At 66.2% G+C, this 54,073-nt stretch carries 37 protein-coding genes, 1 tRNA gene and 1 pseudogene (1 of these 39 only partly in view); 13 read left to right on the forward strand and 26 right to left on the reverse strand.

Going from position 1 to position 54,073, the window contains the following annotated elements:
* From MEU52_RS05655 to MEU52_RS05670, 4 genes are all read left to right on the forward strand, one after another.
* Positions 1-1,444 carry the 3' portion of a peptide chain release factor 3 gene (locus MEU52_RS05655; protein WP_238119212.1) on the forward strand. The gene continues 182 nt to the left of window position 1, outside the view, so the window shows 1,444 of its 1,626 coding nt (coding positions 183-1,626); its start codon lies beyond the left edge, outside the window; it ends in the stop codon at positions 1,442-1,444.
* A 92-nt stretch (positions 1,445-1,536) separates the two neighbouring features.
* A complete protein-coding gene (dapD, locus tag MEU52_RS05660; protein ID WP_238119210.1) occupies positions 1,537-2,385 on the forward strand; it encodes a 2,3,4,5-tetrahydropyridine-2,6-dicarboxylate N-succinyltransferase in 849 nt (282 codons plus the stop codon).
* Between the two features lie 397 nt (positions 2,386-2,782).
* Positions 2,783-2,872 (forward strand) — tRNA-Ser (locus MEU52_RS05665).
* Between the two features lie 147 nt (positions 2,873-3,019).
* Positions 3,020-3,157, forward strand: a complete 138-nt coding sequence (locus MEU52_RS05670; protein WP_238119209.1) for an Arm DNA-binding domain-containing protein — start codon at positions 3,020-3,022, stop codon at positions 3,155-3,157.
* Positions 3,158-3,385: 228 nt separating this feature from the next.
* Here the strand turns inward: MEU52_RS05670 and MEU52_RS05675 are convergent, their stop codons facing one another.
* The 3 genes from MEU52_RS05675 to MEU52_RS05685 are packed head-to-tail and all read right to left on the reverse strand — an operon-like array spanning position 3,386 to position 9,468.
* Entirely contained in the window at positions 3,386-6,805 is a 3,420-nt protein-coding gene (locus MEU52_RS05675; protein ID WP_238119207.1) for a DEAD/DEAH box helicase family protein, read from the reverse strand.
* Between the two features lie 9 nt (positions 6,806-6,814).
* Positions 6,815-7,921 carry a restriction endonuclease subunit S gene (locus MEU52_RS05680; protein WP_238119205.1) on the reverse strand — a complete coding sequence of 369 codons (1,107 nt, stop codon included), beginning with the start codon at positions 7,919-7,921 and terminating at the stop codon, positions 6,815-6,817.
* Positions 7,918-9,468, reverse strand: a complete 1,551-nt coding sequence (locus tag MEU52_RS05685) for a type I restriction-modification system subunit M (protein ID WP_238119203.1) — start codon at positions 9,466-9,468, stop codon at positions 7,918-7,920. The genes MEU52_RS05680 and MEU52_RS05685 overlap by 4 nt, the downstream gene beginning before the upstream one ends.
* Before the next feature lie 398 nt (positions 9,469-9,866).
* On the opposite strand from MEU52_RS05685, the gene MEU52_RS05690 reads away from it, so the two are divergent.
* The 3 genes from MEU52_RS05690 to MEU52_RS05700 all read left to right on the forward strand — a co-directional run bounded on the left by MEU52_RS05690 (position 9,867) and on the right by MEU52_RS05700 (position 19,303).
* Positions 9,867-10,973 carry a sensor histidine kinase gene (locus MEU52_RS05690; RefSeq protein ID WP_238119201.1) on the forward strand — a complete coding sequence of 369 codons (1,107 nt, stop codon included), beginning with the start codon at positions 9,867-9,869 and terminating at the stop codon, positions 10,971-10,973.
* Positions 10,961-11,668, forward strand: a complete 708-nt coding sequence (locus MEU52_RS05695; protein WP_238119200.1) for a LytR/AlgR family response regulator transcription factor — start codon at positions 10,961-10,963, stop codon at positions 11,666-11,668. The genes MEU52_RS05690 and MEU52_RS05695 overlap by 13 nt, the downstream gene beginning before the upstream one ends.
* Before the next feature lie 375 nt (positions 11,669-12,043).
* Complete coding sequence (locus tag MEU52_RS05700; RefSeq protein WP_238119198.1) at positions 12,044-19,303, forward strand: autotransporter outer membrane beta-barrel domain-containing protein; 7,260 nt, start codon at positions 12,044-12,046, stop codon at positions 19,301-19,303.
* Between the two features lie 25 nt (positions 19,304-19,328).
* Here the strand turns inward: MEU52_RS05700 and MEU52_RS05705 are convergent, their stop codons facing one another.
* The gene (locus tag MEU52_RS05705) at positions 19,329-20,450 is read right to left on the reverse strand and encodes a helix-turn-helix transcriptional regulator (RefSeq protein WP_238119196.1); all 1,122 of its coding nucleotides are present in this window, start codon (positions 20,448-20,450) and stop codon (positions 19,329-19,331) included.
* Between the two features lie 127 nt (positions 20,451-20,577).
* Positions 20,578-21,714 carry a helix-turn-helix transcriptional regulator gene (locus MEU52_RS05710; protein ID WP_238119194.1) on the reverse strand — a complete coding sequence of 379 codons (1,137 nt, stop codon included), beginning with the start codon at positions 21,712-21,714 and terminating at the stop codon, positions 20,578-20,580.
* 1,213 nt (positions 21,715-22,927) lie between these two features.
* Between MEU52_RS05710 and MEU52_RS05715 the strand changes: the two genes are divergently transcribed.
* A complete protein-coding gene (locus tag MEU52_RS05715) occupies positions 22,928-25,642 on the forward strand; it encodes a hypothetical protein (RefSeq protein ID WP_238119192.1) in 2,715 nt (904 codons plus the stop codon).
* 103 nt (positions 25,643-25,745) lie between these two features.
* Positions 25,746-27,248, forward strand: a complete 1,503-nt coding sequence (locus MEU52_RS05720) for a hypothetical protein (RefSeq protein WP_238119183.1) — start codon at positions 25,746-25,748, stop codon at positions 27,246-27,248.
* A 48-nt stretch (positions 27,249-27,296) separates the two neighbouring features.
* Here the strand turns inward: MEU52_RS05720 and MEU52_RS05725 are convergent, their stop codons facing one another.
* The gene (locus MEU52_RS05725; protein WP_238119181.1) at positions 27,297-28,430 is read right to left on the reverse strand and encodes a cupin domain-containing protein; all 1,134 of its coding nucleotides are present in this window, start codon (positions 28,428-28,430) and stop codon (positions 27,297-27,299) included.
* Positions 28,431-28,541: 111 nt separating this feature from the next.
* The gene (locus MEU52_RS05730; protein WP_238119179.1) at positions 28,542-29,282 is read right to left on the reverse strand and encodes a YoaK family protein; all 741 of its coding nucleotides are present in this window, start codon (positions 29,280-29,282) and stop codon (positions 28,542-28,544) included.
* 593 nt (positions 29,283-29,875) lie between these two features.
* Here MEU52_RS05730 and MEU52_RS05735 point away from each other — a divergent pair.
* Complete coding sequence (locus MEU52_RS05735) at positions 29,876-30,796, forward strand: helix-turn-helix transcriptional regulator (RefSeq protein ID WP_238119177.1); 921 nt, start codon at positions 29,876-29,878, stop codon at positions 30,794-30,796.
* A gap of 15 nt (positions 30,797-30,811) precedes the next feature.
* On the opposite strand, the gene clcA is transcribed toward MEU52_RS05735, so the two are convergent.
* Positions 30,812-32,161 (reverse strand): H(+)/Cl(-) exchange transporter ClcA, encoded by a 1,350-nt coding sequence (gene clcA / locus MEU52_RS05740; RefSeq protein ID WP_238119175.1) that lies wholly within the window; start codon positions 32,159-32,161, stop codon positions 30,812-30,814.
* Between the two features lie 390 nt (positions 32,162-32,551).
* On the opposite strand from clcA, the gene MEU52_RS05745 reads away from it, so the two are divergent.
* Positions 32,552-33,787: a YbfB/YjiJ family MFS transporter gene (locus MEU52_RS05745; protein ID WP_238119173.1), complete on the forward strand. Its 1,236-nt coding sequence runs from the start codon at positions 32,552-32,554 to the stop codon at positions 33,785-33,787.
* A gap of 9 nt (positions 33,788-33,796) precedes the next feature.
* Here the strand turns inward: MEU52_RS05745 and MEU52_RS05750 are convergent, their stop codons facing one another.
* From MEU52_RS05750 to MEU52_RS05780, 7 genes are all read right to left on the reverse strand, one after another.
* A complete protein-coding gene (locus tag MEU52_RS05750; protein ID WP_238119172.1) occupies positions 33,797-35,464 on the reverse strand; it encodes a Na/Pi cotransporter family protein in 1,668 nt (555 codons plus the stop codon).
* Positions 35,465-35,503: 39 nt separating this feature from the next.
* On the reverse strand, positions 35,504-36,322 hold the full coding sequence (gene hisN, locus MEU52_RS05755) for a histidinol-phosphatase (protein WP_238119170.1): 819 nt from the start codon (positions 36,320-36,322) through the stop codon (positions 35,504-35,506).
* Entirely contained in the window at positions 36,312-37,118 is an 807-nt protein-coding gene (locus tag MEU52_RS05760) for a DeoR/GlpR family DNA-binding transcription regulator (protein ID WP_238119168.1), read from the reverse strand. Before MEU52_RS05760 ends, hisN begins: the two co-directional genes overlap by 11 nt.
* A 14-nt stretch (positions 37,119-37,132) precedes the next feature.
* A complete protein-coding gene (locus tag MEU52_RS05765) occupies positions 37,133-38,209 on the reverse strand; it encodes an ABC transporter ATP-binding protein (protein ID WP_238119166.1) in 1,077 nt (358 codons plus the stop codon).
* Between the two features lie 11 nt (positions 38,210-38,220).
* A complete protein-coding gene (locus tag MEU52_RS05770; protein WP_238119164.1) occupies positions 38,221-39,108 on the reverse strand; it encodes a carbohydrate ABC transporter permease in 888 nt (295 codons plus the stop codon).
* Between the two features lie 11 nt (positions 39,109-39,119).
* Positions 39,120-40,022 carry a carbohydrate ABC transporter permease gene (locus MEU52_RS05775; RefSeq protein ID WP_238119162.1) on the reverse strand — a complete coding sequence of 301 codons (903 nt, stop codon included), beginning with the start codon at positions 40,020-40,022 and terminating at the stop codon, positions 39,120-39,122.
* A gap of 79 nt (positions 40,023-40,101) precedes the next feature.
* Positions 40,102-41,406: an ABC transporter substrate-binding protein gene (locus MEU52_RS05780; RefSeq protein WP_238119160.1), complete on the reverse strand. Its 1,305-nt coding sequence runs from the start codon at positions 41,404-41,406 to the stop codon at positions 40,102-40,104.
* A gap of 369 nt (positions 41,407-41,775) precedes the next feature.
* Between MEU52_RS05780 and MEU52_RS05785 the strand changes: the two genes are divergently transcribed.
* Positions 41,776-42,528: a phosphodiesterase gene (locus MEU52_RS05785; RefSeq protein ID WP_238119158.1), complete on the forward strand. Its 753-nt coding sequence runs from the start codon at positions 41,776-41,778 to the stop codon at positions 42,526-42,528.
* 2 nt (positions 42,529-42,530) lie between these two features.
* On the opposite strand, the gene MEU52_RS05790 is transcribed toward MEU52_RS05785, so the two are convergent.
* Entirely contained in the window at positions 42,531-43,178 is a 648-nt protein-coding gene (locus MEU52_RS05790) for a pyridoxamine 5'-phosphate oxidase family protein (RefSeq protein WP_238119155.1), read from the reverse strand.
* Positions 43,179-43,302: 124 nt separating this feature from the next.
* On the opposite strand from MEU52_RS05790, the gene pdxR reads away from it, so the two are divergent.
* A complete protein-coding gene (pdxR, locus tag MEU52_RS05795) occupies positions 43,303-44,751 on the forward strand; it encodes a MocR-like pyridoxine biosynthesis transcription factor PdxR (RefSeq protein WP_238119154.1) in 1,449 nt (482 codons plus the stop codon).
* Between the two features lie 332 nt (positions 44,752-45,083).
* On the opposite strand, the gene MEU52_RS05800 is transcribed toward pdxR, so the two are convergent.
* From MEU52_RS05800 to nifH, 10 genes and pseudogenes are all read right to left on the reverse strand, one after another.
* Positions 45,084-45,734 carry a nitrogen fixation protein NifQ gene (locus MEU52_RS05800; RefSeq protein ID WP_238119152.1) on the reverse strand — a complete coding sequence of 217 codons (651 nt, stop codon included), beginning with the start codon at positions 45,732-45,734 and terminating at the stop codon, positions 45,084-45,086.
* A gap of 16 nt (positions 45,735-45,750) precedes the next feature.
* Entirely contained in the window at positions 45,751-46,044 is a 294-nt protein-coding gene (gene fdxB / locus MEU52_RS05805; protein WP_238119150.1) for a ferredoxin III, nif-specific, read from the reverse strand.
* 83 nt (positions 46,045-46,127) lie between these two features.
* Positions 46,128-46,328 carry a CCE_0567 family metalloprotein gene (locus MEU52_RS05810; RefSeq protein WP_238119141.1) on the reverse strand — a complete coding sequence of 67 codons (201 nt, stop codon included), beginning with the start codon at positions 46,326-46,328 and terminating at the stop codon, positions 46,128-46,130.
* An 8-nt stretch (positions 46,329-46,336) separates the two neighbouring features.
* Positions 46,337-46,810 carry a NifX-associated nitrogen fixation protein gene (locus tag MEU52_RS05815; protein ID WP_238119139.1) on the reverse strand — a complete coding sequence of 158 codons (474 nt, stop codon included), beginning with the start codon at positions 46,808-46,810 and terminating at the stop codon, positions 46,337-46,339.
* 9 nt (positions 46,811-46,819) lie between these two features.
* On the reverse strand, positions 46,820-47,215 hold the full coding sequence (nifX, locus tag MEU52_RS05820; protein WP_238119136.1) for a nitrogen fixation protein NifX: 396 nt from the start codon (positions 47,213-47,215) through the stop codon (positions 46,820-46,822).
* Positions 47,216-47,239: 24 nt separating this feature from the next.
* Positions 47,240-48,643: a nitrogenase iron-molybdenum cofactor biosynthesis protein NifN gene (gene nifN / locus MEU52_RS05825; RefSeq protein ID WP_238119134.1), complete on the reverse strand. Its 1,404-nt coding sequence runs from the start codon at positions 48,641-48,643 to the stop codon at positions 47,240-47,242.
* Positions 48,644-48,653: 10 nt separating this feature from the next.
* On the reverse strand, positions 48,654-50,555 hold the full coding sequence (gene nifE, locus MEU52_RS05830; RefSeq protein ID WP_238119133.1) for a nitrogenase iron-molybdenum cofactor biosynthesis protein NifE: 1,902 nt from the start codon (positions 50,553-50,555) through the stop codon (positions 48,654-48,656).
* Positions 50,556-50,699: 144 nt separating this feature from the next.
* Positions 50,700-52,259, reverse strand: coding sequence for a nitrogenase molybdenum-iron protein subunit beta (gene nifK, locus MEU52_RS05835; RefSeq protein WP_238119131.1), 1,560 nt, complete (start codon positions 52,257-52,259; stop codon positions 50,700-50,702).
* Positions 52,260-52,369: 110 nt separating this feature from the next.
* A complete protein-coding gene (gene nifD / locus MEU52_RS05840; RefSeq protein WP_238119128.1) occupies positions 52,370-53,875 on the reverse strand; it encodes a nitrogenase molybdenum-iron protein alpha chain in 1,506 nt (501 codons plus the stop codon).
* 86 nt (positions 53,876-53,961) lie between these two features.
* A pseudogene (nifH, locus tag MEU52_RS05845) lies at positions 53,962-54,073 on the reverse strand (nitrogenase reductase); the annotation flags it as partial.

Genomic DNA, 54,073 nt, shown 5'->3' on the forward strand with positions numbered 1-54,073 from the left:
CGGCGAGCGCCGCCGCACCCGTTCCGACTGGATGGAGATCGAGCAGCAGCGCGGCATCTCCGTCACCTCCTCGGTGATGACGTTCGAAAAGGACGGCATCGTCTTCAACCTGCTCGACACCCCCGGCCACTCGGACTTCTCCGAGGACACCTACCGCACCCTTTCGGCGGTGGACGCGGCGGTGATGGTGATCGACGTGGCCAAGGGCATCGAGAGCCAGACCCGCAAATTGTTCGAGGTCTGCCGCCTGCGCGACATTCCCATCTTCACCTTCGTCAACAAGGTGGACCGCGAGGGCCTCGACCCCATCGCCTTGATGGATGAGGTCTCCTCCACCCTGGCGTTGGATCTCACACCGCTCACCTGGCCCATCGGCCTCGGCGTCGATTTCCGCGGCCTCATCGACATCACCGCCAAGGTGGCGCGCCTTGCCACCGAGCGCGGCGGGCCGCTGGTGCGCGAGGTGCCGTTCAATACACCCGAGGACCTGATCGGCCTCGACGGGGTGGAAGAGCGCATTCTCACCGAATCCCTTGAGAGCCTCACCCTGGCGCTCGGGGTGCTGCCGCCGTTCGATCTGGAAGCGTTCCGCGAGGGTCACCTCTCCCCGGTCTTCTTCGGCAGCGCGCTGAAGGAAGCCGGCGTCGGCGAGCTGCTCGAGGGGCTCGGCGCCGTGGGCCCCAGCCCCCAGCCCCGCGGCGCCGCCGGCGAGCGCACCGTGGAGCCGGGCGAGGACCTGGTCTCCGGCTTCGTCTTCAAGGTCCAGGCCAATATGGACCCCAACCACCGCGACCGGGTGGCGTTCGTGCGCCTCTGCTCGGGCCGCTTCAAGCGCGGCATGAAGCTGTTCAATGCCCGCGAAAAGCGGCAGATGGCCATTGCCAACCCCATCTTCTTCTTCGCCCAGGAGCGCGAGACGGTGGATGAGGCGGTGGCCGGCGACATCATCGGCATTCCCAACCACGGCATGCTGCGGGTGGGCGATACCCTGTCCGAGGGCGAGACCATCCGCTTCGAGGGCCTGCCCGACTTCGCCCCTGAAATCCTGCGCCGGGTGCTGCTGGCCGACCCCATGAAGGCCAAACAGCTCTTGAAGGCGCTGCAGGACATGGCCGAGGAAGGGGTGGTGCAGGTCATCAAGCCGGTGTCCGATCCCGCCCCCATCGTCGGCGTGGTGGGCCCGCTGCAGCTCGACGTGCTGGCGGCGCGGCTGGAGAAGGAATACGGCGTGCCGATCCGCTACGAGACCACCTCCTTCGTCACCGCCCGCTGGATCACCGGCGAGCGCACCGAGGTGGAGCGTTTCATGGAGGCGAACCGCTCCTCCACCGCCCGCGACCGCGATGACGCGCCGGTCTATCTCGCCCGCAGCCAGTGGGTGCTGGACCGCGCCATCGAGGAATGGCCCAAGCTCAAATTCGTGGCGGTGAAGGAACGGGGCTGAGCGCCTCCTTCCCCTCTTCCGCCTCTTCGATCCATCCGGCCGGCCGCAGCCCGGCCGTCGCTCGCCGCCAATCCGTCCCTTGGAGGAAACCCGTGTCTGACTTCGCCCAGCTTGAAACCATCATCGACGCGGCGTTCGAGAAGCGCGCCGAAATCGGCTTCACCACCATGGGCGAGGTGCGCCAGGCCGTGGACACCGCCCTCAGCCTTCTGGATAGCGGCAAGGCCCGCGTCGCCGAGCGCCAGGCCGATGGCAGCTGGACGGTGAATCAGTGGCTGAAGAAGGCGGTGCTGCTGTCGTTCCGCCTCAACGACATGGTGGCCATCGGCAACGGCCCCGGCGGCGCCCACTGGTGGGACAAGGTGCCCTCCAAGTTCCTCTCCTGGGGCGAGGCGGAATTCCGCGCCGCCGGCTTCCGCGCGGTGCCCGGCGCCATCGTCCGCGCTTCCGCTTACATCGCCCCCAATGTGGTGCTCATGCCCTCCTTCGTGAACCTCGGCGCCCATGTGGGCGAGGGCACCATGGTGGACACCTGGGCCACCGTGGGCTCCTGCGCCCAGATCGGCAAGAACGTGCACCTCTCGGGCGGCGTCGGCATCGGCGGCGTGCTGGAGCCGCTGCAGGCCGGCCCGGTGATCATCGAGGACGACTGCTTCATCGGTGCCCGTTCCGAGGTGGTGGAAGGCGTGGTGGTGCGCCAGGGCTCGGTGCTCTCCATGGGCGTGTTCATCGGCGCTTCCACCAAGATCATTGATCGCGAGACCGGCGAGGTCTTCATCGGCGAGGTTCCGGCCTATTCGGTGGTGGTGCCCGGCTCCCTGCCCGGCAAGCCGCTGCCCAACGGGCAGCCCGGCCCCTCGCTCTATTGCGCCGTGATCGTGAAGCGCGTGGACGCACAGACCCGCTCCAAGACCTCCATCAACGACCTCCTGCGCGACTGACAAACCGGCGGCGGCCCCCTTCGCCGGGGTGCCGCCGCGCCCGCGCCGTGCCACGTCCGCAAGACGGAGTGGGGCAGCGGGCGGCGCACGGACGAACGGGCGCGAGGCTCCGCACGCCAGTGCCGGATGCCGGCCGCGACGATGAACCGACGCAGCTGTGCATGGCGTGGCGGAGGGCGCGCGAATCCCGCTTGCGCGACGGCCCTGAGCCTGTATATTCCGCGGCCTCGCCAGGACGCAGCGCATCAACCGGCGCTGCTGCTCACCCAAGATCTGATTGGAAGCGCCTGGCGACGTCATGTCGGTGAAACACTGCCATGACGTGATGATCACCGGGCGACGGCATCGTCGAACGATGGGTCATTCACACATTTTGCGCCGGCCTGCCGGTGCGGCTGGAGAGGTGGCCGAGTGGTTGAAGGCGCACGCCTGGAACGCGTGTATACGGGCAACCGTATCGAGGGTTCGAATCCCTCTCTCTCCGCCATCCCTCAATCTCGCCCCATCTTAGATCCCATCAGAAGCCGTGCCAGCGCTTGATTTGCGCGACATATCGACGGCCGGGCACCTCACGATATCGCGCTAAAGCGCAGTCGATCCCGGGTAAAAACCGGGTAAAGGGGGAGGCCGCCGAATGCCGCTCACAGACATGCGGATCCGCAAAGCCAAGGCGGCCGAAAAGCCCTACAAGCTGACCGACGGCGGAGGTCTCCACCTTAACCCGTGCTCCACCAAACTGGCAGCAGCTCAGGCGAATTTCAAAGAGCCATGATCCGCCACCCACGGGAAGTCCAAGCTCATTGGCAATCGAGCGCTCGAAGACGTGACCATTACAAAATCAGGCAAGCCCTCTATCAATGACGCTATTCCGGCTGTCGTTTTGAACGTTGGGAGGTGGGCTTAGCCATTTTGCGGCTGGCATAACTCGCAGCGGAATACGGTGTGAGGGTAGCCAAACAGGCTCGGCCTGCATTGCCCGCAGTATGCGATCGTCGAAAATTCAACCGACGGCGCTCGCGTTGAGATCATTGATGATCGTCACCAGCTTCTGCGCGCGCTGAAGGGTGAAGACCTGCTCCGGCCCACTCGGCGCGATGTCCGTGAACGGGCTTTCATACAAAAGGCCCGGATCCATCGAACCGTTCGCAGTCAGGTGCTCGATGACCATGTCGAGAAACTCGATCTGCTGCGCGGTGGCCGCCGCATCGGCCAGGAACTCGCTGAACCGTTCGGCGACCGCATGGCGGTCGAGCCCCACCAGCGTGCGCAGAAAGAGACCAAAGCCGTGCGCCAAAGCGCTGGCCGCTTCGATATGCTGGCTTTCGCCCACGCCGGCGTCGAGCAGCATCCGCCGCAATTGCGCGATGTCGGTCTCGGTCAGCGGTTTGCCATGTCGCAGTTTGGCGATGGCGATGTGATCTTCATGGCCGCGCAAGAAGTGGCGGGCCTTGCGCTTGAACCGCGCGAAGTCGACTTCCCCGACCTGCGGCAGATCCAGCTCCGTCGCCTCTCCCAGCCGATCTTCGAAATTGGTGTAGACGATCGCCTTTCGGCGCCGCTCGATATGATGCACGAGACCCCGCAGGCGAAGGCGCACCACTTCGAGCAGCGGCACCGTGATGCCCTGCCACCAGATATCGGACAGGATATCGAGGATGAGCGCGTGCTGAGCGGCGATGGCGGGGATCGCTGTCTGCTCGTCGAGGGCCGAGGCGATCTCGACAAGCTGCGCCTTGAGCTGATCGAAGCGCCGCGCCCCCGTCAGTTGCGTAATCTCCAGATTGAACATCAGAAGATCGAAACGCTTGGCCTCTTCAGGCTCGCTCTTCAGGCCGTTGGGCAGGGGCGCGACGCGCGCAATCAGTTCCTCGCGCATGGCATCGGTGAGCGTCTCCCAGGCCTCCGGCGCCTGATACTTCTCCACCAGCTTGCGCTCGGCTCGCACGACGAAATTGTCGAGCGTCATGCTCGCCACATAGGCCTTCAGGAAATCCAGCGCTGCAGCGCGGATCTCCCGTTCGTCCGGGGCAGCTTCAGGGCCGGCGTCATAGGGGGCGCCCTCCTCGGCAACGCCCGACGACGCGGAGAGCTTCGCCTTCTCATCCAGTGCCCGGATGAGGTCGAACCGCGCGGCGAACAGCCGTTCGCTGAGGGAACGTGCGTTCGTGCCATCGTCGGGCTTGGGGTTCTGGCGGAAGAATTCGAGATTCTGGCAATAGTCGAAGACGCGGAAGAACTCCTTGTCCTCGCCAGGACCGAACAGGTCCGGGCAGAGCCGCGTGCCACGCCCGATGATCTGCCAGAATTTGGTCTTGGAGCGGATCAGCTTGAACAGGACGAGATTGACCACCTCGGGCACGTCGATGCCGGTGTCCAGCATGTCCACCGAGATGGCGATGTGCGGCGCGCTGTCCTTCTTCGAGAAATCATCGATCAGCGATTGCGCATATTCGGTCTTGAAGGTGATGACGCGGGCAAAGTGCCCGGCGAGGTGGGGATAGGCCCGGTTGAAGCGCTGTTCGATGAACTCCGCATGGGCCTGGTTCTTCGCGAAGATGATGGTCTTGCCGATGCGGTCGCCGCCCGCGACCTTCAGCCCATGGGTCATCACATGGGCCAGCACCTTGTCCACGGTGTCGGCGTTGAACAGCCATTTGTTGACCGCCTCCGCCTCCACGCTGTCGGGCGGGTCGCCATCCTCCTCGTCCCACTCCAGCATGTCCCACTGGTCCTTCTCCGCCTCCGACAGTTCGTCGTAGTGGATGCCCGCGCGCAGGAAGTGGAGGGGCACGGAGACGGCGACGGGCGGCACCAGCCATTCGTCGCCGATCGCCTGATCGAGGGAATAGGCGTCGGTCGGCACGCCCTCCTCGAGGTCGAACAGGCCATAGGTGTTGCGATCGATCTCGTCCCGCGGCGTGGCGGTGAGCCCCACCAGCAGGCTGTCGAAATAGTCGAAGATGGCGCCATAGCGCTGGTAGATGGAGCGGTGCGCCTCGTCGATCACCACGAGGTCGAAATGGCCGGGGCCGAAGCGGGCGGCCTCCCCTTTGCGCTCGTCGATGAGGTTCATCATCGTCGGGTAGGTGGAGAGGAAGACCCGCCCCGCGGCGTTCTTCTCGGTCACCAGATTGACCGGAGAGGAATCCGGCAGATGCGCCTTGAAGGCGCGCGCGGCCTGGTTCACCAGCGCCACGCGATCGGCCAGGAAGAGCACCCGCTTCACCCAACCCGCGCGCATCAGGACGTCGATGAGGGCGATGACCGTGCGCGTCTTGCCTGAGCCGGTGGCCATGACGAGGAGCGCCTTGCGCTGCCGGGCGGTATCGAACGCCGCCTTCACCCGCGCGATGGCGCGCTCCTGATAATAGCGCTCGACGATCTTGCGGTTGACCGGCACGCCGGCAAGGGGCAGCCGCGCCGTGCGCCGCTGGATCAAAAGCTCAAGCTCGTCCTTCTTGTAGAAGCCGGAGACCTTGCGCGGCGGATAGCTGGCATCGTCCCACATCCAGTGATCGTAGCCGTTGGTGGTGAAGATCACCGGGCGCTGGCCGAACTGCGCTTCCAGGCCGTCCGCATAGAGCTTGGCCTGCTGGCGGCCCTCATGCTCGCTGCGGCGGGTGCGCTTGGCCTCCACCAGACCCAAAGGCTTGCCGTCGTCACCCCACAGCACGTAGTCGACGAAGCCTTTGCCGTCCCCATTGGGCATGCCGGTGACGGGAAATTCCCGGTCGCGCGCCTGGTCGAGGGGCCAGCCGGCTTCCTTCAGCAAGAGGTCGATGAAGCGGTCGCGGGTTTCCGCCTCGGAATAATCGTGGGTGTCGGGCCGCTGCGCATTGGCCTTGCGGATGGCGTCGCGCGCGGCGCGGGCGGCTTTCAGCTCGGCGTCAAGATCGCCCTTGTCGCGCAGCAGCGCGGCGAAGGCGTGGTCCTTGGCCTCCATCTCGGCCTTGAGCCGGGTCAGCTCCTTGAACGCCTTGCGGACCAGATCGTCCCGCTGCGTGAGCTGGGCCGGGTCGAAGGCGAGGGTGTCCGGCGGCGGGGCCTTGGCATAGGTGCGCGCCAGCCAGAAGCACAGATGGAACAGCTCACGCACCGCCCCCTCGGCGTCCTTGGCCGGGGTGTCGCGGGCCTCATGGACGGCGCGGTTGCCAATGGAGACGATGAGCTTCGCCTTGGTGAACACCGCCTGCCCGGCGCGGGCCTTGAAGCTCGGCTCGTGGATGAGCGCCGAGATGCGATCGTCATAGGGAAAGGTGAGGGCGCCATCGTTGCGATAAACCCATTGCACGGCCAGCTCCACCGTGCGCCGCGCATAGAAGGCCGCCGAGCGCGGATCGCTGATGACATAGCCTTCCGCCTTCTTCGCGCTGTCGAAGATCTCCGGGAACTCGCTGGCGAGGAAGGCGAAGTTGGACATGGGCGCGTCTCAGAGCTGGCCGGTGAAGGCGCGATGCTGGAGGGAGGCGAAGAGGGAATCATCCATCAGAACGGCATTAGCGAGAATCCGCTCCTGAACGCGCAATCCACTCCTTTTCTTCGCATATAAAGATTGTAGATCAAAGTCCGGAACCGGGAATCGCAGTTTCTTCACTTCCCTCATGTGACGAGAATAACCGAGGTCAGGAATCGGAAGCCTTGATAGCAGTGCAGCAAAAAATATCGGCTCGTAACATTCTGAAGCCTTTAGGGCCTTAGCGCCATCGGCTCCGATTGCAAAATCAAAGTCTATGAATTTAACAGCCCGGGTATGGTCGCCGAACAGGGTGATCGGGCCACGACTGACGCATACGTTTTCCTGATTGGTATAGCCAGCGATCAGCTTCTGTCCCTGATCTACAACTGGGATATCTCCCTCTTCCGCATAGTTCCCTCGGAGGACCTTAGGTGATTTTGAGGTCTCATCCCGACATGCTTCTGCAAAGCTGACCGTTGGCCATCTGTTGGGTTCAGTTTTCGGGTCCCCGAACATCTCCAGAAAGATCGACTGGGTGAGGCTGTCGAGGAGGGCGAGGGCCTGCCGGCGCTTGCGCCGCAGCGCATCGGCCTTGTCCAGGATCGCCGCAATCCGCTTCTGCTCGTCGAGGGGCGGGAGGGGGATCCGAAGTTTTCGAATTTTTTCTTGGCTAATGTTCGGCTGAGCCCCTCCGCTGGCTTGCCCAATCAATTCGGGCACTTTCGCTTCAAGCGCTCTGTAGACATACCGCGTATCAGCCACAGTCACGTCGGGTCGAATGTTGCAAACCGCTTGGTTGGTGGCCGCCTCAACACCAAGTATTGCTAACCGTCCAATCGTGGCACCATACATGGCCAATAGTATAGCGCCTTCAGGTACAATCTTGGCTGAGCTTTTATTAATAGCCTCTTCGGTAATTTTTTCTTCTGTATCGAGAATTATAGTTTCACGCAATTCTCCTGACTTCACCCAAGGGATGGAGCCTCCATAAAAATCGGAGTTCGAACGGCTGGGTGTGCCTCCACTGCCAGTAATACAGAATTCCTCAACGGATACAGAATCGTTAGGCGAATGTTTCACAGCATCGCCTCCAGCTCTTTCAGCCCGGCGGCAATCTCGTCCTCCAGCGCCAGCAATTCCGCGATAATCTCCTTTGGCGGGCGGTGTTCGGCGGCTTCGTGCACCACCTCCTTGTAGCGGTTGAGGGACAAATCGTAGTCCGCCGCGGCGATCTCCTGCGCGCTCACGCAAAAGCTCTGCGCCGTGCGCGGGTTCTGCCGCTCCGCGCCGGCGCGCTCCCTCCAGCGGGCCACCACATCGGGCAGGTTGTTCTTGGCGTGCTCCTCGGCGCTCAAGGCCGCCTGCGGCACCGGGCCGAACTTGTCCTCGTCCACCAGCATCTGGCGCTTGTCGTCGAGGCTCATGCCGTCCGCCGCGACGTCATAGAACCACACCTGGTCGGTGCCGCCGGAATCGGTCTTGGTGAACAGCACGATGGCCGTGGACACCCCGGCATAGGGCCGGAACACGCCCGAGGGCAGCTTCACGATGGCATCCAGCTTATGGTCCTTCACCAGCATGCGGCGGATCGCCTTGTGCGCGGTGGAGGAGCCGAACAGCACCCCATCCGGCACGATCACTGCCGCCCGCCCGCCGGGCTTCAGGAGCTTCAGGAACAGCGCCATGAACAGAAGCTCGGTCTTCTTGGTCTTGACGATGGCGAGAAGGTCCGCGCTCGTCGTCTCATAATCCAGCGAGCCGGCGAAGGGCGGATTGGCGAGGATGAGCGAATATTTATCCTTGTCGTCCCCATGGCCGGAGGCGAGCGAATCCCGATAGCGGATGTCGGCTCCGTCCACCCCATGCAGCTGCATGTTCATGGAGCCGATGCGCAGCATGGTCTGGTCGAAATCATAGCCGTGGAATAGGCCGGTGTGGAAATGCCGGTTGAGCGCGGCATCGCGGAACAGACCCTTATGGTGCTCGCGCAGATATTCCCCCGCCGCCACCAGAAAGCCGCAGGTGCCGCTCGCCGGATCGCAGATCACGTCCTTCGGGGTGGGCGCGGTCAGTTCCACCATCAGCTGGATGATGTGGCGCGGCGTGCGGAACTGGCCATTCTGGCCGGCGGTGGCGATCTTCGCCAGCATGTATTCGTAAAGGTCGCCCTTGGTGTCGCGGTCCTCCAGCGGGATCTCCGCCAGCATGTCCACCACCTTGGTGAGCAGGCCGGGGGTGGGGATGGTGAAGCGCGCGCCCTTCATGTGCTCGGCATGGGCGGTGCCCTCCTCCGCCATCTCGCGCAGGAAGGGGAAGACGAAATCCGCCATCAGCGTGAACATGCGGGCCGGCTCGGCATTCTTCAGCCGCGACCAGCGCAATTCGTCATAGGTGACGTCGGCGCCGTCACGGTCCTTGCGATAGACCCCCGCCGGGAAGATGACGCGCCCCATGGGCTTGCGCGTCATGGCGGCCTTGTTCTCCTCGCGGGTCTGGAGCTCGTCCAGGCCGCGGATGAAGAGCAGGTAGGTGATCTGTTCGATCACCTCGATCGGGTTGGCGATGCCGCCCGCCCAGAACGCGTTCCAGATGGCGTCGATCCTGGTTCTCAATTCGCCTGTCAGCACGCGACACGTCCCTGCAGATTCACCGTTTCAGCCGGTGACATTAGCGAGCGGAACCGCAACGGCAAAGCCGACCGGGCAACGCTGCACATCTTGTCGCGTCGCCATGCCGCCGCCTCACATGGCCCTGTGAGGCGGTATCGGGTGACTTGATGAAACACGCTTGGGTGGTGCGCGCCGAGCGCGCCCCCGAGGGCTCTCCCGTCCGCCCGCGCATCGCCGCTCGTGGTGCCCATGGACGCGCCGCTTGCTGAGGCTTGCCACGTCCAGCCCGCGGGCGATGTCTTGCCCCGGGGCCATGCCGCTTGGCTACGTGACCCGGCGGTCTTTTGCTGACATCCTGCGGCCCGAGGCGCGCGCTCGGGACGATGTGAGCGAAACGGCGCGGGACCATAGAAGCGATGACGGCCACCGACGACCACGCCTTCGAGGCCCCCCGCGCCGCCCCGCTCCGGCGGCCGCTGCTGGCGCGCATCTCCGGCTTCTGGCAGGCCAATCTGGCGGCCTGGCTGCTGATCTCCATGCTGGGCATCGCCACGCGGGCGGTGTTCTTCGGCAATCTGCTCGATGCAGTCATTCTCACCCTGGTTCTGGACAGCATCGGCTTCGGCCTCACGGGCATCGCCCATGCGCTTCTGCGGCGCCAGCCACGGCCGCAGTTTCCCGGCCTGAAGCTCATTCCGCTGGTGGTGCTGGCCGCCCTGGCTGGCGGCGCCATCGAGATGGCCGCCGCCGAGGGCCTGCGCGCGCTCGCCTTCTCCACCGGGGAATTCCAGAGGGCGTTCGGCGGGCGCATCGTGCCCATGCTCTACTACACCGCCATCTTCCTCGGCTGGGCGCTGGGCTATTTCTGGCTGACGGCGGACCTCGCCGCGCGCAATGAGCAGTTGCGCCGCTCCGAGGCGCAATCGGCAGCGGCGCGGGCGGAGCTGCAGCAATTGCGGGTGCAGCTTGATCCGCATTTCCTCTTCAATGCGCTCAACACGGTCACGGCGGAGATCCCCGAGCGGCCGGACATCGCCCTGGAGATGGTGCGCCGGATCTCCAGCTACATGCGGTATTGCCTGGATCATCAGGATCGCTCGGCCTGCCGCCTCGCCGACGAGATCGAGGCAGCGCGGTCTTACCTGCGGATCCAGGAGCTGCGGTTCGACAGCAGCCTTACCTGCACGGTGGCGCTGGCGGCCGAGGCTGCGGACTTTCGCGTGCCCCACCTCATCCTCCAGGGGCTGCTGGAGAACGCCACCAAGCACGGCCTGCGTCCCAGCACCGGCGCACCGCTGCGGATCAAGGTGGAGGCGCGGGTCGACGGCGATGTGCTGTCCATCACCGTCGCCAACCCCGGCACCTATGCGCCCGGGGCGCGGTCCCCCGCCGGGCTCGGGCTGGCGAACATCCGGCGCAGGCTGGAGCTGCATTATCCCGGACGACATCATTTCGCCGTCGCACAGGAGGGGCCGCAGGTGGTGGCCCGCATCAGCCTCGAGGGGTCCCTATGCTACGGGTGATGGTGGTGGACGACGAGCCGCCGGCCCGCCGCAGCCTGAAGCGCCTCCTGGCGGCCCATGCGGATGTGATCGTGGCCGGCGAGGCGGCAAGCCTCGCCGAGGCGCGCGCCGCCCTTGCCGCGATCCGGCCCGACGTGGTCTTTCTCGATGTGGAGCTGGGCGACGGCAAGGGCTTTGAAGCCCTTCGCGCCCTCGCCCCCGCGCCCGAGGTGGTGTTCGTCACCGCCTACAGCCGTTATGCGGTGGAAGCGTTCGACGTGGCGGCCACGGATTTCCTGATGAAGCCGGTGGAGCCGGAACGGCTGGCGCTGGCATTGCAGCGCCTGCGCCTGCGCCGTAGCCCGACCGCCGATCGCGAGGACAAGCTGCGGCTCACGCTGCCCGGCCGGCAGGTGCTGGTGCCCCATGCCCGGATCCTGGCGCTGGCCGCGGAAGGCGACTTCACCCGCATCCATGTCAGCGAGGACAAGGATCTCCTGGTCTGCCGTCTCCTCGGCCAGTTCGAGAGCGAGCTGCCCGACCCGCCGTTTCGCCGCCTCAGCCGTTCCGTCATCGTCAATCTCGCGCAAGTGCGTCGGGTGGAAAACGCGGACGGCGGGCGGGTTCAGGTCATTCTGGGGGCCGAGACGCGCCCCCTCGCCCTCGGTCGCGCGGCCGCGCGGCGGCTCCGTGAGGCGACCAGCAGGCCCGCCTGAGCCTTTAGCGCCCCATGCGCCGTTTCATCGAGGATTCCGGCAGGCTCATCGAATGACGCTTGTCGGTGCGCGCATGCGCGGAACAATGGCCGGCAGACGGCGGCCACCCACGACATGCGTCATGTCATTGCAGCCGGATCAACCGTCACGCAGAGGTTTGGAGACGGAGCATGGATGACCGATGCGCATGTTGAGCCGCCATCCACCGTTCACCTGAAGATCAATGCCCGAATGGAGCTGAGATCTTCATCCACACTCCATTCATCCCTCACTTGAAGCCACGCCGGGCGGGGCGTCGCGAAGAACGGGACTTCCTGCGGAAGCATGCCCGCGCCCCACACCTGCGCCCGCTGCTGTTTTCCCTGGAGATCTCCCGTGCTGAATCCTGATGCCGGCCGGCCCCCTTTCGCACGGGCATCGCGCGCCCCCGTGCGGCGTTCCATCACTTGGGATCTGCCCCTCGGCGCGCTCTCCCTCGCGCCCCTGTTCATGGCCATTTCCAGCGGGGCGGTCCTGGCACAGACGGCCGTGCCCAACTGCAACCAGGCCTCCGGCGGCGTCGCCTGCACCATTTCGGCGGGGAGCTACACCGCACCGGTGTCCACCAGCGCGGGCGCGCTTTCGGTGGATGATTACGGCACCTTCAACATCGCCGTCGGGGGCGACACGGCCGCCGGCGTCTCCGCCAGCGCGCTGGGGGTGGCGGGCACGGACTCCAGCTCCAGCCGCGCGCAGGACGGCGGCGCGGCGGGCTATCTCAATCTGATTGCCCATGAGTCCGGCGCCATCACCATCACCGGGGACGCCTCGTCATACACTCCGGTCTCTTCCCTGCTGGGCCAGGCCGTGGGCGGCAATGGCGGCAAGTATTCCGGCGACGACAATGCCTATGCCGGCGGCAATGGCGGCAGCGCGCTGGGCGGTGTCTATGTCAGCAACTCCCAGACCATCACCGCCCTAGGGGAGTTCCCTGGGGGCCTTGCCCTGGTGCTCGCGACCGCCACAGGCGGGGATGGCGGCGAGGGCGCAAGCGGCGGCTCGGGCGGCTTTGGCGGCACCGTGCAGCTGGAGAATTATGCGGCGGTCAATATTGGCAGCGCCACCTCGTTCGTCGTGGGGTCCACGGGCGGCAGTGTGGGTGGCGCTATCAGCGCCTTGCAGGCGTCCTCGTTCGGCGGATCTGCAGGCGAAAGCACGGCGAGCGACGCGCGTTTTGGTGGCTCCGGCGGTTTCGCGAGCGTTTATAGCACCGCGCCGGTGAGCGTCTATTGGACCTGGCAGGGCGCCGGACCGGGCGTTGGCGAATCCCAGCTCTATGGCGTGGTCGCCGGGTCCGAAGGCGGGGAGAGCCCAAACAAGGCGCAGGAGGGCTTTAATGGCGGTGCGGGTGGCAGCGCCTATGGCGCGGTTGTGACCCTCACCGCCGATGCCGACGTGACCGTGGTGGCGCAGAACACCGCAGGGGCCATCGCCTATGACGACACGGGCAAGCTGGCCAGCACCGCGCTGAGCGGCGCGGCGGTAGCCGCCCTCTCCCAGGGCCGGGACGGCGGCCTGACCTATGGCAATGATGCGACCGCCGGCACTGGCGGCGACGCGGGCATCGGCGACACCCTCACCAGCGTGAGCATCACCGGCGCACAGGTGTCCGTTTCGGGCAATGCCATGGCCGGCGTGGAGGCGCGCAATGCGGGCGGCGCCGGCGGCACCGGCAATTCGAAGGACAATGATGGCGAGCCCTACGGCGGCAGTAAGACGGATGGCGGCGCGGGTGGCTCGGCGGGGGCCCTGTCGGTCAGCCTCTCCAATGGGACGAGGATCACCGCCTCCGGCACCCTGGCGCCGGGCGTGGTGGCGGCGGCCATCGGCGGGGTGGCGGGCGACGGCGCGAGCTATTACGGCTGGAACTCCGACGCCGGCAATGGCTCGGCGGGCGGCAGCGCCGGCGCGGTGACCGTGAACCTGAGCAATACGTCCGTGGCCACCAATGGTGATTATTCGGCGGGCCTCGTCGCCCTCTCCACCGGCGGCAATGGCGGCAATGGCGGCGACCGCAAGTCGGGCAATTCCGGCGATGCCGGCGGCGGCGGCAATGCGGGATCGGGCGGTTCCGTCACGGTGGAGCTCGGGGCGGGTTCCAACGTCACCACCAATGGCTATTCGTCCGCCGGCGTGATCGCCTATTCCGCGGGCGGGGCCGGTGGCAATGGCGGCATTGGCGAGGTCAACATGACCGGCAGCCCGCGCAATGGTGGCAATGGCGGCAATAGCGGCTTCGTCAGCGCCACGGTGGATGCCGGCGCCGCCATCACCACCAAGGGCGATGCCTCCGGGGGCCTCGTGGCCATCAGCATCAGCGGCTTTGGCGGCAACGGCAACACCGTCTCGAACGTCGGATCGAGTCATGGCGGCGATGGCGGCACGGGCGGCCAGGCCGGCTCCACCGTCAATGGCGTGCTGACGGCGGTGGAGGCCGTGAACAACGGCGTCATCACCACCCTGGGCGACGATTCCGCCGCCATCCAGGCCGTGGCCGCCACCGGCGGCGGCGGTGGCGGCGGCCAGACCGGCGGCATCTTCTTCGTCTCGGCCGGTACGGGCGCGTCGGCCGGCGTGGTGGGCGAGGTGATCGCCACCAATTCGGCCACCGGCTCCCTCAGCACCAGCGGCATGGCCGCCGTTGGCATCCTGGCCCAGTCCATTTCGGGTGATGGCGGCGATGGCGGCAATCTGGACATGGCCAATACGGGCCTGGGCGGCTCCGCCGGCTTCGCCACCAATGGCGGCGCCGTCCAGGTGACGAACCTGGGTTCCATCCTCACCACGGGCTTCAACGGCATCGGCATCCTGGCCCAGAGCATCGGCGGCGGTGGCGGGGCCGGCGGCTCGGCCGACAATCTTGCGTCCATCGGCGGCCAGGGGGGCGGCGGTGGCGGCGGCGGCGCTGTGACCGTGAATACGGGCGGCACCATCTCCACCGAAGGGGACCTGGCGGCTGCCATCCTCGCCCAGTCGGTGGGCGGTGGCGGCGGTGCCGGCGGCAATGTCACCGCAACGTCGGCGGGGGTGAGCCTTGCCATCGGCGGGGCGGGTGGCGACGGCGGGGCGGGTGGCACCGTAACCCTGACCGGCACCGACCTTGCCATCAAGACCCTGGGATCGCAGTCGGTGGGCATCGTGGCGCAGTCCGTCGGCGGCGGCGGCGGCACGGGCGGCTCGGCCTTCGACCTCACCGCCAGCGCCGGCTTCGGCGCAGCGGTGGCGGCGGGCGGCAGTGGCGGCAGTGGCGGCAATGGCGGCGCGGTGTCGGTGAACCTGTCCAAGACCACCATCGTGACCGCCGCCAGCGTGCAGGACGCCACCAATCCGGAAGATGCCGCCTATGGCACCGTGCTTGATCCGCTGGCGGTGGATTCCTTCGGCGTGGTCGTGCAGTCCGTCGGCGGCGGCGGTGGCCTGGGCGGATCGTCGGCCGCGAAGGCCTTCGTGCAGGATGTCACCATTCCGGGGAGCGAGGGCCTTTCCGGCTTCGCCGTCTCCCTCACCTATTCCGCGGGCGGCGATGGCGGCGGCGGCGGCAATGGCGGCACGGCGACCCTCAACCTCGCCGAGGATGTCGGCATCCTGACCTATGGCAATGGCGCCCATGCGCTGGTGGCGCAGTCCATCGGCGGGGGCGGCGGCTCGGGCGGCGACTCCTCGTCCAATTCCACCACCTTCGGCTTCAAGACCCTGTCCAAGGTCAGCGGGCAGGCCAATTACAACATGGACCTCACGCTCAATCTGGGCTCCGATGGCGGCACCAGCGGCAATGGCGGGGCGGTGAACGTCACCCTCGGCGGCACCAATGGCGTGGCCGATGCCAATGCGGCGAGCCATCCGGTGCAGATCGTCACGCTGGGAGATGCGGCCTACGGTCTGGTCGCTCAGTCGGTGGGCGGCGGCGGCGGCAATGCGGGCTCCGGCTCCGGCTCCACCCAGAACGGCACCAGCGGCAGCACGGCCCTCAAGCTGGGAGTGACCCTCGGCGGCACCGGCACCGGGGGCGGCACCGGCGGTAATGTGAGCGTGGCCACCTTCGATGGCACCTCCATCCAGACCTATGGCGACGGCGCCATTGGCATCTACGCGGAAAGCACCGGCGGCGGCGGCGGCAATTCGGGCGGCGGCTCGTACCAGGTGGGTTTGCCGAGCCTCGATGAGGTGGGCAAGGTCATCAACGGCTCCACCACCGGCTGGACGGCGGGTAAGCTCACCTCTTCCGTCACCATCAAGACCGGCAATACGGGCGGCAGCGGCGGTGATGGCGGGACGGTGAACGTGGCCCTCACCGGCACCACAGTGACCACCAGCGCGGAGGGCGCCACCGGCATTTCCGCCATGAGCGTGGGCGGCGGCGGCGGCAAGGGCGGCTCGGCCGGCTCCTCGGGCTCCTCCGACGATCCCAACGTCATCGATGACCTGAAGGCGGACAAGAAGTTCGTGAGCGGCATCGCGAACTACATGACCGATATCCTGAAGAAGGTTCAGGATGGGGCCGGCTGGTCCCAGGCCATGCGCGACTCCCTCAGCAATTTCCTGCCCTCCGTCAATTTTTCCCTTTCTTTGGGTGGCGAGGGCGGCACCGGGGGCGATGGCGGCGCGGTGAAGGTTGCGCTCACCGACAGCACGGTCGCCACCCTGGGTGATTATTCCACCGCGGTGGCGGCGCAGTCCATCGGCGGCGGCGGTGGCGATAGCGGCGCGGCGGTGGCGGGCGGCTCGGCCGGCTTCGGCAGCATCATGAAGCTCAATGCCAACATCGCCCTTGGCGCCACCGGCGGCGCCGCCGGCGACGGTGGCACGGTGACCGTGACCCTCGCGGATTCGGTGATCTCCACCGCCGGTTATGCCTCCTATGGCATCCTGGCGCAGAGCGTGGGCGGCGGCGGCGGCGCGGCAGGGTCGGCACAGACCAATTCCAGCGGCTATTTCTCCCTCGGCGCCAGCCGCGGCCTTTCCTCCGCCGATATGGGCAATGGCGCCAGCGTCACCCTGGCCTCGGCGAGCGGCAGCGGGCCCTCCAGCATCACCACCGCCGGCGACGCCGCCATGGCCGTGTTCCTCCAGTCCGTTGGTGGCGGAGGTGGCGTGGCGGGCGACGGCTTCACCCTGACACCCGGCATCCTGCAATTCGGCGGAGACGTCTCCCTGTCTGCGGGTGGCTCCGGGGTGATCGGCGATGGCGGGGCGGTGACATTCGATGCCGCGAACCTGCCTTATCTCACCATCGCGACCAGCGGGGCGAATGCCTATGGCATCCTGGCGCAGAGCATCGGCGGCGGTGGCGGCCTGGTGTTCCGCCAGGCGGGCAGCAGCACCAAAACCGGCGTTTACGAGCTCGGTGGCGCCACCGGTTATTCCAATGGCGGCACGGTCAGCGTGGCGCTGCATGACGACAGTTCAATCGCCACATCGGGCGATGGCGCGCACGCCATCTTCGCCCAGTCGGTGGGCGGCGGCGGCGGCATCGTCGGCTTTGCCGGCGGAACCACCACCATGAGCATGGCGACATCGCAGGATGGGCCCAATTTCGCGACTTCCGGCAATGGCGGCGATGTCTCCGTCAACACCGGCAACAGCTCCATCACCACCACCGGCGCGAGCGCCTATGGCATCTTCGCCCAGAGCGTGGGCGCCGGCGGCGGTGTGAGGTCCAGCAATGACGGGCTGTCGGTGATTGCCGGCTCGACCGGCGGAACCGGCTCCCTGGGCAGCGGCGGCAAGGTGACGATCACCCAAGGCGCGGGCGGGCTCATCTACACCACCGGCGAAAACGCGGTGGGCATCTTCGCCCAGAGCGTCGGCCAGAATGGCTATAGCACCTCGTCGAGCGGCGGCGTTTCCATCACCGTGAACGGCTCGGTGATCGGCGGCTATGGCGAAGATGGCACCGCCATCTGGGTGGACACGGACAAGACCACCAATTCCATCCTGATCTCGTCCACCGGCTTCCTCAGCGCCACCTCCAACCTCGCCATCCGCTCCACCGGCGAGGGCATCACCAACGTGACCAATCATGGCGCGGTGGCCGGCAATTGGGATCTCACCTCCGGCAGCACCTTCTCCAATGGGCAGGCGCTTGCTGCCACATCGGGCGCCACCTACGGCACCTTCACCAATGCCAGCGACGGCACGCTGGTGGCCGGCAGCGCCATGGCCGGCCATCTGGTGAATGACGGCACGCTGGTGCTGGGTGCGCTGGACAGCGACCGGACGACCCGGCTGGCCGGATCGTTCACCCAAAGCAGCTCCGGCGTCATCATCGCCAATGCCGACTTCTCCGCCGGCACCATCGATCTGCTGTCGGTGGGCGGCAATGCGGAGCTCAGCGGCCGTGTGGAAGTGGAGGCCTCTTCGCTGCTGCCGAACCGCAAGCTCACCTTCCTGGAGGTGGATGGGGTTGCGGTGGGCACCCTTGAGGGTTCCACCAGCAATGTCTTTGACTATGTGGTCGACAAGTCCGACGGCGCCTATTCGGTGGTCGCCACCGCCGACTTCTCCAACTCCGGCCGCCTCAATGCCATCGAGCAGCGGGTGGCGCACTATCTGCAAGGCATCTGGAACAGTGGCGGCGCCGGCTATGGCCCGGTCTTCGGCCATCTCTCGAACCTGACCCCTGGTGCTTATGCGAATGCCCTGGGGCAACTCGGCGAAGGCACGGTCAATGCGCCGGCCGGCGAGAGCATCGCGCTCGCCCAGCAGCATCTCGACCGGCTGATGAGCTGCCCGCAATTCCAGGGCCAGACCGCCATCGTCACCCAGACCAGCTGCATGTGGGCAGTCGGCGCGGGCCAGACGTTCGACCAGAACGGCTTTGATGCCGCCGGCGGCTATGGCAGCACCACCTACAGCTTCGCCATGGGCCTGCAGAAGGAGGTGGCGGACGGCTGGTTCCTGGGCTTCGCCGGCGGCTATGACGACAGCCGTATCAGCTCCGCCAATCTCTCCATTGATGGCGCCAGCGGCTGGGCTGGGGCGACGCTGAAATACGAAACCGGCCCGTGGCTGCTCGCCGCCGCCCTCAGCGGCTCCTATGGCAGTTTCGACAACAGCCGCGCCATCTATCTCGGCACCATCGGCGGCGTCGCCCAGTCCACCAGCGACGTGTGGGGCCTGGGCGGGCGGGCCCGGGTGGCCTACACGGTGGGAAGCGAACACGCCTATGTCCGTCCCTACATGGACCTCGACCTTCTATACACCAGCCTGTCGGGCGACACGGAAACCGGCGCCGGCGTGCTCAATCGGGTGGTGAACGGCAGCGACCAATGGACCGGGCTCACCACCCCGGGCCTGGAGCTTGGCACACGCATCAATCTTGATCCGGACTTCGTGCTGCGGGGCTATGCGCGGTTCGGCGCCACCTTCTCCACCACCGATGCCTGGACCTCCACCACCGCCCTGGTGGGGGCGCCGCTGGGGCTCAGCGGCCTCGATGTGGTGCTGCCGCTGGACACGGTCTTCGGCCGCGTGGGCGCCGGCCTCGACCTCGCCGCCCTTCAGCACGGCATCAACCTCAGGGCCGAGTATGAAGGCGCCTTCTCCGCGCACAGCTCCCGCAACATGGGCAGTGTGAGGCTCTCGGTAAACTTCTGAGGTCCCGGCAGCAGGCGGGTGGCGCTCAGCGCGCGAGCTGCAGAATGCGGGAGACCAGTTCGGCCTGGCGGTGGATGCCCATCTTCTGGAAGATGCGCGTCAGCACGAAGCGGGTGGTGCCCTCGGTCAGTCCGAGTTCGGCTGCCGCCTGCTTCACGCTGCGCCCGCCCGCCAGCAGCGCGGCCAGCCGCGCTTCGCCGGTGGTGAGGCCATAGGCGCCACGGATGACCGTGGGATCCACGGACTTTTCCTGCAGCAGCGGCTGCGCCACCACCAGCACCTGCTTCTGTGCCGGACCAAGGCCCAGCTTGTCGGCGGAGGCCCCCACCAGAGGCACGCCCCACAGCATCATCCGCGCCGTGCGGTCCTTATGGGAGATGGTGATGGGGCGCGGCTCGGCCTCCCCGTTGCCGGCAAAGCGGTGCGCCCCCTCCACCACCCCGGAGAACGCGGCTTCATCCTCCGGTGCGACTGGCTTGAGGCAACCTTGGTCGCGCACGAAATAGCTGTCCATCAGGTCCTGCCCGGATCGATTGATCTGCACCGGGTGGCGCTGTTCATCGAGAATGAACATGGGCCGGTCGACCGCCTCGAACGCAGCGGTCATGGTGGCATGCTCCGCCTGGAGCTTCGAGAACTCACAGGTGGTGCGCAAGGATTGCTCGAAGTGGCGCCCGATCATGAGATGAGTCTGCATCTCCTCGGCCTGGAAGGGCGCCCGGGACATGGCCCCATGCACCGCGAGGCAGGTGGGATTGCCCAGTTGCGAATAGATGACGGCCACCATCTGCCGGCCAAGATCGAAGCGCCGCAGGAAATCCGTGTAGAAAGGATTGCTCCTCATCTCCTCGATGGAAACAAGATCCAGGTCCCGGTACACGTCCCCCACGCGAAAGCCGGCATCCAGCCGCCCCTGCAGCCAGGGATTGTGCTGACCCCATCCTTCCTGCATGTAGGCGTTCATCGCCTCTTTCAGGCTGGGGGAATAAAGCGGCGTGGTCCAGCCACGCGCAGTCTTGGCCCACACGACCGCGCCACGCGCCCCGGCAAGCGCTGCGATGCCGTCGAGCGCCGCGGGCCAATGCTCGGGGGTGAGCGTCGCATCATAGATCCCGTGCACCACGTCGCTGAACTGGGCCAGAAGCATCCCACTCCCCTTCCCGCCGCTGGAACCACCGGCCGATGCGCCCCACTCAGCGCGTTGCGACCGTTCATCTGGATGGCCTCCAGGGCCCCCAGCGTCAAGCCTCCGGGATCGACCTCCGCCGCCACGGTCAACGCCGCAGGGACAGGATGCCCGCCACGAGATCAGACTGCCGGTGGACCCCGAGCTTCTTGAAGATCCGGTTCAGCACGAAGCGCGTGCTGCCCTCGGTCAGCCCCAGCTCGCGGGCGGCCTGCTTCACGCTGCGCCCACCGGCCAGCAGCGTGGCCAGCTTGGCCTCACCCGTGGTCAGCCCGTAGACGCCGCGGATGAGCTCCACGTCCACCAAGCGGGTCTGCTGGAGAGGCTGGACCAGGAGAAGAACGGAGCGCTGCGGCGGCATCAGGCCCAACCGGTCCGGCGGGTCCGCTGCTAGGGGCACACACCAGGCCACGATGCGATCGCTGCCGCTGCGCGCCGAGAGCCCCACGGGCGGAGGCGCATCATCGGTCAGTGCAGGGTCGGACGAACCCACGCTGCCAAGGGCGCGGCGCACCATCTCCTGAAATGCGGGCCGCTCCGCCACGGCGACCGGTTGAAGCGCCACCGACTGGGGGTCGAAATACCGACCGATCATCGGCTCGGCCGCGCGGTTGCGCCGCACGACGCGCCCCTTCTCATCAAGGATGAAGGCCGGCCGCTCGATGGCATCAAAGGCCGCCGCGGTCCGGTGCAGGGCGGCCTCGGTGTGGGCGAGCACGGTCGTGATCCGCAGGGCCTGTTCCACATGCCGGGCAAGCTGCAGGTGCGCATGCATCTCATCCGCCGCAAAGGCGCCGCGAGACTGCGGCCGGTAGGCCACCAGGCAGGTGGGCATTCCGAGCTCGGACGGAATGATCGCCACCATCAGGTTTCCGATGCCGAAACGGCGCAGGAAATTCCCATAGAAAGGGTGGCGCGGAAGCTCCGCCGGTGCCACGACATCCGTATCCTGATAGACGTGGCCGGGCTGCAAGGCGCCATCGGCGAGCCGCCGCAACCACGGGTCACGCGCCGCCCAGCCTTCCCGCACATAGGCATCGAGCACCGGCGCGATCCTCGCTGAACGCGCCGACCAGGCCCAGCCCGAAGCGGTGCGGGCATGGAGCGCCATCCCCGCGGCCCCGGTCACCGTGGCCATGCGATCCAGGGTGGCGGGCCACCGGTCCGGACTCAGAGCCGCATCATAGATGTCGCACACCACTTCGTTGAACAACGGCAAATCCATCCGAGCCCGCCTTCGGTCTCGCCCCCTCCCCGACCTTCGCGGGCGGGACACGAGCCATGCGCTTGGAGTTCTGTGCGGACGCGGGCCGGACGCATCCCGCCGCGTGCCGCTCTGCCCGTCATGCCGACCGAGCGGAAGGGCAAAGCCCGCCAGAGACCGGCTGTGACAGTTGGAAGGAGATCGATCCTCGGCGGCCGGCGCATTGGCCCGGGAGCGGGGTACGGGTCGGAACCAGAGCCCCGACCCGCCCTCCGCAACGGCCACCGGACCGCCCCCCACCGCGGCGGAGCCGGTTGCGGCCTCGCGCGGGCCTCGGCCCGCAAATGCTCAGCGAAAAGCCCCCGCGCCCGTACGCTCTCCCCGTGGCGCGGACCGCGCATGGCTGGCCACCGCGCGCCGGCGGGTCGGCGCCCGCGGCGAGAACAAGACAACGATGGGAGCACCGAAAGGCCGCAGCACGGGAACAGCACATATGGTCCGCGCGCGACCTGCAATGCGACCTGCGATGCGACCTGCAACACGACCGTGCGCCGTGCCGAACCGCGCCCCGGCGCAGACGCCGGTCATGAAGGCGCACCAGTCGACGCGGGCCCCAGAGGCGGCGCCGGACGACACGGGCAGAAGGCGGGAGCCACCTTCGCACCGCAAGCGGTGAATACGGGGGAGACCGCCGCCGCTTGGCTTTGATGCGGCCGATTCGGGTCGCTGTCGAACACGCTCGTTCTCCTCAGGCTGCACGGGGCCCATCCACACCACATCGGGATGAACTGCACCGCGCGTTACGCACCACGCAATAAATAAGAAGAAATACGCATCAACATCGCCTACACTTAATATTCATATCTCCAATTAACTACACCGCACCAGACGACGCGCGGCGCGGTTGCAAGTCACCAAATACCATCGCACTTCCAGCCGAGGTATCTCTCAAATTATATATATGGCGCCATTATTTATACAGAATGCGCTCCAATACGCGAGAAACTCGCGTGCACGGAGGCACATTGCGGGGAACACAACCTAGCGCGGCAAGAACTACCCTTGCGTGCAGCCCTATCCCGCATCCACGTGAACCGCCCCTCCCGGCCCGACACCCGGCATGCGACGGGCGCAGGCCGCCGACCGAAGACAAGGTCAGTTTGACACCTGATGATTGATATCATAGACAAATATTGACTTCTCCTCGTGCGCTGCCACTCAATTCTCGTGTGTCATGAGATATGTATTTCTCGACCTGGCGGGGCATGACGACCTCAGCCGCAGCGCCCGCACCCTCGCGCAAGATCTCGCGATGGCGGACGCGCAGGTCACCTATATCGGTGAAAAGGCCACCACCGAGGCCACCACGCCAGCGCAGGGCATCGTGGTCGACTTGCCCGGCTTCATCATTCCCGACACCACCAGTGGGGACGCGCACACCACTCTGCGCACCCTCCGCCAGGCCCGCGTCCGCGCATGGATGAGGGCCTTGCGCCCCAACGTCGTCGTGATGACCCTCACCGACGCGCTCGATGCGCAAATCGACGAGATCCTGCCCCTGTGGGATGCCGACGATGCCCAACGCGCCCGCGGCGTCGCCCTCGCCATCGGCGGCGACGGGCTCCCCCATCTCATCTTCGAGGGCCAGCAGCTTCCGGTCGAAGCCGCGCCTCTGGCCACCATGCTCATGGGCCGCCGCAGCGTGCGCTCGAGAGGCGTGACCCCTCGCCTTGTGCTGGCCACCCCTCAGACCGGCACACTGATGGAAGCGCCCCACGTGGTGGCCCACGGCGCGCTGCACGCGGGCGGCGCCATTCGCACGCTGACCGTGGCGGTGAACGGTGGCCAGCCACAGCCGCTGGAGCTGGGCCGCGGCTTTCCCGGCCCGGCACGCCCGGTGCAGGGCCCCATCGACCTGGCAGGCGAGGGGTGCCGCCGCGCGCTGCGCTTCTTCGGCACAGACGCCTGGGGCGAAACCCAGCCCTTAGGCACAACGGTCACGTGGGAGACCGTCTATCGGCCAACCACACCGCGCGTGCTGCCGCTGGCGGTGACGGCGGATCTTGAGACCGGAGAAGGACGGGCGCACCTGCGCGGTCGTCTGGCGGCGCCCGATGCCCCCGACGAAATCGGCACCCTCACGCTGGAAGCCTGGCAGGCCGGGCGCGTCTTCCCGGTCACCTTGCTCGACGATGGGCACTTCCATGCCGAATGGCCCCTGGCGGCACCGGCCGGCGTCCACCTGTGGGCGCGCGTCGCGGCGGAGCGTCGGCGGGAGGTGCATCTGTGCAGCTTCTGCACGCCGGCGCCGGGCGCGGGGGGGCATGCCTGGAGTTCACCGTCCGGCACCCACCTGATGCTGCCAGCGGATGCGCCGCCCCCCTTCATGAATGGCCGCCCTCCGCAGTGGCAGCGCATCGAGGCCGGCACTTGGCAGGGGTTCCTTCCGACCGCCCTCGATCTGCTGATCTGCGAAACGCCCACGCGGTCCGGCCCGTGGTCGGCGTGCACCGTGGTGCCGCACCCCCTGGTGCCGCGCCAGACCTACCTGCAGGCGCGGCGGCAAAACCGCACCATTCACCTCACCCATGCGGACGGCCGCACCCAGACCGTCCATCCGCTGCGGATCGACGTCACGGCGCACGGCTGGACACTGGTCGTCCGGCGCGGCCTCGCGGTCGAGGATGTGCCGCTGGGCGATGTGGTGCATATGGTCGAGGGCGAACGGCACTGGAGCGCGGCCGCCGATGAGGCGGTCACCGGTGAATGGCGGGCGCGGGCGCGCCGCCTGCGGCATGCGCCGGCCCCGGCGCGCGCGGAGCATCCCACCCCCACCCTGCTGCCGCTGCCCGAGACCGCCCGCCGGCCGGCACCGGCCCTCGTCGATCAAGTGGTCCTGATCCGCCCCGGCGCCTTCCCCACCGACGATCTCTACGTTCTGCAACCGCTGGGGCCCCTGCTCGCCACCGCCGGCATCCCCCTCGTCATCCCCACCGGCGAAGAACCGCCCTCCGCCTTGCCGCCGCTGACCAACCGCACCGTGGTGGTGGTCTCGCGGGAGGCGGGCCCCGCCCACCTGGCGCGGCTCATGACCAGCGATGCCTTTGTCATCTATCTCATCGACGACGATATCGCGGCGGCGGCGGACTCCCTCGGCCTGTCAGAAGAATTCCGACGACGAATGCAGGAACTCCTCGCTTCGGACGTGCGGCCGCTGCTGCAGCGCTGCGACCGGCTTCTGGTCACCTCTCCGGGCCTCACCGCGCGCTATGCCAGCGCGAAGACGAGTTTCATCCCACCGCCCTACATGCGCACGCCGGCGAGCATGGCGCATCTGTCTGCGCCGGAGGCCATCCGCCTGTCCTATCAGGGCACGGATTGCCACCGGGAGGACATCGAATTCCTCGCCCCGGTGCTCGCCCGCCTGCTGGCGCGCCACGACACGCTCCATGTGAGCGTCTTCGGCCGACAGCTGCCGGAACCCCTCGTCGGCCACCCCCGGGTGGAGCAGATCCGGCCCATGGGCTGGGATGATTATGCGGCGTTCGTCGCCGCCAACCCGGTGCATATCAGCATCGCCCCCATGCTCGACACCCCCTTCAATCGCGGCAAGTCCGTCGTGAAGGTGCTGGATGCCGCCTCCCTCGGCGCGGCGGGCGTGTATTCGGACGTTGCGCCGTTCAATGGTGTCGTCCATCACGACATGGATGGTCTGCTCGTCGCCAACGATCCCGACACCTGGGAGGCCACCTTGGATGCCCTCATCGCCGATCCGACGCGGATCGCCACCCTCGCCGAGGCGGGTCAGGCGCTGGCCCGCAGCCTGGGCGCCATGGATCATGCCCGCAATGTGTGGCGCGACCTGCTTGGCACCGCGCTGAGCGGCCGCGCCCCCCGCGCGGACGAAGTCGCCGCTCGTCAGCCATCCCCAATGGAGCCGTCCGCATGATCCCGCGTCCGTCACGGAGCGCCGCAGCGTGGGCCGCCATCCCTGGAACGGGGAGCCCCGTTCTCCGCCGGCGCCACGCCGCCGGCCAAGAAGCCCAACGCCCATGAACCCGCCTCTGCCGCCCGCCGCCCCTCGCCTCGCCCCCCTCGCCCCCTTCGTGGTCTGCGCCTTTCCCGGCTCCGGCGTGGATCATCTGCTTGCCGCGCTGGTGGGCGCGCCGGGGCTCGACGTGCGCCCCCCACGGCCGCTTCTCGCCTCAAGTCCCGACCCTTCGCCCACCGGCGCCGCGCGCGTCGTCACCCATGGCTGGATGCCCGCCCCCGTGGCGCCGGGGCTGGCCTTGATCCGCAATCCCTTCCACGTGGTGGCGGACCTCAGCGCCTCGCTTCCAGCTGATCCGGACAAGGCGTCAGCCGCGCGCATGGCGCTGATCACCGCGATTTCCCGCACGCTGTTCGAGGCGCCGGCCGCCGATTGGGCCCCCGATGCCATGGGCTTCGCGGCGGTGGTCACGAGCCTGTGGGCGCGCCATGTCCGCCAGCTACTCGACAGTGGATGGCCGGTGCTCCAGCTGGAGCAATTCTGCTTCGCCCCGGAGGCCTGGACCGCTCGCATCGTTGCCAGCGCCAGCACCGGAGCAACACTGTCGACGGCCGACGCCACGGCCCTCACGCTGCCACCACAAAGCCTGCAGACACCCGACGATCCGCTCCGCCCCTCGACCGCCGAGCGCGACCTCATCGCGCTGATCGCCGGACCGACCCTTGAGGCCTGCGGCTATCGCCTCTCCCAGGACAGCCTCGACGTACAGCCGCCGCAGGTGGCCGCCGCACTGCCGGAAGGCGCGACCCGCGTCCTCGACGCCCAGTTGCAGACGCAACGCGCCGTGCTCGAAGGCATGGAAACGCGGACGCTGGAGGCCATCGCCAAGGTCCAGGCCCGGGAGCGGACCGTGGAGATCCTGAGCCGCATGGCCAATGACCTGTGCCGGCAGCAGGAGGCGATGGTGAAGCAGAACCACCGCGAACTGACCAGAGCGCAGGCCGACCTTGCGCGAGCGGAAACCCACCTCGCCCAGCAGCAGGCTCATGCCGACACGCTTTATCGCAATCTCGTGGCCGTCGCCGACAGCCATCTCACTTTGGCCGATCTCACCCGCGATCCCGCCCCACCGGCATTTGTCCGGTGCGACGATCATGTGATCGTGGTGGACCACGCCAAGAGCGCCAAAGCGACGATCAGCCTGCAGGTTCCATGGAAATGGGCCAGCAGCTGGCTCGTCCTTCTTGAGATCGAGGTGGAAGCCGGCGCGAAGGCCGCGCCACCACCCCTCACGCTCTCCTACCGGAGCGGCGGCAAAGACCTCAGCCAGGACGCCGCGCTGAGCGCCGGCCGCAATCATCTGCAATGCCTGGTGACGGCGCCGAACCTGTCGACGCCACTTCGCCTGATGGTGCCTCCGCGCCCGCAGACCTACCGCATCCAGAACATGGCGTTGGTGCCGTTGGCACCGACACCGAAGGACGATCACACCGCCAGCGGCCGCAGCGGGCTTGCCAGATATCTGCGCCCGCTCTCCCTCGCGGGCCGGCTCTCCCGCCGCTGAACCGACGCAACACCCGCCGGGACCATCGCCCCGGCGGGTGCGGGCACCTCAGCCCTTCACGACGGGACTGTAGCCCTGACGCAGCGCCGACAGGAGCGGCGCCCCCACGTCGAGATGCCCCTTCACCAGATCAGCCGGCGTCAGAGCCAGCCACTGGTTGAGAGAGATGTCCTTATACTCTCCCTTGCTGAACACGTTCAGCACACGGATGGGCTCGTCGCTGGTGTTCTCGATATAATGAGCCAGGGTCTTCGGCACATAGCCCACATCTCCGGAGGAGAAGTCGAACGTTCGGGCGTTATTGACGGCGTCAAATACCGTCATCCGGGCCTTTCCGCCGAGGTAATACTGAATCTCGTCCGCGTCGGGATGCCAGTGGATCTCGCGCATGGCACCCGGTTCCAGATCGATCACCAGGGCCGCCATGTTGGTGACGGGGAACTTGCGCGAATCGATGATCTTGGTGCCGCCACCGGCGAAGGCATTGGTGGGCACCTCGGCTCCGCGAAACACGTATTTTCCGGTCATCGACACCGCACCGAGCTGCTGGCGCACCTCTTCGAGCGGCCCCGGCACCGGCATGCGGAAGATGTACTTCTCCGCCGCGGGAATACCGTCGAACGCGCTCTGCGGCACACCGAAATTCTTCGCCAGCACGTCGCGCGGGGTGTGCGCGAACAGCTCGGTCACAAGCAGTGTCTGGTTCTCCGAGAAATTGCCGTCGTTGAACACGAGGACGAACTCGGTCCCCTCCTCCAGGCCCTGGATGGCATGGGGGAAGCCCGCCGGGGCGAGCCACAGATCGCCGGGGCCGAGGTCTTCCACCAGCACCTGGCGCTGATCGTCCACCAGGTAGAAGCGCACGCGCCCCTGCACCACATAGGCCCACTCCGCCTCCTTGTGCCAATGCAGCTCGCGCACCACGCCCGGCCCCAGGCGCATATTGACCATGGCGAGCTCCTTCAGCGCGCCAAGCTCGCGAATGGTCACCTCACGGGCCCAGCCGCCGTCTTCCAGGCGATTGTGCGCCATGGCGAACGGAAACTTGAGGTTGGGAATGCCTCCGTTGTCGGTGGCGGGCGGAATGAGAATGTCCGGGTTCAGCGCTTCCACAGCCGGATTGCGGGGGCCGACGATGGTCGCGCCCTTGGTGCCCACGATCGGCTCAACCGGATCGGTCATCGAAAACTCCTGTCTGGTAAGATGGAAGAAGGCCTGTCCCAAGTGCGGACAGGCCCGACGATGTCACCCGCGGGCCTGTGCCGTCATCATGTCATGCCAGTGGCGCGCGCCTCAACCGATCAGCCCGCCGGATGTGGGATCGGCGGAAGCCTTGCGACGCATCGCCAGCACGGCGAGCACCAGGGCGATTAAGGCGGACAGATAGAGCGAGCTGTGGTCGCTCACCCGCAGATCAACAAAGAAGCCCAGCGCGCCGCCACCGGCAAAGCCGATGAGCACCGAGAAGAACACCCCCGCCCACATCATGTTCGGCTCGCCATTGATGCCGGTTTTTCTGAACAGGCCCTGCACCAGGAAATTGAACGCCATCTGCACCACGAAGGTCACGGCGACATTGCCGTAAAGCATGCCGTGGTTCTTGTGGAAGGCATTGCCCTGCGCGCCCGCCACGAAGCTGACGCCGTAGGCCACCAGGTGCGGATCGACCAGCCCCATCTGCGAGGCGATAGCGAACGCCACCAGAGCCAGCACCTCGAACCACAGCACCACCGGCGTGAACACCTGCCCGTGCCGCAGCCGATCCGTCATCAACACGCCGCACGCCGCTGAGCCAAGGCCGAACGCCAGCACCGAGCCGAAAGCGAAGACGAAGGCCGACCAGTCACCCTGGACGAGGCGATACCCCGATTGGACGACATTGCCTGATTGCACCGTGGCGAAGGTCTCCGCGTGGGCGAGGGTCCAGGCGTTCATCAAACCGGCCATCACCGCCAGAAGGAAACCGACGCTGCGGTGCTCCATCAGTGGAAACCGGATCGTTTCGGGATGCTCCTGAAAAATTGCGATCGCCACCCGTGCCCCTCCTCGACGTGAACGCCCAACCCCACGCAAGCGCCCGGCGCGCACCGGCAACCCACAGTCGTCGTGCCATCGGCAGCCGCGCGCTGCTTTCGGCCGAAGAGTCCACACGCCGGCAGAAAGAGGCATGACATGGGGACGACTCAGAAGAGTGCGGAGAAGACCTGCCTGCCGTGACAAACAGCGTTAAAGCTACCGAAAAGCCCTTGACGAACAATATCCCAAATCGGATACAGTAGAAGCGCAGGCGAGTGGAACTATGAGATGACACCCCACATTCATCTATACATATTATAAATCTGATATGAGATAATTTCCCGTCGCAGAGTCGCCCGCGTATAGCGCAGCGAAGACATCTAAAACCATCAATATAAAAAATATATCGGCGCCATAAGAGCATGAATTCATTCAGCGAGGCCATATATTTTACATACGATGCCGCTATAAATCCGGATCTTTGGCCGGAAGCGCTATCGAAGATAGGCGCACTTTTTGATGCGGAAGGCGCCGTCGTCATATTTTATAAGAATTGCGCGCCTGCGGATTTCATTTTTTCCGACAACCTCACCCATGCGGTTCGCGTCTACATGGATGAGGAATGGTGGCGTCAGGACATTCATGCACAGCGCGCGATCGAAAGCCACCTGACCAGCGGCGACGTCTTCAGCGATTTCACCATCGCCACCAAACAGGAAATCGAGACGCTGCCCATCTATGTGGATTTCTTTCGACGGGTCGGCTTCGGCTGGCTGATGTCCACCGTGATGCTGCCGGATCTCGACATGCTCGTCGCGCTGTCGCTGCCGCGCGCAAAAGCGAAAGGCCCCTTCAAGGCGGAGGAGATGGCCACCCTGCAGGCCATCGGGCGCCATGCGGAACAGGCACTGCGGATCTCCCTGCGCATCGCCAATCTCGAAGCGCGGGAGACCGTCCTCATCGCCGCCCTCGACGCCATGGAGGTCGGCATCTACGGCCTCGCAGCAGACCAAACCCTGGTGCTGGCCAACCTCGCCGCGCGGGAGCAGATCCCCAATCACTTCACCACCGACGAGAGACGCCTCGTCCCTGTCGGCAAGGAGGACCGCGGCCGCTTCCAGGCCTTGACCACGGCCGCCCACATCAGCATGGCCGACACCACCCCGCCGCAGTCCTGCGCCCTCACCGGGCTGAACGGGCAGCGCATCATCGTCACCGCCCTGCCGGTCACCGATTTGGGGCGCGAGCGCATCGGCCTTGATGCGGGCACCAGCACCTTGCTGATCGCCCAGCCGGTGGAGCGCCAGCACATGGTGGACCCCACCGCCCTGCGCGACGTCTTCGGCCTCTCCCTCGGCGAGGCACGGCTGGCGGCGCTGATCGGAGGCGGCTTGCCGGTGCGCGAGGCGGCGGGCAAGCTCGGGATCACCGAAGGAACGGCGCGGATCGTGCTCAAGCGGGTGTTCCGCAAGCTCGGCGTGAACCGGCAGGCGGAGCTGGTGCTGCAGATTTCCAGCCTCTGCGGCCGCTGATCCGCGATCGGCCGATCAGGCGAGGCCCGTTGGCGCCCGCCCCTTGGGAGAGGACTTGATGCCGGCCTGGGCCAAGGTGCGCTCCAGCAGCTGGCTGTAGATCGGCCGGCCACCGCACCATTGGGCCATCAGATCGGCGGTGACACAGGTCACCATCAGCGGCAGCGCCAGCGCATAGGAACCGGTGAGCTCCAAGGTCAGCGCCACGCCAACGATGGGCGCCCGCACCGAGGCGGTGAACAGGCCCCCCATGGCGACGATGGCAAACGGCAATGCGGAGATTCCGGCGTCGGGCAGGATCTGCTCAAGGGCGCCGCCGAAAGCGAAGCCGACGCAGGCGGCCAGGGTGAGGATCGGCGCGAAGATGCCACCGGGCACGCCGCTCGAGTAGCTGCCCACCATAGTGAAGAAACGGATCAGGCCCAGCACCAGCAGGCCGGTGACCGCCATGTTCTCGCGCGCCAGCTCAAGGATGATGCTCTCCCCGCCGGTGACTGATTTCGGCGCCAGAATGAACAGCGCGCCCACGGCCAGACCGATGGCTGCCGGATAGACGTAGGGGGCATGGGGGAAGCTGCGCCCATTGAAGTTCACCATGGCCATGATGGCGCCGTTCAAGGCGACGCCGATCACCCCCAGCACGACTCCCAGCAGGAGAAAGGCCGGCAGCAGCTGCAGCGAGGCGCCGACCACCGGCAGCGGCAGATCCGGGCCGGTGCCACCGATGAGCTGGGTGACCAGGGTCGAGGCGGCGGAGGCGAAAATGACGCCGAGATAGGTGCGAAACGTGTAGGGAAACTCCTTGTGGGTCTCCTCGATCACGAACAGCACTGCGGCCACTGGCGCGTTGAACGCGCAGGCAAGTCCAGCCGCCGCGCCCGCCGCCAGCAGGCCGCGCCGCTCCAGCTCGCTGGTGCGGCTGGCTTCCGCCACCGCGGCGGCCGCCGATGCGCCCATATGAATGGTCGGCCCCTCACGCCCCAGCACCAGCCCGGAGCCGATGGCGATGAGACCGGCGAAGAACTTCACCGGCAGAACCCGGCGCCAACGCACCTCGCGCAGGCCTTCCATCGCCCCTTCGATCTCCTGCACGCCGCTGCCACCGGCCTCGGGCGCCACATGCCGCACGATGAATACCGCCACCACCGCACACACCATGGAGATGGCCGCCGCAGCCGCCACCAGCCACCAGCCATCCACATAGTGCCGCAGCAGCCCAGGCCACAGCACCGCCTGGTCGATGAGAAGGTGGAAGATGGAGCCCACGAAGCCCGCCAGTGCGCCGGTGAGCACCGCCAGCACCACATAGCGCGCCTCGCCGGGCCGATCGCCGGGCTGGCCCTGCGCCAAAAGATCTTCGTTCATGCGCCTCTCGCCACTCCACCGTCTGTGCTGCCCCACTCGGTCGGCCGGAAGCGGCTGGCACCCCCGATCCGCTCGATCACAGCCGCGTCGTCACTGACAGGACACACTCCCGAGCGGAGCGCAGAAGACGACTCTCTTGCCCGCGATTGCGCGCCACGCCCAAGTTTGCGGAGCACGGCCCGGATTGCAACACCACCCGCCGCGGAAATCCGCAAGGTCCAATCCGTGTTCGCCGTGACACGTGCGAGGAGGCCGGGCAAGCTCCCAAACAGGAGCATCCGCCGGGCGACGACGACCGCGCGCCGGAACTTGACGAAGAGGCGGGAAGCAGGCAGCCCTGAGAGGTGGGCATCAGCGGTTGCCCATCCCCTCTCTCCAGCCCCGGCCGTCATGCAACCCGCTCCCCTTCCCCGGCCCGCGCAGGATCGGCCCGCCCTCGCCAGCCCCCTGCTCGCCTGGCAGGTGCTGACGGCTGGCATCTGCGCCCTGGTGCTCACCGTCGGCCTCGCCCGGTTCGCCTACACACCCATCCTGCCCCTCATGAAGGCTCAGGCCGGGCTGAATGATGCGGCCAGCGGCTGGTTGGCGACCCTGAACTACGCCGGCTACATGGCCGGCACCCTCTATGCGGCGGTCCTGCACGATGCCCGCCGTCGGCTGCTGCTGTATCGGCTGGCGCTGATCGTGGCAGTGCTGTCCACCGCCGCCATGGGGCTCACCGTGAACCCCTGGCTGTGGGGCGCGCTGCGCTTTCTCGGCGGCCTCACCAGCGTCGCCGGCATGCTGCTCGGGTCCGGCATGGTGCTGGCGTGGCTGGTGGAACATGGCCACCGTCCCGAGCTCGGCATTCATTTCGCCGGAATGGGCCTCGGCCTCGCCATTTCCGGGGTTGCCGCGAGCTGGATGGCCGGTTCGCTGGATTGGAGCAGCCAGTGGCTCGCCCTGGGCGCATTCGGCCTCGTGCTGCTGCTGCCGGCCTGGATCTGGATGCCCGCGGCCCTCCAGCCGCGCGCCACACCGACGCCGGCCGGCCCGCCGCTCCAACCCGCCGTGAAGGGGGGGCTAGCCATTGGCGACCTGCTCTTGCCGGTCGCCTATTTCTGCGCCGGCGTGGGCTATGTGGTCACCGCCACCTTCCTGGTGGCGGCGCTGGCGCAGCGGCCGGATGTAGGCGGGTCAGGCAATCTGGTGTGGATCGTGGCGGGCCTTGCCGCGACTCCCTCGGTGTGGCTGTGGGACCGGGTGGCGCGCGGAACCGGCCAGCTCGGCGCGCTGCAGCTGGCGTATCTGGTGCAGATCGCCTCCTTCGTCGTTCTGCTGTTCGGCCCAGGGCTTATCGGCGCGCTGCTGGGCGCGATCCTCTATGGTGCCACCTTCATGGGCATTGTCGGGCTGACCCTGGCCTATGCCGGCCGGCAGGCCCTCGCCAACCCGGCGCGGGCCATGGCCCGCCTCACTTTAAGCTATGGTCTGGGACAAACCGCGGCTCCCGCCGTCGCCGGCTGGCTGGTGGCCCGCACCGGCGGCTATCAGGCGCCCCTGATCCTCGCCGGCCTCACCATGGCAGCGGGCATCGTGCTGTTGATGCTGCTGGCCCGCCAGCCGGCCCGGCGGCCCCACGCCTAGACGCGCTCCTCAGCCGGCGGCCGGTGTGCCGGCCAAGCGGCTCGGCAGCAATTCTCCGGCGCGGGTAAGCACCGGATAGGCGGCGGCCGCGACCACGTGGGAGTTGATGAGCTTGAGGTCGCGCACGATGTCGATGTGCAGGAAGCTCGCATCCGCCTGGGCGGCGAGGCCCTGACGCAGCCGATCGAAGTGCAATTGGGCGGCCTCGCTCTCACTCTCGCGGAAAGCGGACTTCTCCAGCGCCAGCAGGCGCGCGGCCCGCGCGTCCCCGGTCATGAACAGGGAGGCGGCCAGCCTCACATTGGCCTTCAGCCGCTCCAGCAGCTTCACCAGTTCACCTTCCTCGGCCGATGAGAAGGCGATGCCGCGGCTGAGGCGCTTGGCGGCGTCGGTCATCAGCCGCCCGCTCACCACATCCGCCGCCTGCTCCATGTTGGCGGCGAAGGCGAGAATCTCGTCCACCCGCCGGCGATCGGCGGGCGCCAGCTCGTCGGGATCGAGGCCGGCGAGATAGCTGCGGATCTCGCGGTTCAGGCGATCGAGCACATCATCACCACTGCGGCCCTCGGCGATCTGGTGGCGCGCCCCGCCGATCAGCGCCGCGCGCGCCCGATCGAGCATCTCGTCGAGCGCGTCGGCCAGGCGCAGCGCCTCCCGCGCGGCAGCACCCAGCGCCACCACCGGTGTATCCCCGGCGGCGGAGGCCAGATAGCGCGGCCGCGCCGGATCCGCCGGATCCTCCCGCGCCGGATACAACCACTCCAGCAGCCGCGCGAAGGGCCCCAGCACCGGCAGGAAGGCGAGCGCCGTGGCGATGTTGAACAGGGTGTGGAAATCGACGGCGGCCCGCCCCGGGTCCGGCTGCCACCGCACCATGGCCTGGCCGAGCGGCTCGAGCAGCGCCAGCCCCAGCGCCACACCGGCGCCCCGGTTGATGAGATTGCCGATGGGCAGCCGCATGGCGGTGGGATCCTCCTTGCCCATGGCCTCCAGCACCGGCGCGATGGCGCTGCCGAGGTTGGCGCCCAACACCAGCGCCAGGGCGGCGTTGGGGGGCACCGCCCCCTGGGCGGCCAGCGACGCGGTGATGAGCACCACCGCCACGGATGAGTGCACGGCCCAGGTGAGCACCGCCGCCAGCAGTACATCGAGCAGCGGCACGGTGGCCACCGCCCCCAGCAACATGCGGATGCTGGGGGCATCCTCCAACGGCCGCAGCAGATCCACCAAATGATGGAGCGCAAGCACGATCAGCCCCAGGCCGATGGCGACCCGACCGAGATCCCGCATGGCGCTGCCGGCACCGCGGCGGAACATGATGAGGCCGGAGAGGATGGCCGCCGGCGCCAGCGCCGTAACATCGAACGACAGCGCCTGAACAATGAGCGTGGTGCCGATATTCGCGCCCAGCATCACCGCCAGCGCCGGCACCAGCGCCACCAGCCCGGCAGCGGCGAAGCCCGAGACCATCAGCGCCGTGGCGGTGCTGCTCTGCAGCAGGGTGGTCACCAGGGCGCCGGCGAAGAAGCCCTGCAGCGGTCGCCGCAGCGCCCGGCCGAGAATGACCTTGAGACGGGGCCCCAGCGCCCGCAGCACGCCGCTCTGCACCATGTGGATGCCCCACAGCAGCAGTGCGGCGAAACCCGCGAGATCGAGCAGGGTCACGGAAAAGCTCATGACGCACCTCCTCCCGTGGGCCCCGCTGGCCCGACGCGCTCAGGCGCTGGCGCCGCCCAGGATCTCCAGGGCCGCAGCATGAAGCGTGCCATTGGCGGCGGCCACCACCTGGCCGCGAGACGACAGCGTCAACGGCGCGCCGCTCCAATCGGTGATCACGCCGCCCGCCGCCTCGACCACGGGCACCAGCGCCATGAAATCATAAGGCTTCAGGTCGGCTTCCACCACCAGGTCCACATGGCCGCTGGCCAGGAGCCCATAGACATAGCAATCCCCGCCGAAACGGCAGAGGCCCACCGCCGCCGCGAGCCGCGCGAAGGCCGGCGCTTCCACCGCTGAGAACATCTCCGGCGACGTGGAATAGAGACGCGCGGCGGAGAGGGTCTCAACGGTGCTGGTGCGGCATGGCCGCCCGTTCAGCGCGGTGCCCTGCCCCACCACGCCGACCCAGCGCTCAGCCAGAACCGGCGCCTCGATGACGCCCACCACCGGCGCGCCATCCACCAAAGCGGCGATCAAGGTTCCGAACAACGGCAGGCCGGTGATGAAACTCTTGGTGCCGTCGATGGGATCCACCACCCACACCACGCGCCGGTCCATGCCGGTGGCCGCTTCCTCCTCGCCAAGGATGCCATGCGCCGGATCATGGGTGCTGATGGCTTCGCGCAGCGCCCGTTCCACCGCCCGATCGGCAATGGTGACGGGGCTGTGGTCGGCCTTCCATTCGACGCCGATGGGGCGGCGGAAGTGGGACAGGGCGAGGGGGCGGGCAATCTCGGCCAGAACCTGCGCAAAGCGGCTCAGCTCAGAGAAATCGGCGCCCGCGGGGGCAGCAGCGAGGGGCAGTTCACGCGTCATGGGCTGACTTTCGGACATCTCCCGCCTCGACGGGACCGGGCGCGACGAGAATCTGCGCATGCTCGAGAGCCTCGCGCACCGGCGGCGGCGGCGGCGCATCGGTGACCAGCACGTCCACCGCCGACCAGTCGCACACCTGGATCAGACCGGGCTTGGCATATTTCGATGTATCCAGCAGCAGCATCACCTTGTCGGCGAGCGGGATCATGGCGCGCTTGAACTCCATCTCGAACAGATCGAAATCCATGCAGCCGCGGGCGGGCGAGGCCGCCGCCACCGACATCACGAACAGGCTCGGGGTGAATTGCGAGGCGAAGTCGATGGCGGACGGACCGATGATGGTGCGGTCATCGGCCCGCAATTCGCCGCCCGGCAGGATGATGTGGTGCTGGCGCCCCGCCGAGGCGAGAATCTGCGCCACCTCCACCGAGAAGGTGATGGCAGTGAGGCGGCCGGGACGGGGCGCCAATGCCTGCGCCAGGAAGCAGGCGGTGGAGCTGTTGTCGAGCATGATCGTGGCGTTCTCGTCGATCAGCTCGGCGGCGGCCTGCGCGATGCGCCGCTTGGCCGCCGCCTGCTCACGCAGGCGCCGCTCGAACGGGGCTTCCCACTCGCTTTCGTTGAGGCGCACGCCGCCGTGGAACTTGTCCACCAGCCCGGCCTCGGCCAACGCCTTCAAATCCCGGCGGATGGTCTCGTCGGACACCTGAAAGTGCCCGGCGAGGTCGGTGATGGTGGTGGATCGGCGATCATGGAGAAGTTCGACGATCTGCTGCTGTCGCGGGGTCTGGGCCATGGGACTGCCTTGGCTCACAAGCGGGGCATGGCGCTGCCGGTGGCGGCATCGAACAGGCGCACCCGCGCCATGTCGAAATTGAGCCCCACCTCGGCGCCGGCGGGCGGCGCGCTCATCACCGGGGTGCGGGCGACGATGCGGTCCTCCCCCAGGCGGATCTCGGCGAGGGCCTCGGAGCCGATCAGCTCAGTGCGCTCCACCACGCCGCGGGCCATGGCGGGGGCATCGGCGGCGCCGACGATCACCTCTTCCGGCCGCACCCCCAGCAGGATCTCGGAGGCCTCCAGCCGCTCCGGCACCCGGGTGTCGAAGGCGGCGTGATGCACCAGGCTGCCTTCGCCATTGGGCTTCAGCGCGCAGCGCAGCAGGCTCATTTCCGGCGAGCCGATGAAGGTGGCGACGAAGGTGTTGGCGGGGCGCATATAAAGATCCATGGGCGCGCCCACCTGCTGCAGCCGGCCCTGGGAGAGGATGGCCACCCGGGTGCCCAGCGTCATCGCCTCGATCTGGTCGTGAGTGACATAGATCACCGTCAGGCCCAGCTCCTTGTGCAGGCGCTTCAGCTCGCCGCGCATGTGGGTGCGCAACTTGGCATCGAGGTTGGACAGGGGCTCGTCGAACAGGAACACCTTGGGCTGGCGCACCAGGGCGCGGCCGATGGCCACCCGCTGGCGCTCGCCGCCCGAGAGCGCATTGGGCTTGCGATCGAGCAGGTGGGTGATGTGCAGGATCTCCGCCGCCTCGCGGATGCGCTGGTCGATCTCCTCTTTCGAGAGGCGCGAGGTCTTCAGCAGGCCGAACGCCATGTTGCGATAGGCGGTCATATGCGGGTAGAGCGCATAGGATTGGAACACCATGGCGATGTCCCGCTTCTGCGGCTCGGCGTGGGTCACCTCCCGCCCGTCGATGAGCAGGCGGCCGGAGGTGATGTCCTCCAGGCCGGCGATCATCCGCAGGGTGGTAGATTTGCCGCAGCCCGAAGGGCCCACCAGCACCATGAATTCCTTGTCGGCGATGGCGAGGTCCACCGCGTGCACGGTGGGCCGGCCCGCATAGGACTTGCTGACGCCCTGAAGAACAACTTCGGCCATGCCTAAAACCTCTACTTCAGACCCGCGTGCATGAAGCTATCCACGAAGCGGCGCTGGAACACCACGAAGAACAGCAGGAGGGGGGAGACCACCACCACGGTGGCGGCCATCAGGCGCGTCCAGTCGGCGCCGCTGTCGGATTTGGCCAGAAGGCCGAGGCCGATGGGCAGGGTGCGCACCTGTTCGCTGTTGGTGACGAGGAGCGGCCACATATAGTCGTTCCAGTGGGTCACCACGGCGATGATGGAGAAGGCGATGAGGGTCGGCTTCACCAGCGGCAGATAGACATGCCAGAGGATGCCGAAGTGCCCGCAGCCGTCGAGCCGGGCGGCGTCGGCCAGCTCGGTCGGCACCTGGCGAAACGCCTGGCGCAGCATGAAGGTGCCATAGCCGGAGGCGATGAAGGGCACCACCAGCGCCGGCAAGGAGTTCACCAGCCCCAGTTCCCGCACGGTGAGGAAGTTGGTGATGAAGGTGGCGTAGATGGGGAACATGATCTGCAGCAGGAACAGGGTGAAGAGGATGTTCTTGCCGGGAAAGTTCAGCCGCGCGAAAGCATATGCGGCCAAGGTGATGGTGATGAGCTCCCCCAGGAGGATGCCGCCCGTGGCGAGGATCGAATTCAGCATGTAGGTGCCGAACGGCGCCACCGCGAGCGCGGCGGGATAATTGCTGAAGTTCAGCACCGCCGGCAGGAAGCCGGCATTCGGATCGAACACCTCGGTGCGCGACTTGAGGGAGGTGACGACGATCCAGACCAGCGGGCTGATCCAGAGCAGCATCAGGGGCAGCAGCAAGGCATGCAGCCCGTTGGCCCGGATGACCTTGCGCAGGCTGCGCCAGCGGGGGCCGGAAAAGGCTGGGGCGGCCATCTCGATGGGATCCTGAAGGGTTGCCATGGTGCGTCCGATCAATGCCCGAGGTAGTGGACCCGGCGACCGAACACCAGCGCGATCAGGCCGATGAGTCCGCCGACGAATAGCAACAGGATGTTGGCGAGGGTCGAGGCGTAGCCGATGTCCTGATACTGGAAGCCGTTCTGATAGATGTAGAAGGTCAGAACATTGGTGGCGTCGGCCGGGCCGCCCTGGGTCATGACATAGACATAGTCGAAGATCTGATAGGAATGCAGCAGGCCGATGATGACCACGAAATAGAGCGTGGGCGAAATCAGCGGAATGGTGATGTGGATGAGCCGGTGCCAGGCCGAGACACCATCGAGCTTGGCGGCTTCATAAAGATCCCGCGGCACCAGCTGCAGTGCCGCCAGCAGGATCAGCATAAAGTAGCCCGAATACTTCCAGATGCTCATGAACATGATGGCTGGCAGCGCCCAGCGGGCGTCATAGAGCCATTCGACCTTGGGCAGGCCGAGGGCGGCCAGGGCGGAATTGATGGGGCCGTAGCCAGGTGCATAGAGGAACACCCACACCATGCCGGCGGCCACCGAGGGGATCATCACCGGATAGAAGAAGGCGGAGCGGTAAAAGGTCATGCCGCGCAGCTTGCTGTCGAGGGCGACGGCCAGCAGCAGCGCACAGGCGATGGCACAGGGAATGGTGATGAGGGTGTAGAAGACGGTGTTGCCCAGGGACTTCCAGAACAGCTTGTCGGTCCACAGTCGCTCGTAGTTTTCGAGCCCCAGGAAGAAGATCTTGTCCGAACCCAGCATCACGTCGTGGAAGCTGAAATAGATGGACCGCACGATGGGCCAATAGGTGAAGGCGGCCAGGAACACGAGGGAGGGCAGCAGCAGGCAATAGGCGAGCGCGGCTTCCGAGAAGCGGGCGCGGAAGGCGGGACTGATGACCATGGCCGGGCCTCGATGGGCTGCGCGTCAGCACAGGTTTGTGGGAGCCTGCGCCCGGCGAGCCGGGCGCAGGCGAAGCTGGTCAGCCGCGGCGCCGCAGCAGGCGCTGGATCTCGCGGTTGGAATTGATGGTCGCCTCCTTCAAGGCGGCGTCGGGCGCGATCTCGCCGGCCAGCGTCCGGTCGAGGGCGCTTTTGAGATATTCGCGCACCTTGTGATAGCCCGGCACCTGCAGGAAGGCGCCGGCATATTCGGCCTGCTCCAGGGCCACCTTGGCCTGCGGCACCTCCTTGAGATAGGCCAGCATCTCGGGGGTCTGCCAGGCGGACTTGCGCACCGCCAGATAGCCGGTGTCGCGACCCCACTGGGACTGCACCTCGGTGGAGGTCATCCACTGGGCGAAGGTCCAGCTGGCCTCGATGGCGGCGTCGGACTGCTTCCTGGCGATCATGATGGGGCCGCCACCCTGGCAGGCGCCGAACATCTTGTTCTTCGGCATCATCGCCACGTCCACCTCGAACGGGGAGGACTTGCGCAGGTTGGTGAGGGAGCCGGTGGAGTGGTAGAGCATGGCGGTGCGGCCGGCCATGAAGTCGTTGGCCGAGCCCTGCCAGGTGGAGGCCGGCGGCATCACCCCCGCCTTGACCATCTTCACCCAGAATTCCAGGGCGTTGACCGCTTCCGGCTTGTCGAACAGCACGCTGTCCTTGGTCCACGGCACCAGGCCGTTCTGCCGGCAGTAGCACTCGAACATCCAGTCGTGCCAACCGCCGCCGATGGTGACGCCCCAGCGCTTCAGCTCACCATTCTCGCGAATGGTGAGGGCCTTGGCGGTCTCCAGCAGGTCGTCCCAGGTCACCGGCGCCTTGGTGATGCCGGCCGCCTTCAGGGCGTCCTTGTTGAGATAGAGCACCGGGGTCGAGGGCTGGAACGGCAGGCCATAGAGCTTGCCGTCGGACACGCAGGTATCGAGGAAGCTCGGGATGAAGTCCTGGTAGATGTCAGTCTTCTTGGCCTTATCGGTGACGTCGGCCAGGGAATCGAGACCGAGGAAGGTCTGCAGCGCCGAATTGATGGGCAGCCAGGTGGCCGGCGGATCACCCACGCCGAGGGCGGTGATGACCTTCTGCTCGGTATTGTCGTAGCTGCCGGCATAGATCGCTTCGACTTCGATCTTCTCGTGCTCGGCATTGAACTTGGAGATCATGCCCGAGACGATCCGGTTGATGTCGCCGGACACACCGACCGGATACATGAACTGGACCTTGACCTTGTCCGCCGCACGGGCGCGGCCGCCACCGAGCCCCACCAGCGCGGCAGCCGAGACGGCGCCGCCGACGAGAACGCCGCGCCGGGAAATGGGGGAAAATGTGGATTTGACCGACATCTCGTTCCTCTCATAGAGCGAATGGGATCGAATAGGCGCGCGTCGCCGACCGCCGGGATGGCGGCTCGCAAAGTCTTCTGGTGGAACTCCCCGGGAGAGACGCCCTCGAGATCCCGTCGGGACCCGGCGCGTGGATTTCTTATCGCCACACCCGTGACATTGATGTGACTGTATCGTCAGTAAATTTGGGAATCGAGACTATAAATTGAGCAAGATGCACAAAGTTCCACATTTTCCCTCGCGCGCCTCGACGCCCGACCGCCCGGCCCCTAAGGTGCCCGGCATGCGCTTCCCCACGCCCAGCCGATCCACAGGCGCCGCGAACGCGGGCCCAAGGGGCAGCGCCTTTCACACTGTGGAGCAAATGCGATGCTGATCGCCCAGATCACGGATTTTCATGTCACGGTCTCCGGCGCGCGGGTGGGCGACATCGACACCCGCGCCGCCTTCATGGCCCTGGTGGCGCGCCTCGCCGTGCTGCGCCCGAAGCCGGACCTCCTGCTGGTGAGCGGAGATCTCGCCGAGGCGGGGGTGGACGAGGAATATGCCTTCGTCCGCGCCGGCCTGGAGAGCCTTCGCATTCCCTTCCTTGCGGTGCCCGGCAATCACGACCTGCGCGCGCCCATGCGGCGGGTGCTCGGCAATTCGACTGGGCAAGCGGCGGACCATCTGTGCCTGGACGTCAGCCTCGACAGCCTGCGGATCATCGGCCTCGACACGCTGGTGGAAGGTCACGCCCATGGCGCGCTCGATGCGGCGCGCCTCGCGTGGCTGAACGCCCGGCTGGACGCCGGCGCGGGGCAGCCCCTGCTCATCTTCATGCACCACCCGCCCTTCGCCACGGGTCTCAAGGCCATGGATGACATCGGCCTCACGCAGGGGCGCGAGGCCTTCGCCGCGCTGCTGCGCGGACGCACCGACGTGGTGGGCATCCTTTGCGGTCACGTGCACCGCGCCATTTCGGGCATGTTCGCCGGCCATCGCACCTTCATCGCCCCCTCGGCCAGCCACCAGTTCGCTTTCGATCTCACGGCGCCCGGGTTCGCAGTGGTTCGCGAGCCGCCGCAGATCGCCCTCCACCAGTTGGTGGAGGGGCGTCTGGTCTCCTATCTGCGGGGTTGATGTCAGCCGATCTTGAAGGCCCGCACCTCCGGCGGCATCTCCACCCCTGGCAAGTTGCGCGGATCGGGCACCGGCGCATCGATGGCCATGCGCACCGGCACCACCCCCGCCCACACCGGAAAGGCATAATCCGCGGCCTCGTCCTCCGGCGGCCCGGTCCGCACCTTGGCCGATGCCTCGGTGATGGGTAGCGACATGAGCGTGGTGGCCTTCAACTCCTGTTCGGTCACCGGCCGCAGGCGATCCCATTGGCCGGGGATGAAGCCATCCACGAACCGCTGCAGCTGGCGCCGCTTCTCCTGTGGATCCTCCACCATCTCGGCCACGCCGAAGATCATCACCGAGCGGTGGTTGATGTTGTAATTGTAGGCGGAGCGCGCCAGCACCAGGCCATCGAAGATGGTGACGGTGACGCATACCGGCTGGCTCTTCACCGCCCGGATCATGCGGCTGGCGGAGGAGCCGTGCCAATAGATCCGATCCCCCTCGCGCCACTGCAAGGTGGGCGTCACCACCGGCTGGCCCTCGTGCACATAGCCCACATTGCACATGGGCATGGCATCGAGAATGGCATGGATGGTGGCCGCATCGTAATGGGCGATATGATGATACCGCCTCACGCGGGTTCGTGCGCTCGGGGGGCTGGACATGGAACAAACCTCGATCAAAACACCAGTGCCACACACCATGGATCGCGCCCATGCGAGGCCATAGATCCGGCACAGCGGCGCCGGATGGAACCAGTGGCTCCGGACGGAACGGACGGTTGACGGCATGTTTGCGATCGGGCTCGACAGGACCAGCGACGTCACCCTCCAGGAGCAGATTTTTCTGGCCACCCGCGAGTTGGTGCAGATGGGCCGTCTGCCGAAGGGCAGCCGCCTCGCCTCCAGCCGCGAGCTGGCCCAGCGCCTGAGGGTATCCCGCAACACCGTCATTCTGGCTTATGAGCGCCTGGCCGAGGAAGGCTATGTGGAAATGCGTGCGGGGGCCGGTGTTTTCGTTGCGGACCGGCCAGCCGCGCCCCCGCCGATGGGCCCCACGCCCCTGATCGACGCCGCCCCGGCAGCCACGCCGCAAGTGGCCGAGCCGGTCGCCATGCCGCCACTGCTCACCCGCACCGACCGCCGGCCGGTGCTCGACCTGTGGTATGGCCACGGCGACCCGCGCCTGTTTCCGGCCCATGTGTGGCGCAGCCTCGGCAACGCCGCCCTGGACGCCTGCGCCATCGGGCTCGCCAGCTATGGACCGGTCGGCGGCGAGCCGCGCCTGCGCCAGGCCATCGCCACCCATCTTGCCACCTCGCGCGGGCTGGCGGTGGCGCCGGAGCAGGTGATCGTCACCTCCGGCGCCCAGGAGGCCCTCAACCTCATCGCCCGTCTGGTGCTGCGCGCCGGCGATGCCGTGGTGGTGGAAACGCCGGGCTACGCCGCCGCGGGCCACGTGTTCGCCGCAGAGGGCGCTCGGCTGTGCCCGGCGCCGGTGGATGCGGAGGGGCTCGTGTGCACTGCCATCGCCGCGCTCTGCCCACGGCTCGTCTACGTCACCCCGGCCCACCAGTTTCCCACCGGGATTGCCATGAGCCACGCCCGCCGGCAGGCGCTCATCGCCGCCTGCTCCGCCGTTGGCGCCTTCATCGTCGAGGATGATTATGACGGCGAGATCCTGTTCGCGCCGCCACCCGCGCCGGCCATCACCGCCATGGACCGCTCAACCCGCACGCTCTTTGTGGGCTCGTTCTCCAAGACCATCGGCAGTGGACTGCGGCTCGGCTACATGGTGGTGCCCCCCACCCTGGTGGCCGCCGCCGAAGCGGCCAAGAGCCTGATGAGCTATGGCCAGTCCTGGCTCGACCAGCAGATCCTCGCCGCCTTTCTGGAAAGCGGACGCTACCGCAGGCACCTGAACCGCCTGCGCACCGCCTATCGGCCCCGCCGCGAGGCTGCGCTCTCCGGCCTTCGCACGGTGTTCGGCCCGCGTCTCGCCGTGAGCCCCAATTCCGGCGGCCTGCATCTCTATGGCACCCTGGCGCCCCACGCCCCCGACGCCGCCACGGTTGCGGCCGCCGCACGGTGCGCCGGCGTCGGCCTCTACCCCGCCGCCGCCTGCGCCGTGCGCGACACCCCGGAACGGTTGGCCCGCGCGCTGCTCATCGGCTTCGCCCCGCTGACAGTCGCGGAGCTGGACACCGCCTTCAGCCGCCTCCCCCGCATCTTTGATTGAAGCCGCGCGGTACCGAACCCAGCCGAACAGGAACGAGCACTGCATGGCTGGCGCCATGAACACAGCGGGGCTCTCCCAGGGGTTACTTGTCGGTTACGTGGGGGTCACGCTGTAGGATAAAGTTGCGCCCGAAGCGGCCGATCAGAAGCCCCTCAAGCCAAGCCGGTTTTGCGCTCCGCCCCCGCACCGGCGATGTGGGGCGCATCACGCCGCCGCACATCGCTTTCACGCTCCACCGCATCGGCGCACCCAGCATTACCGCGCCCTGGGCACCGGAGCGCGGAATGACAAGACCCAGCGTTCCGTTTGAACTGATGCGTTTCTGCGGGGCTCTACTCCGCCGCCAACGGCAGATCCTTTTCCGCGCCCGTGGCAAGACGCCCGTTACGGGTTCTTGCGAGCCGGCTTTCGCCATCCTCGGCACCGAAGCAAACGGCGAAATCATCGCATTCCGCACAGACTGGGGCGGTGCACAGGCTGAAGCCTTCCGTGCCGCACACCATGCGATAGAGGAACTTCTTCCACTTCATGTCGTTGCGGTTCTTTTCCGCCAATGGCGCGAAATGCCGCCGCATGAGCTGCGACAGCTCCCCGCGATCCCGCAGGCCGAGATCCTGCCACAGATGATGGGGCGCCTTGCACCGACGGGCAATCATCGCGATGAGCCATTGCTCGATCCCGTCACCGGTGGAGCAATAGAGGCGAAGAATGTCGCGAATGGAGTCCTCCTCCCCATCGGGCGGCACGCCTTCCGCCGCGAGGCAGGGCGCCAGCGACGCCGCGGCGCCGGGAAACCCGGCGTCGAGGAGCTGGCGAAACTCGAGAGCCGAAAGCCCCAAGCCAGCCAAGCCCCCCTGCCCGCTCCGCGCCCCTTCTTCCATGGCCAGCGAAACCATGGCGGCGACGACATGACGATCGAACGCATCCCAGCCCGCCGGAGCAGGCGTCGCGAGAAGCTGGTCGTAGACCTCTTCCGCCGCCATCGCCGCGCCTCCCCGATCAGGCTGCCTTTTCCAGGCCGTGCACCTGGCAATTGGCCGGACACACCCGCGCACAGGCGCCGCAGCCGATGCAGGCGCCGGTGTCGTTCATGACCATGACCTTCTTTTCCACCTCATCATCCTCGTCATCATCGAGGCTGACCACTTCGCCATCCTCGTTGATGCCCTTGAGGGTCATCACGTCCCGGCCGCACACCTTGTAGCAGCGCCCACAACCGATGCACTTCTCCGCATCGATATCGAGCAGGTAGTCTGGCTGCCAAGCTCGACCATCTCGGGTTTCGTTAGACATGGGAAAACGACCTTCCAGGTTCAGGTCACTTACGGGACCGGGCCGGCCCGCGACATTCCGCGGCCCAGCGCCGATGGTGAAAATCAGGCGGCCTCCAGGGCCTTCAGGTCCGCGCGCTTCTTCTCCAGCTCCGCGAACGCATTGTGCGCCTTCGTGGCCACATCCATGATCTGCTCCCAATTCACCGGGAGTTCTTCGGAGAGGTCATGAAGGTCCATCTTGGCCTGGGTCGCCTTTGCGGACAGCTTCTTGAGTTCGGCCTTCAGCGCGTCGATATCGCTCATGTCAGTCCTCAATAATTGGCCACGTCAGGGAATTTCTTGATCATCTCGACGCCGGAGCTGACGTATTTCGCGCCCTCCTCCGCCAGCTTGCCGAGATTATCGAAACCAAAGCGGTGCACATCGCGCAGCTGCTTGTTCACCACAATCAGCCGCCCGCCGATCAGCACCATGCGGCCGAAGCCCTCGTGGCTCATCTTCAGCATCGGCGAGATCATCACCCGGGTCTCGCGCTCGATCAGCAGACAGACGGCGTTGAAGAACAGCTCGAGCCGCCAGATGGTCTCGGGATCGGGATCACCGATGATCGGCAGCGCCCGGCGGGCTTCCTTGTCGAGGATATAAGGCTCGAGAAGATCGAGGTCCTTCTTGCCCTCCCAGGCCCCATGGGTGTCCTGGGCCCGCCAGACCTTGATCAATTCCTTGACGAAGGGCGTCTCTTCGGCGGGAACCACCGCGATGGTGGCATCTGCTGCTTCGGCCATGGTGCGTCCTCAATCCTCAAAATCGAGCGTGCGTTCTTTGCCCTTGTTCAGCGCCTTGCGGAGCCAGGGCGGCGGAGTGCCCTTCAGCACTTCGGAGAGCTTGTCGATGAGATCGGCGATCTCTTCCGGCTGGTTCACCTTCATGGGGTGAATATTGTTGGCCACCACGCGCGCCGCGCCGGAACCGCCGATCGCTGCCACGTAGAGAATCGCACAATCCTTGATGGCGTCGATCTTGGGGGCGAGCTTGTCCTCGTTCCCGTCTTCCTTCAGATCGCCATCGAACTCGATCGCCTCCACAAAGTGGCTCCCATCGGGGCTCACCTCATAGATGGCGATGTTCTTGGCCCATCCGAAATGTGCGTCGACCCGCTTCAGATCCTGCGTAGCAAATGCGACTTTCATGATGCGATCGCCTCGACATTCTTCTTAGTGATGGGTCGTAGCAGAAGTCGTGCCAGCATCGCCCCCATGTCCGTGCCCCTCGGCACCGGGACGCCAGGTGTCCGGCGTCGGCTCGTGATGGTCCTCGTGGTCCTTGATCACGAGGTTGGCGATGTTGAAGATGAGGTCCCGAGTGCCCCGGTAGCCCACGCTCAGCTGGTGCCCCGCCCCCAGGCGATCGAACATGGGCATGCCGATGCGGTGGAACGGGATGCCGAGGCGCGCGGCCCCTTGGCGGCCATGGGAATGGGTGAGAAACAGATCACACCCTCGCTCCTTGGCGAGGGTTTCCAAGTCTTCCAGATCACCAATCAGCACTTCGTCGGCGGGCAGGCGCTCAAACACCGGCGACTGAGTGGTGGTGACTGCGGCCACCATCTGCGTGCCCATTTCGTGCAGCATGGAGCCGACATCGAACAAAAGGTCGGGTTCCGCACCAATGGCGAGGCGCCGCCCGCCCAGGTGGAAATGGGCATCGAGCATGGCGTCGACCAGTTGGCCCCGCTGGCGCCGATACTTCCGCGGCACCGGCTTGCCGGAGATCTCGCTCAGGAACATGATGAAATCATCGTTCGGTGCCAGCCCGCACAGGCGCTCGAACACCCGGGCCTTGGAGCCGGTGCGTTTTTCCATCGCTTCGGCCGCACGGCGCATCTGCGCGCCAATGCCGATGGTCCAGGCTGCATCGCCCATGGTCGCCACTTCATCGACGCCGATGCCGCCAATGGTGGTGGGGGTGAAATCGTCGGGGATGTGACCATCGAGCGAGCCCGCCAGGTCCGGCAGGAAAGACGGCGTCAGGCCAAAGTCTTCGATGATGGCGCGCAGCTCATCGAGATCGCCCGGGGTCATGTGGCAGCCGGGCAGCACGTTGACGCGGGTCGGGTCCTTCGCCGCGCCCGGGTCGGGCACCTTCACCAAGCTCTCCACCATCTTGGCGACGGCCTTCTCCCAGCCATCCTGAAAGGCATCCTTGAAGTCCGGCGTGGAGACATAGACCATCGGGAAATCGGCAAGCTGCGGATACTTGCCGCGGATCAGCTTGATATAGCCATCCACGTCGTCGCCCTTGGTCTCGGTGACACCAGTGGAGCAGATGCCGATGATTTCCGGCTTGGTGCGATTGTAGATGTTGAGAATGGCCTGTTCGACATTCTCCAGGCCGCCGAGCACCGTCGCCACCTCGCTCATGGCGGTGGTCTGCAGCGGAATGGCTTCCTTGAAGTGACGCACGAACAGCACCAGGCCGAACGAGGTGCAGCCCTGCGAGCCGTGCAGCAACGGCATGCAGCCACGCAGGCCCATGAAGGCGAGCGCGCCGCCGATCGGCTGGCTCATCTTCAGGGGATTGACCGCACATGCCTTCTTGGTGGGGATCAGCTTCGCCATGATGGGCCCCTCACTCCGCCGCCACCAGCGTGCCGGAGGCATCGCCATCGTTCACGCTGGAGAGAATGTCGCCCACCCGTTCGGCGCAGCTACCACAGCCGCCCGAGGCCTTGGTGTGTGCCTTCACGTCCGCCACGGTGTTGAGTCCTTGGGCGCGAATGGCGTCCTCAATGGTGCCCACATCGACGCTCATGCAATTGCAGACCTTCTTGGCCCGCCGCGCGGCTTCCGCCGCCACCGGATCGGTGATCACCGCCGGCGGGGCCGCGACACCCTTCGCCTCCAGGATCTCCTCGATGCGGATCGCGCAGGCGCCGCAGCCGCCGGAGGCATTGGTGTGCTGCTTCACGCCCTCCACGGTGGTGAGGCCGTGGGCGGCGATGGCGTCCTCGATCGTCCCGAGATCCACGCTCTTGCAATTGCAGATCTTTTTGGCGCGCCGCGCGGCTTCCGCCGCTACCGGATCGGCGGCGAGGGCCGCCGCTTCCGCCTCCATCTGGGCGATGGCCCGTGCCTGCCAGCTGTTGGCGGGATCCTCCCACGGTGCCGGCTTGCGCACCTGCTCCCAGATCGGGTTGTAGAGCGCCTTGTCGATCTCCTCGACCAGCTTCACCATGCCCACATAGCCCATATAGGCGTGGTGGCGCTCCTGGTTGATGTCGAGCCAGGGCATGTTCGCCTTGAGCGCGATGAACTGCGAGCGGCCGCCCGACAGCATGATGTCCGCCTTCGCGTCTTTGAGCATTCTGTACATTTCGCGCGGCGTCATGTCGTCGATCATGTGGGCGTCCTGGCCCATCAGTTCCTTGATGCGCTCCTTGTCCTCCTTGGTGGACTTCTTCACCGAGGTGCCGACCAGCTCCAGCCCGGCCTCCTGCAGAGCCGCGACCACCGACCACGACTTCACACCGCCGGTGATAAGCAGCACCTTCTTGCCCTTGAACCGGGGCTTATACTTGGCGATGGCATCCCACGCCTTCTTCTCTTCCCGGGCGATGATCGCCTCGGTGCGGTCCATCAGCTCGGGATCGGCACCCTTCTCGATCAGCATGCGGGCGATTTCACGCAGCGAATCCGAGGAATCCTCGATGCCGTAGAAGGAACCTTCGAAGAAGGGGATGTCGTAGCGCTCCTCCATCTTGCGGGCGACGTTGATCATCGCCTTGGAGCACACCATCATCGCCGCCTTGGCGCGATGGGAGGAGGCCACATCCTTATACTTCCCGTCGCCGGAGATGCAGGCGAGGATGCGAATGCCCAGCTCATCCAGCAGCGGCTTCACCTGCCACAGCTCGCCGGAGAGGTTGTATTCGCCGATGATATTGATGTCGTAGGGTGTCGTATATTCCGGCTCCTCGGTGCCGATGACGTGCTCGAGGATGGCTTCGCCGGCGAGCTTGTTGCCGAGGTTCTTGGGGCCCACGAAGCCGGGGGAATTGACCGGGATTACCGGTTTGCCGAACTTCTCCTTGGCCGCCTTGCAGACCGCGTCGATGTCGTCGCCAATCATGGCGGGCACGCAGGTCTGGTAGACGAAAATGGCCGGCGGGTCGTATTTCTCGATGATTTCCTTGATGGACTTGAACAGCCTCTTTTCGCCGCCGAACACCACGTCCGTCTCATTGATGTCGGTGGTGAAGCCGGTCCGCCAGATGTTCGAGCCCGACGACTTGGCGCCGCGGTTGTCCCAGCTGTTGCCTTCGCAGGCAATGGGGCCGTGCACCAGGTGGGCGACATCGGTGAAGGGCTGAAGGGCGATCTTGGCGCCATCGAAAGCGCAGCCGCCGGCGGCACCGCCGGGCTGCAGCTGCTTGGTGCAGCCCTTTTTCTTCTCGGCTTCGGATTTGTTTTGGTTTTTCGCGCAACCCGGTTCGTTGAAGACGGCCTGAATCGTGTTGGACAACGAGCTCATGGATCTCTCCTTCAACAAAAGGGCTGTGTCAGATCACAAGGAATTTGCGGAACTCTCCCGGTCGGGTCGGATCGGGCGGGGCCCCGGAACCGGCTCGTAGCCAAAGACAACTCCCGGGCGGCAGCGCCGCCCGGGAGAGAGACATCAACGGATAATGTCGAACGAGTAGTCGGTCTTGGCCGGCACGATGGTGTTGGCGTCGATCGTGTCGAAGATCTTGTCCAAGATCGTGATCAGGACGTTCATGCCGCCCTGATAACCCCACACCGGCCGACGGTGGTGGTGGTGACGGTCGAAGATCGGGAAGCCGATGCGGATCAGCGGGGTGCCCGTGTCGCGCTCCAGATACTTGCCGTAGGTGTTGCCGATCAGGAAGTCCACCGGCTCGGTGAACAGCAGCGAGCGCATGTGCCACAGGTCACGGTTCGGATAGACCTTGCAGTTCTGGCCGAACGGCGAGCTATCGAACAGCGCCTGCATCTTCTGCGCCCACTTCGGACCGCCGTTGGTGGCGAGCACCGTGGTCGGCTCGGCGCCCAGCTCCAACAGGAAGGCGGCGAGGCCATAGCAGAGGTCCGGATCACCATAAATGGCGAACTTCTTGCCGTGGATGTGGGCCGAGGAGTCGGCGATGGCATCCACCAGGCGGCCACGCTCCTTGGCCAGTTCCTCGGGGATCTCCTTGCCGGTGATGCGGGAGACTTCCATCAGGAACTTGTCGGTGGCGGCGACGCCCACAGGGTGGTTGAACGCAACCACCTCATGACCGTGGCCCTTGATGAACGGCAAGGTCTTCTCGGTGCAGTATTCCTGCATGGAGATGGTGGCCTTGGCGTGGACGGCGGCGGCCGCCTCTTCCAGCGTGGTGCCGCCATCATACATGCGGAACTCGCCGTCGGTGGGGGTATCCCAGACGTCGGAATTGTCGCCGAGGATGGTGTACTCGACACCCATCAGATTGAAGATCCGCTTGATCTCACGCAGGTTGCCGACGGTGTAGCCATCGAAGCCACCGAGGAAGTTGATCTTCTCATTGGGCTCGCGCACCAGCTTGTCGGTGGTGCCGGCCTTGCCGTCCCAGAAGTGCTCGAGCACGCCCTTCATGGCGTTGTCGTAGCCGGTGATGTGGCTGCCGACGAAGGCCGGGGTGTGAGCGAACGGCACGTCGTATTCCGCCGGAACGGAGCCCTTCTCCTTCGCCGTCTTGATGAAGGCGTTGAGATCGTCGCCGATGACTTCCGCCATGCAGGTGGTGGAGACAGCGATCATCTTGGGCTTGTACATGTTGTAGGTGTTGGCGAGGCCGTCAATCATGTTGTTGAGGCCGCCGAACACCGCCGCATCTTCCGTCATGGACGAGGACACGCAGGAGGTGGGCTCCTTGAAGTGGCGCGAGAAGTGCGAGCGATAGTACGCCACGCAGCCCTGCGAGCCATGCACGAACGGGATCGTGCTCTCGAAGCCGACCGCCACGAACACCGCGCCGAGCGGCTGGCACGCCTTGGCCGGGTTCACGGTCAGGGCTTCACGGGCGAAATTCTTTTCCTGGTATTCGGGCGTCTTGGCCCACTCGCGGATCCGTTCCACTTCGGCCGGATCGCGGGGGTTCTCGAACATCCGCTTCTTGTTGGCCAGCATCTGCTGGTATTCGGGACCACGGAAAAGCTCGAAGTGATCGAGCACGTTATCTGCATTTTGTGGCATTGCGAACCCCTATGGTGGGCCTTGAACTCGACAAACCTTTCCCGTTGCCCCTCCCGCACGCGGGAGGGGCTGGGATCAGCGTGTGCAGACGAAACGCTAGTTGCGCGAGATCACTCGGCAGCGAGCAGGGTCGGCTTGGAGGGAGACTTCTTCCACGGGGTGTTGGTCATCTTCCACACCGGGGAGTTGATGGCCATGTCCATGTCACGCGCGAAGATCGCGAAACCGTCATAGCCATGATAGGGACCGGAATAGTCCCAGGAGTGCATCTGACGGAACGGCACGCCCATCTTCTGGAACACGTACTTTTCCTTGATGCCCGAGCCGACCAGATCCGGCTGGATCTTTTCGACGAACTTCTCGAACTCATAGCCGGTCACGTCGTCATAGATGATCGTGCCATCCTTGACGTAGTGCTGGGCGGTGCGCTGATAGTCGTCGTTATGGGCGAATTCGTAGCCGGTGCCGACCACTTCCATGCCCAGGTCCTCGTAGGCGCCAATGACGTGACGGGGACGCAGGCCGCCCACGTACAGCATCACGGTCTTGCCTTCCAGGCGCGGACGATACTTGGCGATCACCGCGTCCATCAGGGGCTGGTACTTGGCGATGACGCGCTCGGCACCTTCCTTGATCTTGTCGTCGAAATAGCCGGCGATCTTGCGCAGCGACTCGGCGATCTTGGAGGGGCCGAAGAAGTTGTATTCGCACCACGGAATACCAAACTTCTCTTCCATGTGCCGCGAGATGTAGTTCATCGAGCGGTAGCAGTGAAGCACGTTCAGCTTGGCCTTCGGGGTATTCTCGAGCTCGGCCAGAGAACCGTCGCCAGACCACTGAGCGATCACGCGCAGGCCCATCTCCTCGAGGAGGATCCGGGACGACCAAGCGTCACCACCGATGTTGTAGTCGCCGATGATGGCCACGTCATAGGGAGTCGCCTCAAACGGTGCCGGCTTCGCCGGATCCATCTTGTCGAACACCCAGTCGCGGATCGCGTCGTTGGCGATGTGGTGACCCAGAGACTGGGACACGCCACGGAAGCCCTCGCAGCGCACCGGCACGATGGTCTTGCCATCGTACTCCTTGGACTTCGACTTGGACACCGCCTCGATGTCGTCGCCGATGAGGCCGATGGGGCACTCGGACTGAACGGTGATGCCGTTGTTCAGCGGGAACAGCTCCTGGATCTCGTCCATGATCTTCGCGAGCTTCTTGTCGCCGCCGAAGACGATGTCCTTTTCCTGGAAGTCCGAGGTGAACTGCATCGTCACGAAGGTATCGATACCCGTCGTGCCGATATAGTAGTTGCGGCGGGCAGCCCAGGAATACTGGCCGCAGCCAACCGGGCCATGCGAGATGTGGATCATGTCCTTGATGGGACCCCACACCACGCCCTTGGAACCGGCATAGGCGCATCCACGGATGGTCATGACGCCGGGGATGGACTTGATGTTGGACTTCACGCCGCAATCGGACTTGCCGGATTCGTGCACGTTGAGGTGCTTCGCACGGCGCTTCGCGGTCTTCTCCGGATAAACCTTGAGAACTTCCGCGATGAGTTCCTTATTGCGGGCCTTGATTTCAGCAACGCTCTGCTTTTCGGCCAAGCTCATCTTGAAATCTCGCTCTTCTTGGGGTTGCCGTTCTGGCATGCCGGCCCCGGTGATACGGGACCGGCGGCCGCGTCGGTGTCAGCCGATCAGGCGGTGAGCTCGGCGGCGGTCTTGCCGACCTGGCTCTCGTCCACGGCCTTCATGATGCCGTGCTCCATGAGCAGGTCTTCCAGCTCGTCCATGGTGATCGGGGTCGGG

Source organism: Xanthobacter sp. NM-25, assembly GCF_022138605.1.
Classification (GTDB): Bacteria; Pseudomonadota; Alphaproteobacteria; order Rhizobiales; family Xanthobacteraceae; genus Xanthobacter.

What these genes read in the sequence shown, in the direction of transcription:
- MEU52_RS05670 (WP_238119209.1), top strand. Translation starts at nt 3,020, where the DNA reads ATGCCGCTCACAGACATGCGGATCCGCAAAGCCAAGGCGGCCGAAAAG.
- MEU52_RS05675 (WP_238119207.1), bottom strand. Translation starts at nt 6,805, where the DNA reads ATGTCCAACTTCGCCTTCCTCGCCAGCGAGTTCCCGGAGATCTTCGAC.
- MEU52_RS05690 (WP_238119201.1), top strand. Translation starts at nt 9,867, where the DNA reads ATGACGGCCACCGACGACCACGCCTTCGAGGCCCCCCGCGCCGCCCCG.
- MEU52_RS05695 (WP_238119200.1), top strand. Translation starts at nt 10,961, where the DNA reads ATGCTACGGGTGATGGTGGTGGACGACGAGCCGCCGGCCCGCCGCAGC.
- MEU52_RS05705 (WP_238119196.1), bottom strand. Translation starts at nt 20,450, where the DNA reads ATGCTTCTGGCCCAGTTCAGCGACGTGGTGCACGGGATCTATGATGCG.
- MEU52_RS05710 (WP_238119194.1), bottom strand. Translation starts at nt 21,714, where the DNA reads ATGGATTTGCCGTTGTTCAACGAAGTGGTGTGCGACATCTATGATGCG.
- MEU52_RS05715 (WP_238119192.1), top strand. Translation starts at nt 22,928, where the DNA reads ATGAGATATGTATTTCTCGACCTGGCGGGGCATGACGACCTCAGCCGC.
- MEU52_RS05720 (WP_238119183.1), top strand. Translation starts at nt 25,746, where the DNA reads ATGAACCCGCCTCTGCCGCCCGCCGCCCCTCGCCTCGCCCCCCTCGCC.
- MEU52_RS05725 (WP_238119181.1), bottom strand. Translation starts at nt 28,430, where the DNA reads ATGACCGATCCGGTTGAGCCGATCGTGGGCACCAAGGGCGCGACCATC.
- MEU52_RS05735 (WP_238119177.1), top strand. Translation starts at nt 29,876, where the DNA reads ATGGATGAGGAATGGTGGCGTCAGGACATTCATGCACAGCGCGCGATC.
- clcA (WP_238119175.1), bottom strand. Translation starts at nt 32,161, where the DNA reads ATGAACGAAGATCTTTTGGCGCAGGGCCAGCCCGGCGATCGGCCCGGC.
- MEU52_RS05745 (WP_238119173.1), top strand. Translation starts at nt 32,552, where the DNA reads ATGCAACCCGCTCCCCTTCCCCGGCCCGCGCAGGATCGGCCCGCCCTC.
- MEU52_RS05750 (WP_238119172.1), bottom strand. Translation starts at nt 35,464, where the DNA reads ATGAGCTTTTCCGTGACCCTGCTCGATCTCGCGGGTTTCGCCGCACTG.
- hisN (WP_238119170.1), bottom strand. Translation starts at nt 36,322, where the DNA reads ATGACGCGTGAACTGCCCCTCGCTGCTGCCCCCGCGGGCGCCGATTTC.
- MEU52_RS05760 (WP_238119168.1), bottom strand. Translation starts at nt 37,118, where the DNA reads ATGGCCCAGACCCCGCGACAGCAGCAGATCGTCGAACTTCTCCATGAT.
- MEU52_RS05765 (WP_238119166.1), bottom strand. Translation starts at nt 38,209, where the DNA reads ATGGCCGAAGTTGTTCTTCAGGGCGTCAGCAAGTCCTATGCGGGCCGG.
- MEU52_RS05770 (WP_238119164.1), bottom strand. Translation starts at nt 39,108, where the DNA reads ATGGCAACCCTTCAGGATCCCATCGAGATGGCCGCCCCAGCCTTTTCC.
- MEU52_RS05775 (WP_238119162.1), bottom strand. Translation starts at nt 40,022, where the DNA reads ATGGTCATCAGTCCCGCCTTCCGCGCCCGCTTCTCGGAAGCCGCGCTC.
- MEU52_RS05780 (WP_238119160.1), bottom strand. Translation starts at nt 41,406, where the DNA reads ATGTCGGTCAAATCCACATTTTCCCCCATTTCCCGGCGCGGCGTTCTC.
- MEU52_RS05785 (WP_238119158.1), top strand. Translation starts at nt 41,776, where the DNA reads ATGCTGATCGCCCAGATCACGGATTTTCATGTCACGGTCTCCGGCGCG.
- MEU52_RS05790 (WP_238119155.1), bottom strand. Translation starts at nt 43,178, where the DNA reads ATGTCCAGCCCCCCGAGCGCACGAACCCGCGTGAGGCGGTATCATCAT.
- pdxR (WP_238119154.1), top strand. Translation starts at nt 43,303, where the DNA reads ATGTTTGCGATCGGGCTCGACAGGACCAGCGACGTCACCCTCCAGGAG.
- MEU52_RS05800 (WP_238119152.1), bottom strand. Translation starts at nt 45,734, where the DNA reads ATGGCGGCGGAAGAGGTCTACGACCAGCTTCTCGCGACGCCTGCTCCG.
- fdxB (WP_238119150.1), bottom strand. Translation starts at nt 46,044, where the DNA reads ATGTCTAACGAAACCCGAGATGGTCGAGCTTGGCAGCCAGACTACCTG.
- MEU52_RS05810 (WP_238119141.1), bottom strand. Translation starts at nt 46,328, where the DNA reads ATGAGCGATATCGACGCGCTGAAGGCCGAACTCAAGAAGCTGTCCGCA.
- MEU52_RS05815 (WP_238119139.1), bottom strand. Translation starts at nt 46,810, where the DNA reads ATGGCCGAAGCAGCAGATGCCACCATCGCGGTGGTTCCCGCCGAAGAG.
- nifX (WP_238119136.1), bottom strand. Translation starts at nt 47,215, where the DNA reads ATGAAAGTCGCATTTGCTACGCAGGATCTGAAGCGGGTCGACGCACAT.
- nifN (WP_238119134.1), bottom strand. Translation starts at nt 48,643, where the DNA reads ATGGCGAAGCTGATCCCCACCAAGAAGGCATGTGCGGTCAATCCCCTG.
- nifE (WP_238119133.1), bottom strand. Translation starts at nt 50,555, where the DNA reads ATGAGCTCGTTGTCCAACACGATTCAGGCCGTCTTCAACGAACCGGGT.
- nifK (WP_238119131.1), bottom strand. Translation starts at nt 52,259, where the DNA reads ATGCCACAAAATGCAGATAACGTGCTCGATCACTTCGAGCTTTTCCGT.
- nifD (WP_238119128.1), bottom strand. Translation starts at nt 53,875, where the DNA reads ATGAGCTTGGCCGAAAAGCAGAGCGTTGCTGAAATCAAGGCCCGCAAT.